The 57,464-nt window shown below is 63.6% G+C and carries 49 protein-coding genes and 1 pseudogene (2 of these 50 only partly in view); 15 read left to right on the top strand and 35 right to left on the bottom strand.

Going from position 1 to position 57,464, the window contains the following annotated elements:
* The 8 genes from OEG79_RS11250 to OEG79_RS11285 all read right to left on the bottom strand — a co-directional run.
* Positions 1 to 845, bottom strand: the 5' portion of a protein-coding gene (locus OEG79_RS11250) for an efflux transporter outer membrane subunit (RefSeq protein WP_264145109.1). Its footprint begins 634 nt before the window's first position; 845 of the gene's 1,479 nt are visible here — the first part of the coding sequence; its start codon is at positions 843 to 845; the stop codon falls past the left edge of the window.
* Complete coding sequence (locus OEG79_RS11255; protein WP_264145110.1) at positions 842 to 3,946, bottom strand: multidrug efflux RND transporter permease subunit; 3,105 nt, start codon at positions 3,944 to 3,946, stop codon at positions 842 to 844. The genes OEG79_RS11250 and OEG79_RS11255 overlap by 4 nt, the downstream gene beginning before the upstream one ends.
* A gap of 7 nt (positions 3,947 to 3,953) precedes the next feature.
* A complete protein-coding gene (locus OEG79_RS11260) occupies positions 3,954 to 7,046 on the bottom strand; it encodes an MdtB/MuxB family multidrug efflux RND transporter permease subunit (RefSeq protein ID WP_264145111.1) in 3,093 nt (1,030 codons plus the stop codon).
* Positions 7,043 to 8,260, bottom strand: coding sequence for an MdtA/MuxA family multidrug efflux RND transporter periplasmic adaptor subunit (locus OEG79_RS11265; RefSeq protein WP_264145112.1), 1,218 nt, complete (start codon positions 8,258 to 8,260; stop codon positions 7,043 to 7,045). The genes OEG79_RS11260 and OEG79_RS11265 overlap by 4 nt, the downstream gene beginning before the upstream one ends.
* 165 nt (positions 8,261 to 8,425) lie before the next feature.
* Positions 8,426 to 8,926, bottom strand: coding sequence for a thiol peroxidase (gene tpx / locus OEG79_RS11270; RefSeq protein WP_264145113.1), 501 nt, complete (start codon positions 8,924 to 8,926; stop codon positions 8,426 to 8,428).
* Between the two features lie 175 nt (positions 8,927 to 9,101).
* On the bottom strand, positions 9,102 to 12,782 hold the full coding sequence (locus OEG79_RS11275) for a translocation/assembly module TamB domain-containing protein (RefSeq protein WP_264145114.1): 3,681 nt from the start codon (positions 12,780 to 12,782) through the stop codon (positions 9,102 to 9,104).
* A complete protein-coding gene (locus tag OEG79_RS11280) occupies positions 12,779 to 14,506 on the bottom strand; it encodes an autotransporter assembly complex protein TamA (RefSeq protein WP_264145115.1) in 1,728 nt (575 codons plus the stop codon). The genes OEG79_RS11275 and OEG79_RS11280 overlap by 4 nt, the downstream gene beginning before the upstream one ends.
* Before the next feature lie 68 nt (positions 14,507 to 14,574).
* The gene (locus tag OEG79_RS11285; protein ID WP_264145116.1) at positions 14,575 to 15,219 is read right to left on the bottom strand and encodes a GNAT family N-acetyltransferase; all 645 of its coding nucleotides are present in this window, start codon (positions 15,217 to 15,219) and stop codon (positions 14,575 to 14,577) included.
* A 134-nt stretch (positions 15,220 to 15,353) separates the two neighbouring features.
* On the opposite strand from OEG79_RS11285, the gene xthA reads away from it, so the two are divergent.
* The 4 genes from xthA to OEG79_RS11305 all read left to right on the top strand — a co-directional run bounded on the left by xthA (position 15,354) and on the right by OEG79_RS11305 (position 18,987).
* Positions 15,354 to 16,166, top strand: a complete 813-nt coding sequence (gene xthA, locus OEG79_RS11290; RefSeq protein ID WP_264145117.1) for an exodeoxyribonuclease III — start codon at positions 15,354 to 15,356, stop codon at positions 16,164 to 16,166.
* Between the two features lie 101 nt (positions 16,167 to 16,267).
* A complete protein-coding gene (locus tag OEG79_RS11295) occupies positions 16,268 to 17,650 on the top strand; it encodes a substrate-binding domain-containing protein (protein ID WP_264145118.1) in 1,383 nt (460 codons plus the stop codon).
* Between the two features lie 164 nt (positions 17,651 to 17,814).
* On the top strand, positions 17,815 to 18,804 hold the full coding sequence (locus tag OEG79_RS11300; protein ID WP_264145119.1) for a TerC family protein: 990 nt from the start codon (positions 17,815 to 17,817) through the stop codon (positions 18,802 to 18,804).
* A gap of 9 nt (positions 18,805 to 18,813) precedes the next feature.
* Positions 18,814 to 18,987: a hypothetical protein gene (locus tag OEG79_RS11305; protein ID WP_264145120.1), complete on the top strand. Its 174-nt coding sequence runs from the start codon at positions 18,814 to 18,816 to the stop codon at positions 18,985 to 18,987.
* A 65-nt stretch (positions 18,988 to 19,052) separates the two neighbouring features.
* Here OEG79_RS11305 and OEG79_RS11310 read toward each other — a convergent pair whose 3' ends face one another.
* The gene (locus tag OEG79_RS11310) at positions 19,053 to 20,282 is read right to left on the bottom strand and encodes an acyl-CoA dehydrogenase (protein ID WP_264145121.1); all 1,230 of its coding nucleotides are present in this window, start codon (positions 20,280 to 20,282) and stop codon (positions 19,053 to 19,055) included.
* 150 nt (positions 20,283 to 20,432) lie between these two features.
* On the opposite strand from OEG79_RS11310, the gene OEG79_RS11315 reads away from it, so the two are divergent.
* Positions 20,433 to 21,368, top strand: coding sequence for a LysR family transcriptional regulator (locus OEG79_RS11315; RefSeq protein ID WP_264145122.1), 936 nt, complete (start codon positions 20,433 to 20,435; stop codon positions 21,366 to 21,368).
* Between the two features lie 62 nt (positions 21,369 to 21,430).
* Here the strand turns inward: OEG79_RS11315 and OEG79_RS11320 are convergent, their stop codons facing one another.
* The gene (locus OEG79_RS11320; RefSeq protein ID WP_264145123.1) at positions 21,431 to 21,865 is read right to left on the bottom strand and encodes a DoxX family protein; all 435 of its coding nucleotides are present in this window, start codon (positions 21,863 to 21,865) and stop codon (positions 21,431 to 21,433) included.
* Between the two features lie 104 nt (positions 21,866 to 21,969).
* Positions 21,970 to 23,385: a transglycosylase SLT domain-containing protein gene (locus tag OEG79_RS11325; protein ID WP_264145124.1), complete on the bottom strand. Its 1,416-nt coding sequence runs from the start codon at positions 23,383 to 23,385 to the stop codon at positions 21,970 to 21,972.
* A gap of 266 nt (positions 23,386 to 23,651) precedes the next feature.
* Here OEG79_RS11325 and OEG79_RS11330 point away from each other — a divergent pair, with 266 nt between their 5' ends.
* The 3 genes from OEG79_RS11330 to OEG79_RS11340 all read left to right on the top strand — a co-directional run bounded on the left by OEG79_RS11330 (position 23,652) and on the right by OEG79_RS11340 (position 26,504).
* Positions 23,652 to 24,479, top strand: coding sequence for a TatD family hydrolase (locus tag OEG79_RS11330; protein WP_264145125.1), 828 nt, complete (start codon positions 23,652 to 23,654; stop codon positions 24,477 to 24,479).
* An 84-nt stretch (positions 24,480 to 24,563) separates the two neighbouring features.
* Positions 24,564 to 26,030: a methyl-accepting chemotaxis protein gene (locus OEG79_RS11335; protein WP_264145126.1), complete on the top strand. Its 1,467-nt coding sequence runs from the start codon at positions 24,564 to 24,566 to the stop codon at positions 26,028 to 26,030.
* A gap of 117 nt (positions 26,031 to 26,147) precedes the next feature.
* Positions 26,148 to 26,504: an Mpo1-like protein gene (locus OEG79_RS11340; protein ID WP_264145127.1), complete on the top strand. Its 357-nt coding sequence runs from the start codon at positions 26,148 to 26,150 to the stop codon at positions 26,502 to 26,504.
* A gap of 30 nt (positions 26,505 to 26,534) precedes the next feature.
* Here the strand turns inward: OEG79_RS11340 and OEG79_RS11345 are convergent, their stop codons facing one another.
* The 10 genes and pseudogenes from OEG79_RS11345 to selD all read right to left on the bottom strand — a co-directional run bounded on the left by OEG79_RS11345 (position 26,535) and on the right by selD (position 36,721).
* Positions 26,535 to 27,332: an acyl-CoA thioesterase gene (locus tag OEG79_RS11345; protein ID WP_264148712.1), complete on the bottom strand. Its 798-nt coding sequence runs from the start codon at positions 27,330 to 27,332 to the stop codon at positions 26,535 to 26,537.
* Positions 27,333 to 27,586: 254 nt separating this feature from the next.
* Entirely contained in the window at positions 27,587 to 29,572 is a 1,986-nt protein-coding gene (locus tag OEG79_RS11350; protein ID WP_318840801.1) for a DUF3488 and transglutaminase-like domain-containing protein, read from the bottom strand.
* Complete coding sequence (locus OEG79_RS11355) at positions 29,569 to 30,522, bottom strand: DUF58 domain-containing protein (RefSeq protein WP_264145128.1); 954 nt, start codon at positions 30,520 to 30,522, stop codon at positions 29,569 to 29,571. The genes OEG79_RS11350 and OEG79_RS11355 overlap by 4 nt, the downstream gene beginning before the upstream one ends.
* Positions 30,522 to 31,439, bottom strand: coding sequence for an AAA family ATPase (locus OEG79_RS11360; RefSeq protein ID WP_264145129.1), 918 nt, complete (start codon positions 31,437 to 31,439; stop codon positions 30,522 to 30,524). Before OEG79_RS11360 ends, OEG79_RS11355 begins: the two co-directional genes overlap by 1 nt.
* A 95-nt stretch (positions 31,440 to 31,534) precedes the next feature.
* On the bottom strand, positions 31,535 to 32,410 hold the full coding sequence (locus tag OEG79_RS21285) for a methyl-accepting chemotaxis protein (RefSeq protein WP_413247543.1): 876 nt from the start codon (positions 32,408 to 32,410) through the stop codon (positions 31,535 to 31,537).
* A 30-nt stretch (positions 32,411 to 32,440) separates the two neighbouring features.
* Positions 32,441 to 33,547 (bottom strand): annotated as a pseudogene (locus tag OEG79_RS21290) (methyl-accepting chemotaxis protein); the annotation flags it as partial.
* Positions 33,548 to 33,629: 82 nt separating this feature from the next.
* Positions 33,630 to 34,235, bottom strand: a complete 606-nt coding sequence (locus OEG79_RS11370; RefSeq protein WP_264145131.1) for a flavin reductase family protein — start codon at positions 34,233 to 34,235, stop codon at positions 33,630 to 33,632.
* On the bottom strand, positions 34,235 to 34,513 hold the full coding sequence (locus tag OEG79_RS11375; RefSeq protein ID WP_264145132.1) for a hypothetical protein: 279 nt from the start codon (positions 34,511 to 34,513) through the stop codon (positions 34,235 to 34,237). The genes OEG79_RS11370 and OEG79_RS11375 overlap by 1 nt, the downstream gene beginning before the upstream one ends.
* A gap of 76 nt (positions 34,514 to 34,589) precedes the next feature.
* On the bottom strand, positions 34,590 to 35,687 hold the full coding sequence (gene mnmH / locus OEG79_RS11380; protein WP_264145133.1) for a tRNA 2-selenouridine(34) synthase MnmH: 1,098 nt from the start codon (positions 35,685 to 35,687) through the stop codon (positions 34,590 to 34,592).
* Complete coding sequence (selD, locus tag OEG79_RS11385; RefSeq protein WP_264145134.1) at positions 35,687 to 36,721, bottom strand: selenide, water dikinase SelD; 1,035 nt, start codon at positions 36,719 to 36,721, stop codon at positions 35,687 to 35,689. Before selD ends, mnmH begins: the two co-directional genes overlap by 1 nt.
* 106 nt (positions 36,722 to 36,827) lie before the next feature.
* Here selD and OEG79_RS11390 point away from each other — a divergent pair, with 106 nt between their 5' ends.
* The gene (locus OEG79_RS11390) at positions 36,828 to 37,841 is read left to right on the top strand and encodes a patatin-like phospholipase family protein (protein ID WP_264145135.1); all 1,014 of its coding nucleotides are present in this window, start codon (positions 36,828 to 36,830) and stop codon (positions 37,839 to 37,841) included.
* On the opposite strand, the gene OEG79_RS11395 is transcribed toward OEG79_RS11390, so the two are convergent.
* The 9 genes from OEG79_RS11395 to OEG79_RS11435 form a co-directional block, all read right to left on the bottom strand.
* The gene (locus tag OEG79_RS11395; RefSeq protein WP_264145136.1) at positions 37,842 to 38,912 is read right to left on the bottom strand and encodes an AI-2E family transporter; all 1,071 of its coding nucleotides are present in this window, start codon (positions 38,910 to 38,912) and stop codon (positions 37,842 to 37,844) included.
* Between the two features lie 75 nt (positions 38,913 to 38,987).
* Positions 38,988 to 39,791 carry a DUF4892 domain-containing protein gene (locus tag OEG79_RS11400; RefSeq protein ID WP_264145137.1) on the bottom strand — a complete coding sequence of 268 codons (804 nt, stop codon included), beginning with the start codon at positions 39,789 to 39,791 and terminating at the stop codon, positions 38,988 to 38,990.
* 139 nt (positions 39,792 to 39,930) lie between these two features.
* Complete coding sequence (locus OEG79_RS11405; RefSeq protein ID WP_264145138.1) at positions 39,931 to 40,794, bottom strand: alpha/beta hydrolase; 864 nt, start codon at positions 40,792 to 40,794, stop codon at positions 39,931 to 39,933.
* Positions 40,791 to 41,594 (bottom strand): alpha/beta fold hydrolase, encoded by an 804-nt coding sequence (locus tag OEG79_RS11410; protein WP_264145139.1) that lies wholly within the window; start codon positions 41,592 to 41,594, stop codon positions 40,791 to 40,793. The genes OEG79_RS11405 and OEG79_RS11410 overlap by 4 nt, the downstream gene beginning before the upstream one ends.
* A gap of 250 nt (positions 41,595 to 41,844) precedes the next feature.
* The gene (locus OEG79_RS11415) at positions 41,845 to 42,288 is read right to left on the bottom strand and encodes a hotdog fold thioesterase (RefSeq protein WP_264145140.1); all 444 of its coding nucleotides are present in this window, start codon (positions 42,286 to 42,288) and stop codon (positions 41,845 to 41,847) included.
* Positions 42,289 to 42,342: 54 nt separating this feature from the next.
* Entirely contained in the window at positions 42,343 to 44,010 is a 1,668-nt protein-coding gene (locus tag OEG79_RS11420) for an AMP-binding protein (RefSeq protein WP_264145141.1), read from the bottom strand.
* Positions 44,011 to 44,169: 159 nt separating this feature from the next.
* The gene (gene sixA / locus OEG79_RS11425; RefSeq protein ID WP_264145142.1) at positions 44,170 to 44,628 is read right to left on the bottom strand and encodes a phosphohistidine phosphatase SixA; all 459 of its coding nucleotides are present in this window, start codon (positions 44,626 to 44,628) and stop codon (positions 44,170 to 44,172) included.
* A complete protein-coding gene (locus OEG79_RS11430) occupies positions 44,625 to 44,972 on the bottom strand; it encodes a DUF4389 domain-containing protein (protein ID WP_264145143.1) in 348 nt (115 codons plus the stop codon). Before OEG79_RS11430 ends, sixA begins: the two co-directional genes overlap by 4 nt.
* 31 nt (positions 44,973 to 45,003) lie before the next feature.
* A complete protein-coding gene (locus tag OEG79_RS11435) occupies positions 45,004 to 46,026 on the bottom strand; it encodes an NAD(P)H-dependent glycerol-3-phosphate dehydrogenase (protein WP_264145144.1) in 1,023 nt (340 codons plus the stop codon).
* 205 nt (positions 46,027 to 46,231) lie between these two features.
* Here OEG79_RS11435 and OEG79_RS11440 point away from each other — a divergent pair, with 205 nt between their 5' ends.
* The 3 genes from OEG79_RS11440 (at position 46,232) to fabB (ending at position 50,181) form a co-directional block, all read left to right on the top strand.
* Positions 46,232 to 48,214 carry a response regulator gene (locus OEG79_RS11440; protein WP_264145145.1) on the top strand — a complete coding sequence of 661 codons (1,983 nt, stop codon included), beginning with the start codon at positions 46,232 to 46,234 and terminating at the stop codon, positions 48,212 to 48,214.
* 219 nt (positions 48,215 to 48,433) lie between these two features.
* Positions 48,434 to 48,949, top strand: a complete 516-nt coding sequence (fabA, locus tag OEG79_RS11445) for a 3-hydroxyacyl-[acyl-carrier-protein] dehydratase FabA (RefSeq protein WP_264145146.1) — start codon at positions 48,434 to 48,436, stop codon at positions 48,947 to 48,949.
* Between the two features lie 11 nt (positions 48,950 to 48,960).
* Entirely contained in the window at positions 48,961 to 50,181 is a 1,221-nt protein-coding gene (gene fabB / locus OEG79_RS11450; protein WP_264145147.1) for a beta-ketoacyl-ACP synthase I, read from the top strand.
* Between the two features lie 58 nt (positions 50,182 to 50,239).
* Here fabB and OEG79_RS11455 read toward each other — a convergent pair whose 3' ends face one another.
* Together OEG79_RS11455 and OEG79_RS11460 are read right to left on the bottom strand one after the other, a co-directional pair.
* A complete protein-coding gene (locus OEG79_RS11455; RefSeq protein WP_264145148.1) occupies positions 50,240 to 51,865 on the bottom strand; it encodes a methyl-accepting chemotaxis protein in 1,626 nt (541 codons plus the stop codon).
* Between the two features lie 130 nt (positions 51,866 to 51,995).
* Entirely contained in the window at positions 51,996 to 53,006 is a 1,011-nt protein-coding gene (locus OEG79_RS11460) for an amidohydrolase family protein (protein ID WP_264145149.1), read from the bottom strand.
* Positions 53,007 to 53,172: 166 nt separating this feature from the next.
* Between OEG79_RS11460 and OEG79_RS11465 the strand changes: the two genes are divergently transcribed.
* From OEG79_RS11465 to OEG79_RS11475, 3 genes are all read left to right on the top strand, one after another.
* Positions 53,173 to 53,574, top strand: coding sequence for an OsmC family protein (locus OEG79_RS11465; protein WP_264145150.1), 402 nt, complete (start codon positions 53,173 to 53,175; stop codon positions 53,572 to 53,574).
* Positions 53,571 to 54,431 (top strand): pirin family protein, encoded by an 861-nt coding sequence (locus OEG79_RS11470; protein ID WP_264145151.1) that lies wholly within the window; start codon positions 53,571 to 53,573, stop codon positions 54,429 to 54,431. Before OEG79_RS11465 ends, OEG79_RS11470 begins: the two co-directional genes overlap by 4 nt.
* Positions 54,432 to 54,688: 257 nt before the next feature.
* Positions 54,689 to 55,303, top strand: coding sequence for an XAC2610-related protein (locus tag OEG79_RS11475; protein ID WP_264145152.1), 615 nt, complete (start codon positions 54,689 to 54,691; stop codon positions 55,301 to 55,303).
* A 90-nt stretch (positions 55,304 to 55,393) separates the two neighbouring features.
* Here OEG79_RS11475 and OEG79_RS11480 read toward each other — a convergent pair whose 3' ends face one another.
* The 3 genes from OEG79_RS11480 to OEG79_RS11490 form a co-directional block, all read right to left on the bottom strand.
* The gene (locus tag OEG79_RS11480) at positions 55,394 to 56,182 is read right to left on the bottom strand and encodes a dienelactone hydrolase family protein (protein WP_264145153.1); all 789 of its coding nucleotides are present in this window, start codon (positions 56,180 to 56,182) and stop codon (positions 55,394 to 55,396) included.
* 94 nt (positions 56,183 to 56,276) lie between these two features.
* Positions 56,277 to 57,281, bottom strand: coding sequence for a two-component system response regulator (locus OEG79_RS11485; protein WP_264145154.1), 1,005 nt, complete (start codon positions 57,279 to 57,281; stop codon positions 56,277 to 56,279).
* Positions 57,278 to 57,464, bottom strand: partial view of a PAS domain S-box protein gene (locus OEG79_RS11490; RefSeq protein WP_264145155.1) — the end only. The gene runs 3,506 nt beyond the window's last position; 187 of the gene's 3,693 nt are visible here — the last part of the coding sequence; its start codon lies beyond the right edge, outside the window; it ends in the stop codon at positions 57,278 to 57,280. The genes OEG79_RS11485 and OEG79_RS11490 overlap by 4 nt, the downstream gene beginning before the upstream one ends.

The raw sequence follows: 57,464 nt of genomic DNA on the forward strand, positions 1-57,464 counted from the left end.
AGGCTCTCGCGCGGGGCGATGGACAGTTCCGCCGGGCTGACGCCAACGAGCACGGCGATGGCGTGCTCGAGCTGGGCGCGTTGCCATTGCAGATCGATGGCCTGGGCCTGGGTACTCTTGAGCTGCGTGATGGCCTGAGACACGTCGGACTTGGGCACGATGCCGGCGCGGTACTGGTTCTCGGTCAGACGCAATGAGCGCTCATATGCGGCCACCGTGGCATCCAGCAGGCGCTTCTGCTCATCGAGAATGCGCAGTTGCAGGTAGTTCTGCACCAGCTCGCTCTGCAGGCTCAGGCGCGCCGCAGCCAGATCGGCAGCGCTGGCGTCGAATTCCGCGCGACTGGCTTCCAGGCCGCGGCGCAACTTGCCCCAGATATCCAGCTCCCAGGCCGCATTCAGGCTCAGGTCGTAACTCTTGGATATCCGCGAAGCCCCCGAACCGTTCACCGTAACGCCGTCGACGGTACGGATGGTGCTGTCACCACCGCCCTGCCCGGCGCGCGTCACCCCGGCACTGCCGGACAGGGTCGGATAGAAGCTCGCCCTTGCGCCGCGCACCAGTGCGCGGGCCTGGCGATACTGGGCCTCGGCGGCCGCGAGGTTCTGGTTGGAAATCTGCAGGCGCTCGACCAGCGCATCGAGCTCGGCGTCGCCATACAGTGACCACCAGTTACCCCGCTCCAGGACATCGGCCGGAGCGGCACTCTTCCAGCCATCGACCTGCTTGAACTGCGCAGGCGCCGCCAGTTCGGGACGCTGATAATCAGGCCCCAGGGCGCAGCCGCCCAGTACGCCGGCCAGCAGCAGTGAAACCAGTGTTCGCGCGAAAGGTGCTCGGTTCATAGCGGATTTTCCAGTGAAGCATCGGTGCGCACGCCGCGCCAGCGGTTGATGCGGTGGCGCAGGCGGTCGAAGTAGAGGTAGACCACCGGAGTGGTATAGAGGGTCAGCATCTGGCTCAACACCAGGCCGCCGACGATGGTGATACCCAGCGGCTGACGCATTTCCGAGCCCTCGGCGCTGCCCAGCACCAGCGGCAAGGCACCGAGAAGCGCGGCCAGGGTGGTCATCATGATCGGGCGAAAACGCAGTAGGCAGGCCTGGAGGATGGATTCCTGCGGACTCAGGCGCTCGCCGCGTTCCAGTTGCAGGGCCAGATCGACCATGAGGATGGCGTTCTTCTTGACGATACCGATCAGCAGGAACAGCCCCAACAGCGAGATCAGGCTGAACTCCATGCCCACCAGCTGCAGCGCGAGCAAGGCACCAACCCCGGCGGACGGCAAGGTCGAAAGAATGGTCAGCGGGTGCACGTAGCTCTCGTAGAGCACGCCCAGCACCAGGTACACCACCACCAGCGCCAGGAGGATCATCAGCGGCTGATTACCCTGCGTTTTCTGAAAGGCTGCGCCGGTGCCGCCCAGCGTGCCCTGCACCTCGGTCGGCAGATTAAGCTGTGAGATCGCCCTATCGATGGCGCGGGTCGCCTGATCCAGGCTCACGCCTTCGGCCAGCGAGAAGCCGATATTCTCTACCGCGAACTGGCCCTGGTGGCTGACCCGGTCGTTCTCCAGGCTGCGCTCCCAGTGAGCGAAGGCCGCCAGCGGCACACGTGCGCCTTCGTCGGTGATCACCTGGATCTGATTGAGCGCCTCGGGGTGCTGGGCGTACTTGGGATTGATCTCCATCACCACGCTGTACTGGTTCAGCGCCTGGTAGATGGTCGACACCTGGCGCTGGCTGAAGGCGTTGTTCAGCACCGCGGTGATCATGTCCATGTCCACGCCCAGGCGACGCGCAGTCTCGCGGTCCACCACCAGACGGATCTGCTGCGCGCCGTCGGTTTCGCGCGCGTCGATGCCGGTCAGCTCCGGCAGTGCACGCAACGCTTCGCGCACCCTCGGCAGCCAGGTGCGCAGCGCATCGAGGTCATCGGACAGCAGCATGTACTCGTTTTCCGAACTGCGTCCCTGGCGCCCGCCAATCTGCAGATCCTGGTCCGGCATGAGGAACATGCGCCCGCCAGGTACCTTGGGCGCCGTATTGCGCAGGCGGTTGATCACATCCTGCGCCGAGTCGCTGCGCTGGGTGATGGGTTTCAGCCGTACGATCATGAAGGCGTTGTTGATGCCCCCGCTGCCGCCGATGAAACCCGCCACGCTCTCGACTGCCGGATCGGCCAGTACCGCCTTGCGGAAGATCTCCATCTTCGGCTGCATGACCTGGAATGACAGGCCGTCGTCACCGCGGATGAAGCCGATCAGCTGGCCGGTGTCCTGCTGCGGCATGAAGGTTTTCGGCACGCTGACGAACAGGTAGACGTTCAGCGCGATGGTGGCGAGGAAGCTCAAAAGCATCAGCAGCGAGTGCCGCAGCGCCCAGTCCAGGCTACGCGCATAGAAGGCCAGCACGCGCTCCTGAACGCGATCACCCCACTGCTGCAGGCGGCTGCTGGATTGCTCGTCCTCAGCCTTGAGCCAACGCGCGCAGAGCATCGGCGTCAGGGTCAGCGACACCAGCAGGGAAATCACCACCGCAACCGCCAGGGTCAGCGAGAATTCGCGGAACAGGCGCTCGATGATGCCGCCCATGAACAGGATGGAGATGAACACCGCGACCAGCGACAGGTTCATCGACAGCAGGGTGAAACCCACCTCGCGCGTGCCCTTGAGCGCCGCGTCCAGCGGATTCTCGCCATTGTGGATGTGCCGGGAAATGTTCTCCAGCACCACGATGGCATCGTCCACCACCAGGCCGGTGGCGATGATCAGCGCCATCAGCGACAGGTTGTTCAGCGAGAAGCCCAGCAGATACATGGCGGCGAAGCTGCCGATCAGCGACACCGGCACCGCCAGTGCCGGAATCAGCGCCGCCCGCCAGCGCCCGAGGAAGGCCAGTACCACCAGAATCACAAGACCCACGGCGATCAGCAGGGTCTGCTCGGCTTCGTGCAGGGTGGCGCGGATCACCGGCGAACGGTCCATGGCCACCTCCAGCTTGACGCTGGCCGGCATCACCTCGCGCAAGGCCGGCAGCTCGGCGCGGATGTCGCTGATGGTCTGCAGGATATTCGCCCCGCTCTGCCGGTTGATCACCAGCAGCACCGCTTCACTGTCGTTGTAGAAGCCGCTGTTGTAGCGGTCCTCGACGCCATCGGTGACGGTCGCCACATCGCCCAGGCGAACGGCTGCATCATTCTGGTAGCGAATGATCATCGGTATGTAATCGGCGGCCTTGGCCAACTGGTCACTGGCCTGAACCTGCCAGCGCCTTTCCGGGTCTTCCAGGGCGCCCTTGGGTTTCAGCGCATTGCTGGCGGAGATGGCCTGGCGCACTTCATCCAGAGCGATGCCGTACTGATCGAGCAGGCGCGGCTCCAGCGCCACCCGCACGGCTGGCAGCGAGCTGCCGCCGACCTGCACCTCGCCCACCCCGGTGACCTGCGACAGCTTCTGCGCCAGGATGGTCGAGGCCACGTCATACAGCTGGCCCTTGTTCAGGGTATCGCTGGTCAGGGAAATGACCATGATCGGCGCTTGCGAAGGGTTGATCTTGCGGTAGCTGGGCATGGTGCGCATGCCGCTGGGCAGCAGCTCGCGTGCGGCGTTGATCGCCGCCTGCACTTCACGGGCGGCAGTGTTGATGTCCTTGTCGAGCTCGAACTCGACCATGATCCGCGTGCTGCCCTGGCTGCTGTTGCTGTTCATCTGGTTGACGCCGGCGATGCTGCCCAGCGCGCGCTCCAGCGGCGTAGCCACCGTCGAGGCCATGATCTGCGGGCTGGCACCCGGCAGGCTGGCCTGCACGGTGATCACCGGGAAATCCATGTTCGGCAGCGGCGCCACCGGCAGCAGACCGAAGCTGACGCCGCCGAGCAGCATGATCGCCAGACTCAGCAGCAGCGTGGCCACCGGACGGCGGATGAAAGGCGCGGACAGGTTCATGGCGGCGTCACGCCTCGACGCCGGCCGCGCTGCGACCGGTAAAGCGCTTGGACAGGCGATCGAAGTACAGATAGATCACCGGCGTGGTGAACAGCGTCAGCACCTGGCTGACCAGCAGCCCGCCGACCATCACCAGCCCCAGAGGTTGGCGCAGCTCGGCACCGGAGCCCGAAGCGAGCATCAGCGGGATGGCGCCGAACAGCGCCGCCAGGGTGGTCATCAGAATCGGCCGGAAACGCAGTAGCGCCGCCTGATAGATCGCCGCCTCCGGCGCCATGCCCTGATGGCGCTCGGCCTCCAGGGCGAAGTCGATCATCATGATCGCGTTCTTCTTGACGATGCCGATCAGCAGAATGATGCCGATGATGGCGATCAGGCCCAGGTCGTTACCCGTCAGCAGCAGCGCCAGCAACGCGCCGACACCTGCCGAGGGCAAGGTGGAAAGGATGGTGATCGGGTGGATATAGCTCTCGTAGAGCACGCCGAGCACGATGTACATGGTGACAATGGCTGCCAGGATCAGCAGCAGGGTGGACGACAGCGAGGCGCGGAAGGCTTCGGCGGCGCCCTGGAACTGGGTGTTGATGGACAGCGGCAGACCGATTTCCTGCTCGACCCGCTCGATGACCTCGACCGCCTCACCCAGCGATACGCCCGGCGCCAGGTTGAACGACAGGGTCACCGCCGGGAACTGGCCGATATGGTTGATCAGCAGGCTGGCCGGACGCTCCTCGATCTGCGCGAGGGATGACAGCGGCACCTGCTGACCGTCGCCGGTAGCGACATGGATCTGACGCAACGCAGCCAGGCCGATGTGCCCGCCATCGCGGCTTTCCAGCACCACGCGGTACTGGCTGGCCTGGGTGTAGATGGTGCTGATCTGGCGCTGGCCGAAGGCATCGTACAGCGCATCGTCGATGTTGCCGACGTTGATGCCCAGGCGTGCTGCCGCATCACGGTCGATATCCAGGTACACCTGCAAGCCACGGTTCTGCAGGTCGCTGGCCACATCGGTCAGCTCCGGCTGCTCGCGCAGCGCTTCGACCAGACGCGGCGTCCAGGTTTCCAGCAGTTGGCTGTCGGGCGATTCCAGGGTGAACTGAAACTGGGTGCGGCTGATGCGATCCTCGATGGTCAGGTCCTGCACCGGCTGCATGTACAGCTCGATACCGGGAATCTTCGCCAGCTCCGGGCGCAACCGTTCGATCACCTCACTGGCGGTGACGTCGCGCTCGGCGTGGGTCTTCAGGTTGATCAGCAGGCGGCCGCTGTTAAGCGTCGGGTTGTCGCCATCCACGCCGATCGACGACGACAGGCTTGCCACCGCAGGATCACGCAGGATCACGTCGGCCAGACGCTGCTGGCGTTCGCTCATGGCGGCAAAGGAAATCGACTGCGGCGCCTCGGAAATGCCCTGGATCACCCCGGTATCCTGCACTGGGAAAAAGCCCTTGGGCACGGCCAGATACAGCAGCACGGTCAGCCCCAGCGTGGCCACGGCCACCAGCAAGGTCAGCGGCTGATGCCTGAGCACCCACTGCAGCCAGACGCCGTAGCGCTCGATCATGGTGTCGATGAAACCGCCGGCAGCGTGGTAGAAGCGCCCTTCGTTCTCCGGCTTCTCCACCTTGAGCAGGCGCGCGCACATCATCGGTGTCAGGGTCAGCGACACCACCAGGGAAATCAGGATGGCCACTGCCAAGGTGATGGCGAACTCGCGGAACAGACGGCCCACCACATCGGCCATGAACAGCAGCGGGATCAGCACGGCGATCAGCGACAGGGTCAGCGAGATCAGGGTGAAACCGATCTGCCGGGCGCCCTTGAGCGCGGCGTTGAGCGGTGTCTCACCCTCCTCCAGATGACGGGCAATGTTCTCCAGCATGACGATGGCATCGTCGACCACGAAACCGGTGGCGATGGTCAGCGCCATCAGCGTCAGGTTGTTGATGGTGAAGCCGGCCAGGTACATCACCGCGAAGGTGCCGATCAGCGACAGCGGCACCACCACCGAGGGAATGATGGTCGCCGACAGCTTGCGCAGGAACAGGAAGGTCACCATCACCACCAGGGCGATGGCCAGCAGCAGCTCGTGCTGTACGTCGCGCACGGCAGCGCGAATGGTCTGGGTACGGTCGGTCAGCACCGTGACCTCGATGCTGCCCGGCAGGCTATCGGTCAGATGCGGCAGCAGGGTCTGAATGCGGTCGACCACCTCGATGACGTTGGCGCCAGGCTGGCGCTGCACGTTGACCAGCACCGCCTGGTTGCGGTTGGCCCAGGCCGCCAGGCGCTCGTTCTCGGCGCCATCGATGATCTCGGCGACGTCCTGCAGACGCAGCGCGGCGCCGTTCTCATAGCTGAGGATCAGCTCGCGGTACTCGTCGACCGAACGCAGCTGATCGTTGGCATCGAGCTGAGAAACCCTTGTGGGGCCGTCGAAGTTGCCCTTGGGCTGGTTGACGTTGCTGGAGGTGATCAGGCTGCGCACATCGGCCAGGCTCAGGCCGTAGGACGCCAGAGCCTCGGGATTGACGCGAATGCGCACTGCCGGACGCTGCCCGCCGGCCAGTGTCACCAGGCCGACGCCGCTGGTTTGCGCGAGCTTCTGCGCCAGGCGGGTATCGACCAGGTCGTTGACCTGCGGCAGCGGCATCGTCTTTGAACTCACCGCCAGCGTCAGTACAGGCGTATCGGCCGGGTTGACCTTGTTGTACACCGGCGGCGCCGGCAGATCGCCCGGCAGCAGGTTGCTCGCCGCGTTGATCGCTGCCTGCACCTCCTGCTCGGCCACCGCCAGGGACACGTCCAGATTGAAGCGCAGGGTAATCACCGAGGCGCCCCCGGAGCTGGTCGAGGACATCTGCTTGAGCCCGGCCATCTGCCCGAACTGGCGCTCCAGCGGCGCCGTCACCGCACTGGTCATCACATCCGGGCTGGCACCGGGATAGAGAGTCAGCACACGGATGGTCGGGTAATCCACCTCCGGCAGTGCCGATACCGGCAGCAGGCGGTAGGCGATCAGACCACTGAGGAAGATCGCCACCATCAGCAGCGTGGTGGCGACCGGCCGCAGAATGAACGGGCGGGAGATGTTCATGCGTCAGTCCGCGCCGTGGCCTGATCGCCCTGCTCGTCTGCTTTTTGCAGGGCCTGCGGGTCGACCACTTCAACCTCGCTGCCATCCCGCAGGCGGTCGGTGCCTTCCAGCACCAGCCGTTCGCCCTGCTGCACGCCGTCGGCAACCATGCTGCGCTCGGCATCGCTGGCAGCGACCGTGACCGGACGGACGCTCACCTTGCTATCACTGCCCACCACGTAGACGAAGGTACCGCGGGTACCGAACTGCACCGCAGCGGACGGGATGATGGTGGCGGCTTCACGGGTTTCCACACGCAGCCGCACGTTGACGAACTGATTGGGAAAGAGCATCTGCTCGGCGTTGTCGAAGCGTGCCTTGAGCTTGACCGTGCCGGTAGTGGTGTCGATCTGGTTGTCCAGGCTTTCCAGCACGCCCTCGGCCAGCTTCACGCGCTCGCCACGGTCCCAGGCCTCGACGACCAGCGTCGCGCCATCGCGCCTGCGCTGCAATACGGCGGGCAGGTCGCCCTCGGGAATGGTGAAGATCACCGCAATCGGATCGGCCTGGGTGATCACCACCAACGGTGTGGTATCGCCGCCGCTGACCAGGTTGCCAACGTCCAGCTGGCGCAGGCCGAGACGACCGGCAATGGGGGCGCGAATCTGGGTGAAGTCGAGGTTGAGCTTGGCCGTGGCGACATCCGCCTGATTGCTCTGCAGGCTGCCGCGGTACTGATTGACCAGCGCCTGCTGGGTATCGAGGGTCTGCTTGGCGATGCTGTCTTCGGCATACAGGTCCTTGTAGCGTTGCAGATCCAGCTCGGCGTTCTTCAACTGCGCCTGATTTTCCTGCAGGGAGCCCTGGGCCTGCTGCAGGGCGACCTGATATGGACGCGGATCAATCACTGCCAGCAGGTCACCGGCCTTGACCTGTTGACCTTCTTCGAACAGGACCTTGACCAGCTCGCCGTCGACCCGCGAGCGCACGTTGACCGTGTTGTAGGCGGTCACCGTGCCGAGCGCCTTGAGCTCGATGACGAACTCGCCCTGCTCCACCTCGGCCACGCGTACCGGCACAGGGCCCATGTCCCCAAAGCGGCCGCGGCCCATCTGCTGGGACTGCGGCTGGCTCGGCCAGAACCACCACAGCAGCAAAGCCAGGACTGCGAGCAGTGTCAGGCCAATCAGCCATTGGCGGGAGTTGTTCGGGGAGGACGAGGAAGCATTCGACATGGCAGGCGCGCGATCACTTTTGTGGGGTGTCGGAACGATAAGCACTGGCCCGCGTCAAGCAAAGCCCATTTACCCGCTTTTTACGCTCCACTTACGTTACTAACTGTTTGAGGCACAAATAAAAACGGCCTGCTAGGCAGGCCGTTGTGCCGCTCCGGCAGCGTATTACTTCAGCGCTGCCAGGGCAGCCGCGTAGTTCGGTTCGTGGGCGATTTCGCCAACCAGTTCGCTGTGCAGCACCTTGTCCTGCTCGTCCAGCACCACTACGGCACGCGCCGCCAGACCGGTCAGCGGGCCGCTGGCGATGGCCACGCCGTAATTCTTGAGGAACTCGGCACCACGCAGAGTGGACAGGTTGACCACGTTCTCCAGACCTTCGGCGCCGCAGAAACGCGCCTGGGCGAACGGCAGGTCGGCGGAGATGCACAGCACCACGGTGTTGTTCAGCTGGCTGGCTTCGGCGTTGAACTTGCGCACGGAGGTGGCGCAGGTCGGGGTATCGACGCTCGGGAAGATGTTCAGCACCTTGCGCTTGCCGGCCAGGCTGGCCAGGGTGACGTCGCTCAGATCACCAGCGACCAGGCTGAAAGCCGGCGCCTGTTGGCCAGCCTGCGGCAGTTGGCCGTCGACCTGCACCGGATTGCCTTTGAGAGTGACTTGCGCCATGGGGAGTTTCCTTATCGTTCAGGGAGTTGAAGGGCAGATGTGTGACATGGGCATCGCCGCAGCGAATCGCCCATCGAATGGCAGGTCACGGCCCGACCAAGCGTCCAGCCTAGCGCAGAAGCGCCGCCGATACACCCGAGGCCAAGTAGGGATATAGCAAAAGATCACGCTGGCCTCAGAAATCCCGCCGGTAGAACAGATCGAGCGAACTGGCCAGGCCACTGGCCGCCTCCAGAAACAGCCGCCGGCCGAGCATGTAGCGCAGCGCGATGGTATTGGCCGGCTCGAACACCCCCACGCCATAACGCAGGCTGAGACGCTCGGTGATATTGCCGCTGGCCACCACACTGGTGGTCACGCCGCTGCCTTCGGTATCGAGCTGAAAATCCTTGATGCCCAGGCTGTTGGCCAGGCTGGTGGTAAGCGAACTGCTGCCGGCCAGGCCGAGGGCCAGCGCCGCCTGGCCCAGCATGTTGTTGTCGCCGCTGCTCTGCCCCAGTGGCCGGCCCAGCACCAGGTAGGACAATGCCTGCTCCTGGCTCATCGCCGGTTCGGCGAACACCGTGGTAGCGGGTTGCTCGGCATTGCCGGAAAGGCGAATGCCGGCGACAACGTTATCGACCCGGCGTATGGCCTCGACATCGAGGAAGGGCTGATCGATCGGCCCGGTGAACAGCAGGCGCGCGCGGCGAATGGTCAGGCGCTGGCCGTAGGCACGATAGCGCCCATTGGCCAGATCCAGCTCACCGCGGGTATCGAGGTTGTCACCGATATGCACGCGTCCGCGCAGGTCGGCAGTCAGGCCAAAGCCGCTGAAGGCCAGCTTGTCCTGACCGACTTCGACATCGACATCCATGGCGATGCCCAGCCCCTGCTCCACTTCCGGTTCTTCCCGGCCGACCACCCGCGCATCAGCGGAAACCTTCACCGTCGATGGCGGCAGCTCGCGCACGCTGATCTGGCCGCGCGGCACACCGACCTTGCCACTGACGGCGAGACGCTGATCACGCAGCTGCAGACGCAAATCGGGCTCGACCTCCAGCTCGGCATAGGGCTCTACCTTCACCGGCAGGCGCTGCCCGAGCAATGACAGATCGCCGGCCAGGCCCTCGGCCCAGACGATCTCGCCGCGCAGGCTGCCCCGCCCCTGCTCGCCACTGCGCCAGTCGCCGGACAACTGAACCTGCTCACCAGCGATCAGCGCGTGCAACTGCAAGCCTTCCAGGCTGACTGGCAACTCGCTGCCGGAGAGCTCGCCGTTATCCAGACGCAACTGCCCGTTGATCTGCGGTGCCAAAAGGTGACCACTGATGGTTCCGTTGCCCTGCAGCCTGCCCTCGAGCGTTTCCGCCATCGGCACGAAGGGGCGCAGCACGGCGAGGTCGAAGCCGCTCAGACGAAATTCGCCATTGACCGGTTTGTTCAGCGGATGCGGATCGATCTGCGCCTGCAGCACCAGCTCGCCCAGACGACTACTGGCCAAGCGCAGCTCGCTATCCACCCGCCGCGGGCGCAGCGTGCTGTCCAGGCGCAGGCTGTCATAGGGGAAATCCAGCCACTGCTCCTCATCAGGTTGACGAATGCGCAGGTTGCCGGCGCCGGCATCAAGCGTGATCTGACCGTTGGGGCCGCTGTCGGGCAGCTCGACCTTGAGCTGACCATTGAGGTGCCCCTGCCAGGCGAAATCCTCGGGTAGCCAGGGTTGCAGGCTGGCCAACGGGAAGTTCTCCAGGCGCCAGTCCAGGCTGGGCTGCGGCATCAGGCGCTGCTGCCCGCCACAGAGGCTGGCGTCGCCGGAACGCCAGCAATGCGCCCCCAGATTCATCCGGCCGCTGGCCAGACGTTCCAGGCTCGCCGCCTGCTGCAACTGCCAGTCCTGACCGCCACTCTGCAAGAGGCCACTGGCGATGCGCCCACGCCAATCACCCTGCTCATTCAAGTTGCCATCCAGTGCCAGCGCCAGCTGCAGCAGCGGCCCCTGCAGATCGATATCCAGCGCCTGGCGACGCTGATCGCCGCGCCCCTCGGCCTGCAGGCGCCCGAGATAGGTATCGCCGACGCGAATGCCGCGCAGATTGAGATCGATGCGCGCCTGCTGGCGAGCATCCAGCGTCGCGTCCAGTTGCAGCTGACGCAGGCTGGGGTCACCGAGCGCCAGACGCTCGCCGGTCAGGGCCAGCTGGCCTTGCGGCGCTTGCAAGGTGCCAGCCAGGGCCAGTTGCCCCTGCATCTGCCCCTGCAAACCGGGCCAGAGCTGTCCCAGACGCGGCAAGGCCAGTTCCAGCTGGCCACGCAGGCTCTGATCCAGTGCACCCTGGCCACTGATCCGGTTGTCGCCCAGGCGCAGCAGCAAACGCTGCAACTGCCACTGTTCTGCGCGACCGCTCCCCTGCACCTGCAGTTGCGCCGGCTGACCACGCAGGCGGCCATTGAGGTCGATATCGGCGTTGGCCTGCAGCGTTCCGGCGCTGAAGCTACCAGAGGTATTCAGCGGGCCGGCCAGGCTGCCCGGCATTTCCGCCAGCCAGTAACCGGGGTCGAGCGCGCTGAGCTGCAACATGGCCTGCCAGTCGATGCCCTCAGCGAACCCCACTTTGAGTACACCTTCAGCCCGGCCCTGGCCGGCCACCAGCTGCAATTGCGGCAGGCTGACCTGGCCAAGATCGCCACTGACCGGGCCGCTCAGGCTGAAATCACCCGCTGGCCCCTGCAGTTGCGCGGCAAAGTTACCCAGGTAGTTGCCTTCGCTATAGCTGCCTTCGGCCTGCAAGGTATGCAGCGCCACCGCTGGCGGCTCGTCCATCGGATAGAGCCGCTGCCAGGGGAAGTCCAGCCAGTCCAGTCTGGCATCGACGCTGAACGCTTCGCTCCAGGCCAGCTTGCCCTCGATCTGGACATGCTGCTCGTCGGCCTGGATACGCAGCAGTTCGACATCCGCCCCGGCGGCGTCGACCCGGCTGCTCAGTTGCAACGGCATCGGCGCCTGCTCGGCGGGCAGGCTGGCAGTGCCTTCGACGCGATAGCCGCTGGCCAGATCACCCCTCGCCTGCAGTTGCACGTCCTGCAGGCGCAGGGTTGGCGGCAAGCCGCCGGCAGGCAGGAATTCGCGACTGGTCAGGCGCAGCTCGGCAGGCAGATTTGCCGCCAGAGCCTGCACCCTGCCCTGCAGACGCGCCTCGAGGTAACCGCTGCTGTCCGCCTCCAGCTCCAGGCTGCGCTGCAACTCACCACCTATCTGCAGCGCCACCTGCCATGGCCGGCCATCGACTTGCGGCAGCTGCAGGCGCCCACTCAATGCCAGCGGCCAGTCGCCCTGCGGGGTCAGACGGCCGCTGACATCCAGGCGCAGGTCATCACGTTGCAGGGCAAGACGCTGCAACTCGACGCCCTGCTCGTTCCAGCTGGCGATCAGTTGCAGGTCGCTCAGTTGCGCCTGACCATCCACACGCAGCTCGCCCAGCTGGATGTCGCCCAGTTGCAGGCGCAGCGGCAGATTCAGCCCGGGCAGGCTGAACGGCTCGCTGCTCGACTCTGTGCTTGGCGGCAGATCCAGCGCCACCTGCTGCACATGCAGACGATCGAGACACAGCGTCAGGCGCAGCAGGCAGGACGGCGACCAGGCCATGTCCGGTTGCTGCAGTTCCACGCGCTTCTGCTCCTGCTGCCAGACCAGCGCATCGGCCTGCCAGACGCCGCCCAGCCGCCCGCGGAAATTCTCAGCCTGCAGACCCGGTACCTGCGCCAGCAGCCAGCGGCTTCCGACCGGGGTACCGAGCAGCAGCGACAGGGTGACAGCCAGCAGCAGAACCAGGCTGAGCACGCCGATGGCGAGCCCTTTCAGCACGCGGCGGATCATAGCTCTGGCCCCATGGAGAAATGCAGGCGCACACCACCGTCGCCGTCCAGGGCATGGGCGAGGTCCAGGCGCAGCGGGCCGACCGGTGAAACCCAGCGCACACCAAAGCCGACCCCGGTCTTGAGGGTGGGAATATCCAGCGAGTTGAACGAGTTGCCCTGGTCGATGAAGGTCGCCACGCGCCACTTGTCGGTGAGGCTGTACTGGTACTCGGCGCTGGCGGTGAACAGGTAGCGGCCGCCGATCTTGTCGCCGCGATTGTTCTCCGGCGACAGGCTCTGGTAGTCGTAGCCGCGCACGCTCTGATCGCCGCCGGCGAAAAAGCGCAGCGACGGCGGCACCGCCGAAAAGCCATTGGTTTCAGTGCCGCCGAACTGCACGCGACCGAGCAGTCGGTGGTTGTCGAATACCGTGGCAAGGCCCTTTAGCATGACGTTGCCATGCAACACGTTGGCGTCGGACAAGACCCCGTCGACGGCGCCACGCAGATCGAACTGCACGCGGTAACCCTGATTCGGATCGAGACGATTGTCGCTGCGCAGCAACGAGTAACTGGCCCCCGGCATCAGCAAGGTGCTCAGCCCGGAATCATCGCCCAGACGGTATTCTTCGCGCTGCCACTTCACCGACAGCACGCGCTGCCAGCCGCCGGAGCGCTGGCTGTGCCACTCTGGCCCGAGGGTGAACAGACGGCTCAGGCTGTCCTTGCTGGCCAGCTCTTCATATTGATAGCCGCCAGCCATTCTCAGCTTGTCGGTCAGCGGAGGGTCACGGGGAATGTCGTACCACAAACCGACGTTCTGTCTGGGCGCGGACAGTTCGGCTTCCACCCCGTAACTGTGCCCCTGCGGGTTGCGCCAGTGACGCGTCCAGTTGGCACGCAAACGCGGCCCGACGTCAGTGGAAAAGCCCAGGCCCAGCCCCAGGGTGCGGGGCTCGCGCACCTGCAGCGCCACTGCGACCGGAATCCGCAGTTGATCGGCCTGAGTGGGAATGGCATCGACCCGCACCGACTCGAAATATCCGCTGGACTGCAGCGCTTGGTACAACTCGGCAATCAGCTCGGAGTCATAGGGCGTGTCCGGCTCGAACGGCACCATGCGCAGCAGTAATTCGTCATCGAACGGGAAATCACCGCTGAAGGCGATATCGCCCAGGCTGTAGCGCGGGCCACTGCTGAACACCAGCTCGATGTCGGCCACGCCGGCCTCCGGATCGATCTGCAGGCTCTGACGGGTGAATCGCCCCTCGAAAAAGCCATAGCGCGAGGCCTGATTCTGAATCAGTCGCTTGGCATCCTCGTAGCGCCCGTGGTTGAGCACGGAGCCCGGCTGGAGCCGGCTGGAGTCGGGAACGCGAAAGGCCGACAGCTCGCTGGCCGGCCCTTCTATGCGAATGTCGACATTGCGCAGGCGAACGCGCTCACCCGGTTCGACTTCGAGTATCAGAAGCGGCGTTTCGCCTTCCTCGATACGGCTGCGAATACGCGCCTGGTAATAACCCAGGGCCTGCGCCGCCTTGTCGGCCTCGGCCTCGGCAATGCGCCGCAAACGCCGCAATGACTGAGCGTCGCGTCCGTCGAGGCTGCCGACATAACCTTCGATATTGGCCTTGAGAGCCGAATTGCTCGGAGTAATTCGCACGTCGAGTTCGCTCGCTGCGAAGGCCCCGGTACTGATCAGCAGCAGTGTCAGGCTGCGTTGAAGATGTCCATATACGCTCATGGCGAAGGATGCTATCACGGAGCAGAGCCCACACCAGAGCCGTTGCGCTCGCCCCAGACAGCCGGGGTTCAGGCGCTGGCGCGCACCACAGGTTGCGGGTTGGGATGGAAGAACACGTGCTCGACCACCGGGCCGATGGCCAGCTCGCCGACCTCCTCATAGCCATGCCGCCGATAGAACTCCAGATAACGGGCATTGCCGGTATCCAGCACCACACCTTGCGAACCGCTGTCCTGCGCGCACCAGTCGTGGAGTGCCTCGAGCAACTGCTCGCCACGATGCTGCCCCTGGAACTCGGGGTGAATGCCCAGCAGCGGCAGCACGTGATAAGGGCCAGGTGGCAGGCAGGCGAGTACGGCATCGTGGTACTCCAGATAGCGTCTGGTACAGCCGAACCCGGTACTCAACAGCATGCGCAGGCGCCAACTCCAGCTTTCGGTGATGTCCAGCCGTCGCTGCGGTGGGGCGATCAGCGCCGCGCCGATAAGTCGCTCGTCGATCAACAGGCCGATGGCCGGCAGATCCTCGGCGAAATGCTGCTGCACCAGCTCGCGAATCGTCGCGCGCACGCGCTGGTCGAAACCTGGGCGTTCGGCCTCGAACAGATAGGCGAAGGTCGGCTCGTGGCGATAGGCATGATAGAGCAGCGAGCGGACCTCCCGGGCGTAACCACCATCGAGCATGCGCACTTCTGCCGGACTGTTATGGGGCATGGCGGACCTCTGTTGTTATAGGTTGTGGGTCAGATGCACTACAGACCCTAGCACTGCCGCACGCCCCCTGCCAGGCGCTGGCCGTGAGCGCCGAGGATCGGCTAGCATCGCCTTTTGCCCAGGACCCGCTGCCCATGAAAATCGTCTCCTTCAATATCAACGGCCTGCGTGCGCGCCCTCATCAATTGCAGGCCCTGATAGAGAAACATCAGCCGGATGTGATCGGTCTGCAGGAAACCAAGGTGGCCGATGACCAGTTTCCCGAAGCGGAGATCCGCCAGCTTGGCTATCACGTGCATTACCACGGCCAGAAAGGCCACTACGGCGTCGCCCTGCTCTCGCGCCAGGAGCCGCTGAGCCTGCACAAGGGCTTTCCCGGTGATGGCGAGGACGCTCAGCGGCGCTTCATCTACGGCACCTTTGCCGATGCCAGTGGCAACCCCATCACCGTGATGAACGGCTACTTCCCCCAGGGCGAGAGTCGCGACCATCCGGTGAAATTCCCGGCCAAGCAGCGCTTCTATGCCGATCTGCAGCAGTTGCTGGTGGAGCGTTTCGACCCGCAGCAGGCTCTGGTGGTGATGGGCGATATCAACATCAGCCCCGAGGATTGCGACATCGGCATCGGCGAGCCCAATCGCCTGCGCTGGCTGAAAACCGGCAAGTGCAGCTTCCTGCCGGAAGAACGCGAATGGCTGGCCACCCTGAAGAACTGGGGGTTGGTAGACAGCTTCCGCCACCTCAACCCCGAAGTGAATGACCGCTTCAGCTGGTTCGACTATCGCAGCCGTGGGTTCGAGGACGATCCCAAGCGCGGCCTGCGCATCGACGTGATCCTCGCCAGCCAGCCGCTGCAGACGCGCTTCAAGGACGCCGGCATCGACTACGATCTGCGCGGCATGGACAAGCCGTCCGATCATGCGCCGATCTGGCTTGAGCTGAACTGACACGCGGGCGCATGTGCATGACGCGCGCCGTCACAAGACTGCAACCTGACTGACTTAATCTGCGCGGCACGTTCTTCCATCCTTAAGAAGGTGCCTGACGCATGCCGCGTGTCCAGCCCGCTGACCGTGACATCTGGGGCCGTACCCTGTCCCTGCTGGTGATCGGTTTCATCTGCTACGCCCTGCCCCTTTCCGTCTTCGCTGCCGCCCTGCCCGCATCCGAGAACAACCGCCCGGTGCTGCGCATTCAGGGCTCCAATACCATTGGCGCGAAGCTGGCCCCGGAGCTGGTAAAGGGGCTGTTCGCAGCTCAGGGGCTCCACGATATCCGCAGCGAGGACGGCGCCCGCGAAAACGAGCAGCGTGTGCTGGCGCGCCAGGACGATGGCCGTCTGGTAGTAGTCGAAGTGGCCGCTCACGGATCCGGCACGGGCTTCACTGCGCTCAAGGACGGCAGCGCCGACCTGGCCGCCTCGTCACGGCCGGTCAAAGACAACGAATCCGCCAGCCTGGCGTCACTGGGCGACCTGCGTAGTCCACAGGCCGAACAGGTCATCGCCATCGACGGTCTGGCGATCATCGTTCACCCGTCCAACCCTGTCTCTGCACTGAGCGTGGAGCAGATCGCAAAACTCTTCTCTGGCGAAATCGACGACTGGGCGGCGCTGGGTGGCAAACCAGGCAAGGTCCGCCCCTATGCTCGCGACGACAATTCCGGCACCTATGACACCTTCAGGGAACTGGTGCTGGCTCCGGCAGAACGCAGCCTCGCAGCCAACACGCAACGCTACGAGTCCAGCAATCAGTTGTCCGACTCGGTCAGCCAGGACCCGAATGGCATCGGCTTCATCGGCCTGCCGTACATTCGGCAGGCCAAGGCAGTCGCCGTCGCCGCCGGCGATTCTTATCCCATGCTGCCGACTACCACACTGATCGCCACCGAGGATTACCCGCTGGCGCGGCGCCTGTTTCTCTACAACGCTCCGCAGTTAAGCAATCCCTGGGCGCGCGCGCTGGTCTACTTCGCCCACAGCCCGCGTGGCCAGGCTATCGTCGCCGACAGCGGCTTCATCGCCCAGACCGTCCAGGCGATCAAGGTCGCGGCAGATGCACAGATGCCGGCGGATTACCGGCAACTTGCGCAGCAGGCGCAGCGGCTTTCGGTGAACTTCCGTTTCCAGGAAGGCAGCGCAACGCTGGACAACAAGGCCCACCGCGACCTGCAACGGGTGCTTGACTACCTCAGGCAACACGACAAGCTGCAGAACAAGGTGGTGCTGGTCGGCTTCGGTGATCCGAAGAGCGATCCCGAACGTGCCGAACTGCTGTCGAAACTGCGGGCGATGGCCGTGCGCCGCGAGCTGGCCAGAGAGGGTGTGCTGTTTCGCGAAATCACCGGCCTGGGCAGTGAGTTGCCGGTGGCGTCGAATGACCAGGACAACGGCCGCATCCGCAATCGCCGCGTTGAAGTCTGGGTTTATTGACACCAGAAAAATATTCCTCTTCAGGGGGCTTGGCAGACTGTCAACTCGGCGTTAGCCTTTGCACCGCGTGACGCCGGGCCCCTCTGGCGGTGAGTCTTCTCACCGTGATGTCGGAGTCACTGAGTGGATTTTCTTTCAACTCAGGCAGACATAAGGGAGGGCTCATGGACGCTCTACTTGCCTTTTTGACATCCCCCATCTTCGGTACACCTGGCTGGTTCTGGCTGGCCTTCCTGCTACTGATCCTCGTCCTTCTGGTACTCGACCTCGGCGTACTGCATCGCGATCAGCATGAAATCGGGATGCGCGAAAGCCTGTTGCTCTATTCCGGCTACTTCAGCGTCGGTGTCGCCTTCGGCGGCTGGATCTGGTGGCAGCTGGGCGGCACCAAGGCGATGGAGTACTACACCGGCTTTCTGGTGGAACAATCTCTGTCGATGGACAACGTCTTCGTCATGGCGATGATCCTCGGCTACTTCAACATCCCGCGTAAGTACCAGCATCGCGTGCTGTTCTGGGGCATCCTCGGGGTAATCGTGCTGCGCGCGATCATGATCGGTCTGGGCACGGCCCTGGTGCAGCAGTTCGACTGGATCCTCTACCTCTTCGGCGCCTTCCTGCTGTTCAGTGGCATCAAGATGCTGCGCAGCGGTAACGAGGAAGAGTCGCATCCGGACCTGGCGCAGAACCCGGTGATCCGCTTCGTGCGCAGGCACGTTCGCGTCACCGACGATCTGCACGAAGGCAGGTTTCTGGTACGCCTGCAGGACAAGGTCAGCGGCAAGCCGCTGCTGTACGCCACCCCACTGCTGCTGGCACTGGTGCTCATCGAGCTGGCCGATCTGGTCTTCGCTGTGGACAGCGTGCCGGCCGTGCTGGCCATTTCGCAGGATCCGTTCATCGTCTACACCTCGAACATCTTCGCCATTCTCGGTCTGCGTGCGCTTTACTTCGCCCTGGCTGCGCTGATGCACCGCTTCATCTATCTGAAGTACGCCCTGGCGCTGGTGCTGATGTACATCGGTGGCAAGATTTTCCTGCATGATCTGATCAAGGTACCCGCCCTGCTCTCGCTTGGCGTAACCTTGGGCCTGCTGGCCGGCGGTGTCATCCTGTCGCTGCTGAAGACGCGGGACAAAACCAGCACCACCTGAGGACCAGCGATGCCCGAAGTCCGCATTGAGCTCATCGAGCGCCACGGCCAGCGATTCTGGCAGGTGCGGTTCGGGCGGCGCATGCTGACCTTTCAGGAAGAACTGGCGGCACGTACCTTTGCCGCGCAGTTGCATACGCGCCTCGGCTGGTTGGGCCAGTTGAAGCGCTCGGACGACAGATAGCTCTGACAGACATAAAAAGAAAAGGCCCGCATGAGCGGGCCTTTTCTTTTTGCCAGTATCTGAATTCAGCGGCTGGCCTTCATCATCTCGCGCGGTACGTACTTGCCGATCTCGTACTTGCCGACAGCCGCACGGTGCACCTCGTCCGGGCCATCGGCCAGACGCAGGGTGCGCTGCATGGCATACCAGTAGGCCAGCGGGAAGTCATTGGAGACCCCCGCACCGCCGTGCATCTGGATCGCCCGGTCGATCACCTTGAGCGCCACGTTCGGCGCCACCACCTTGATCTGCGCGATTTCACTGGCGGCAATCTTGTTGCCGACGGTATCCATCATGTAGGCCGCATTCAGCGTCAGCAGACGCGCCTGGTTGATCTCCATGCGCGAATCGGCGATGTGATCGATATTGCCGCCCAGGCGTGCCAGCGGCTTGCCGAAGGCGGTGCGGCTGATGGCGCGCTTGCACATCAGTTCCAGCGCACGCTCGGCCATGCCGATCGACCGCATGCAGTGGTGGATGCGCCCTGGCCCGAGACGGCCCTGGGCAATCTCGAAACCCCGTCCCTCACCGAGCAGCACGTTTTCGTACGGCACGCGCACGTTCTCGAACAGCACTTCGGCATGGCCATGCGGAGCGTCGTCGTAGCCGAATACCGGCAGCGGACGCAACACGGTGACACCGGGCGCATCCATCGGCACCAGAATCATCGAATGCTGCTGGTGGCGCGGCGCATCCGGATTGGTCAGGCCCATGAAGATCATGACCTTGCAACGCGGATCGCAAGCACCGGAGGTCCACCACTTGCGGCCATTGATGACCCACTCGTCACCCTCGCGGCGGGCATTGGCCTGCATGTTGGTCGCGTCGCTGGAAGCCACGCCCGGTTCGGTCATAGCGAAGGCCGAACGAATCTCGCCGGAGAGCAGCGGCTCCAGCCATTGCTGCTTCTGCGCCTCGTTGCCGTAACGCACCAGCACCTCCATGTTGCCGGTATCCGGCGCGGCGCAGTTGAACGGCTCCGGACCGATCAGCGAGCGGCCCATGATTTCCGCCAGCGGCGCATATTCGGTATTGGTCAGGCCCGCGCCGTAGTCCGACTCGGGCAGGAACAGGTTCCACAGCCCTTCGGCCTTGGCCTTGCTCTTGAGCTCTTCCATGATTGCGGTCGGTTGCCAGCGATCACCCTCTGCCACCTGCTGCTCGAATACCGCTTCGGCCGGGTAGACGTGCGCCTCCATGAATGCGCTGACGCGCTCACGCAGCTCTTGAACCTTAGGGGAATAGGCAAAATCCATGGGGTTACCTGTTTTGTGACAAGGGGTGAGAGGTTGTGGAAATGATGCTAGAACAGCGCTTAAGATTTATCTAACCTATTTTCAGCGTGTATGAACATTCATAACCGATATATGATCGACTGATATCGACGCCTCTGGAGCACTACCGGCATGAACCTGACCAAGGTGGATCTCAACCTCTTCATCGTCTTTGACGCCATCTACACCGAGGCCAATCTGACCCGTGCCGGACAGATCGTCGGCATCACCCAGCCAGCGGTGTCCAACGCCCTGGCCCGCCTGCGCGAAACCTTCAACGACCCGCTGTTCGTGCGCACTGCACAGGGCATGGTGCCCACCCCCATGGCGCAGAACATCATCGGCCCGGTGCGCAACGCCCTGCAGCTGTTGCGCGTGTCCGTACAGGAAAGCCGCACCTTCAATCCGCAGCAGGCCGGCAAGACCTACCGCATCAGCATGACCGACCTGTCCGAGCAGATTCTCCTGCCGCCGCTGTTTCAGCGCCTGCGTCGCCTGGCACCCAACGTGTGCATCGAGAGCTTCCTGGCCAAACGCCGGGAAACCACCAAGGAGCTGGCCGCCGGCCGCCTCGACTTTGCCGTCGACGCGCCGCTCAATACCGATCCTCAGGTTCGGCATGTCAAGCTGCTGGATGATCGTTACGTCTGCGCCATGCGCCAGGGCCACCCGATGGCCAAGGAAAAGATCAGCCTCGACGAATACCTGTCGCTGACCCATATCCACATCTCCAGCCGCCGCAGCGGCCTCGGCTACGTTGATCTGGCACTGGGCAAGATGGGTATCCAGCGCAAGATCGCCCTGCGCTCGCAACACTATCTGATGGCCAGCAGCGTGATGCAGCAGACCGACATGGTGATGACCGTGCCGGAGCGCTTCGCCCGTCGCCACAACATGCATCACGTGACGCTGCCGGTCGGTGACGTTCCGGCCCTGGAGACCCACCTGTACTGGCATGAAAGCACCGATCAGGACCCGGCCAACCGCTGGATGCGCGAACAGATGATCGAACTGGCACAGCAGGTCACCGCGCAGGAGAAGAAGGCCGAGCAAGCCGCGACAGCCTGATCGCTCGAAGCCAGACGCAAGAAGGCCCGCATTTGCGGGCCTTCTCGTTGTTGCCGGAGGGATCAGTGAGCGAGCTTGCTGTCGACCGACAGCTTGCCGGCACCTTCGAACACCAGCGCCACGCTGATGGCCAGCAGCGCCAGAGCGAACTCGTAGCCGTTGTTGCTCATGAAGAAACCGTTGGCCAGATGCACGGTGAAGATCGCCACCAGCATGGTCACCGCCAGCACCGCAGCTGCCGGACGCACCAGCAGGCCGATGATCAGTGCCACGCCACCGAAGAACTCGGCGCTGCCCGCCATCAGCGCCATCAGGTAGCCCGGAGCCAGGCCAATGCTTTCCATCCATTGGGCGACGCCCGCCAGACCGTAACCGCCAAACCATCCGAACAGCTTCTGCGCGCCGTGAGCGGCGAAGGTAATGCCGGCGATGATGCGCAGGATGGTGATACCGAAACCGGCCTGGCTGGCGGTGATGCTTTTGATCAGGTTGTTCATGCAAGGCTTCCTTTGAGGTGTTGGTTAGATGGCGCACAGAATATCCAATTTATTCGATAATAAAATAGCAAATAGCCGTTTAAATAGATCGAATAGATAGATATTTAATTGGCCGTCAGACGCCGTCCCTGCGGTTCGAGCAAATAGCGCTCACGGTCATAAGCAAGGTAGTACTTGTTAACCGCATTCACATAGCTCACCACACCCATCCCCATCTGCTCCATGGCCACACGCTCGACCTGGAAGAACCATTGATTGGGATTGAGCCCCCGCCTGCGTGCCTCGGCGCGCAGACTCTGCACCCGTTGCGGGCCCAGGTTGTAGCCCGCCAGTACGAAGGCCATGCGCTCACGCTCGTTGAGCTGCGGACTGTTGAAGAAATTGCGTCGGATCATCGCCAGGTACTTGCTGCTGGCCTGAACGTTGCCGTTGATGTTCTGGATATTGCTCACCCCCACGCTGCGCGCCGCCGCCGGCGTGATCTGCATCAGCCCCGTCGCACCACTCGCACCGCGCGCCGACGGATTCAGAGTCGATTCCTTGAACGCCAGAGCAGCCAGCATCAGCCAGTCGAACCCCTGCTGTTCGGCATGCTGTTGCAGCACCGGGCGCACCTTTTCCAGACGCTGCCTTTCGGCACGCCCCAGTGGCGAATGCACCTTGTACAGGCGGCGATAAACCCGCTGGAATGTAGCGTCCTGGTCAGCCGGAGCCTGATAGCTGCTGAAGAAACGGTCGATGCTGGCGCGCAGCATCGGCGCATCGGGGCGCACGAACCATTTCATGTCGCCATCACGCGCCAGCACCAGATGCCGGTCGACGCGCAGCTTGGGCATCACCTTGGCCCAGCGCTCGGCGATCGGCAGTTCCACCGCAGTTCGCTCGAATATGCCGGCCTGGACCATCTCCAAGACGTCTTCGACCGCCAGAGAGGGATCGACCCACTCGACCACTATCGGTGGCAGCTTGCGCTCGGCCAGTAGCTGGTTGATACGGTGCAATGCCTCGCCCACGGCGCTGCCCGCCGGCAACGACAGGCTGCGGCCGGCCAACTGCTCGAGTTTGCTGTAATGCCGGTTGCCCTGCTTGGAAACCAGCACCAGCGGCACTTCGCGACGAATCGCCGTACTGGCACTGACATCATGCCCGGTGCGCACATCGAGCAACTCGCCAGGCGCCACCAGATCCCCCTCACCACGCTGCAATGCACCAAGCAATTGATCCTTGGCCTTGGGAATGATCTTCAGTGTGAGGCTGCGGCCATCACGGGCATTGCGGTTGAGGTATTGCTCGAAAGCGCGCAGGCGGTGGTATTCGACGCCAATACTCTGCCCCTTGACCGAACCTGAACTGTTGCGACTCTGATTGACCAGTACGCGCAACTCGCCGCTGCTGCGGATCGCCGGCAGATCGCGACTGCCGAGCGTCTGGCTGCCGACCTCGGACGGGCCGGCCAGACGCGCGCTGACCGGCAGCGGCAGCATGGCCAACAGGCACAGAATCAGCAGCAATCGCGACATCGACTCTCCGGAAAATGGGTGGTCGCCCAAGCCTTTGCTGGCCTGCTGCTCGCCGATGCGCGACAGACGGTTGCAGACCCTGAATCCGCCAAACAGTTTCCCAAGGCTGGCGGGGGCGCGGAGATTGGCACACCCAAGTGCCACGGCGCCACCCCACAACCTCGCATCAACCTTTAAAACGGCAAACAAGTGGTTGTTTTAAATCGACTTCCTGACGAACGGAGGGCTTCTGCTATTCTGCCCGTTCGCGTTCAACAGGTGGCACCATGCAGCTCATCGATATTGCCGTCAATCTCACCCACCCCAGCCTTGCCGTGCAGGCCGAAGCCCTGCTCGAGCGCGCTTACGCAGCCGGCGTGTGCCAGATGGTGCTGACCGGCACCAGTCTGAACGAAAGCGAGGCCAGCCTAGCACTTTGCCGACAGCTGGATGCCAGCGGCGAGCGTCTGTTCTGCACCGCCGGGGTTCATCCGCACGACGCCAGCTCGTGGGACAGTGCCAGCAGCACCGCGCTCAAGTCACTGTTGGCGCAGCCGCAAACGCGCGCCGTGGGTGAATGCGGGCTGGATTTCGACCGTGATTTTTCCCCGCGCCCAGCCCAGGAGAAAGCGCTGGAGGAACAGCTGGCCCTGGCTGTCGAGTTGCAGATACCGGCATTTCTCCACGAGCGTGAAGCCAGCCAGCGCATGCTGGAAATCCTGCGCAACTATCGCGATCAGTTGCCCGCCGCCGTGGTGCACTGCTTCACCGGCGAGCGCCGTGCACTCTATGCCTATCTCGATCTCGACCTGCACATCGGCATCACCGGCTGGGTCTGCGACGAGCGCCGTGGCACGCATCTGCACCCCTTGCTCAAGGACATTCCCGGCGAGCGTCTGATGCTGGAGACCGACGCGCCCTTCCTGTTACCCCGCAGTTTGCGCCCCAAACCAAGGAGCGGGCGCAACGAGCCGGCCTTTCTCGGCGAGGTACTGCGCGAGGTAGCCCTGCATCGCGGCCAGAGCGAACAGGCGCTGGCCACGCAAACCACGGCCTGCGCCCGGGCATTCTTCGGGATGCCCGCCATACTAGAGAGACCTGCACCGGAGTTTTGATTGACGTCAAGACTCCGACTTTTTTCCAAGGCATACTGGTGGCAAATAGCCAACAGTGAACGTAGCGAGACGGATAACCACAGCATGGGCGCCTGGATCAGCAATCTCTCTCTCAAGTACAAGTTCTGGGCGGTCAATGCCGTTGCCTTCGTTATCAGTCTGATGCTGGTGCTGTTCGCCCTGCATATCGAGCAGCAAGCCCGCAGCAGCGATGCCAGGCTGGCCGCCGCCGAGCAGGCGCGCCTGCTGCAACAGTGGCCACAGCAGGCGCCATTGCCCGGCACGACCAACATTCAGGTGCTGCAGGGCAACAGCCTGCCGGGCGCTCAGGGCGCAGCTGACGCCAGCGGTTGGCAGACAATCCAGCACGATGCCTGGTTTGGTGATTCGCCTGTGATCGGCGCGCAGCGGGTCACCCTCAGCGACGGACGCAACCTGGCGGTCACGGCCCGCGCACCCAGTCTGCTTGACCTGTTTGCCCAGCACGCCCTCACCTACGCCCTTGCGGTCGCAGTGCTGATGCTCCTGCTGCTGGCCGCTTCGCAGTTGCTGATCCGCTTCCTGCTCAGCCACCTCAACACCCTCAAGGACGTAATGCTGCAGGCCGAGCGCAGTGGCGACCTGTCGTTGCGCGTGCCACTGGAAAGCCGCGATGAGGTCGGCCAGATGGCTGCAGCATTCAATGCCATGCAGGCCGGTTACCAGCGCGTGGTCGGCACGGTCGGCCAGGTCGCCAACGAACTGAACAGTGGCACCCGTGACATGGCCGAGCGCATGGATGCAGTGCGCCAGGGCATGCTCAGCCAGCAGAGCGAAACCGATCAGGCTGCCACCGCGATCAACGAGATGTCGGCAACCGTGCAGCACATCGCCGAGCACGCCGGCACCACCCGCGATCAGTCGCTGAACGCCGATCAACTGGCCCGCGCCGGCCAGCAGGTGGTCGAACGCGTCGAGCAGTCCATCGCGGCGCTGTCTCAGGGTGTGCAGCAAAGTGCCGGCAGCATCGAGCGTCTGGCCGAAGACAGCCAGCACATCAGCCGCGTGGTCGGGGTGATCCATGGTATCGCCGAGCAGACCAACCTGCTGGCCCTCAACGCCGCCATCGAAGCTGCCCGCGCCGGTGAAATGGGCCGAGGCTTCGCCGTGGTCGCCGACGAGGTACGCAACCTCGCCAAACGCGTGCAGGAATCCACCGACGAGATCACCCAGATGATCGGTAATCTGCAGGACGGCACCCGTGACGCTGTGGAGTTCATGCGCGAAAGCTCGGAAAACGCCAACCACTGCGTACAGCTGGCGCAGGAGGCCGGCGAATCGCTGGCAGCGATCACCGCCGCCGTGACTCTGATGCGTGACAGCAATACGCAGATCGCCGTGGCCGCAACCCAGCAAAGCCAAGTTGCCGAGGAAATGAGCCGCTCGGTGGTCGGCATCCGCGACGTCACCGAGCAGACGGTCGGCCAGACCCTCGATTCGGCCGCAATCAGCCAGCAGCTCGCCCAGCTCGCAGGCGAGCTGAGCAAGGCCATCAGTCAACTGCGGCTGTAGATCCCCGCCGGCTAGATGGCGTGATCAGGCATCAACCTATCTGCGCCATAGCCAGCGGCAATTCGTCGAGCACTCGCGACAACCCTAGACTCACGCCATCTAGTCGAGGGTTGCATCATGAGCAAACGTCATACCGATCTGCTGTCCTGGCAATGGCGCCACTATGCCGACCAGCACAGGCACCCCACCAATCTGTTGCTGCACCTGATCGCCGTACCGCTGTTTCTGCTGTCACTGATACTGCTGGCGATCGGGCTCTGGCACATGGGCTTCATACCCGTGGTTCTTGGCGCCATCGGCCTCTATGCCGCCCTGGCCCTGCAGGCGCATGGTCATCGCCTGGAGCAGAATCAGCCGGAACCTTTCACTGGCAAGCGAGATGCATTCAAGCGCCTGTTGCTGGAACAGTGCATCACCTTTCCGCGCTTCGTGTTCACTGGCGGCTGGTGGCGCGCCTGGCGCAAACGCAGGTAGTCGGGCCGGCCTCAACCGCGCCTTATCTGATTAGCCAAACACCGTGACGGTCTGCCGGCTAAGGGCGATCAACTGACCAGCCGAGCTCCACAGCGCAGCAGCCACATGACCGTAACCATCGCGGGCATGTTCGATGTCCGCGTGATACAGGCACCAGTCGTCACTGGTGAGACTCTGCAACGGCTGAACGAACTCGATGGTCCAGGTCAGCGAGCTGCCTGGGGCCGGGCTTTTCAGATGCGACAGCAGCGCCGGCGGCCAGGCATCGACCAGCGCCAGCAGGTGAGCCTCGCTGAGCGCCTGCGGCTCGCCGTCCTCGCGCAAGCGCACCCAGCCACCCATCTGTCGTGACGGATTGTTGCTGAACGGCATGCCACCGACGCCCCAGCGCATGGCCAGAAAACGTGTGAATTCCGGTGTGACATTGCGCACGTAAGACAGCTCCTGGCACTGCTCTACCGGCGGCATCTGCGGCGCGGCAAGCGCCTGCACTGAGATTGCCGACGGACGGGAGGCGCCGAAACTGCCCTGCACCACCGTCACCACCTGACCGTCCTGAACGGCGCGCAGAAGCATCTGGCTGACGGCCTTGCCTTCACGCAGCACTTCGGCCTGGAAGCTGACCGGCACATCCGGTGCCGCCGGGCCGACGAAGGTGATCGCCAGCGAGCGCACAGGTCGCCCCTCCGGTACCTTGGCGCGCATCGCCTCGAAAGCCAGCGCTGCAACCAGCCCGCCGAAACTCGCACGCCCTTGACCCCATTCGGGTGGAATCATCACCGCCTCGGGATTGCGACGCACCGCATCGAGCATCTCGGAAAAGACCATACGCACCTCATGACTCATGGATGGCGACGATCTTAGGGGATGGCACCAACCGAACGATAGCCCGAGAAAAGGCCTGAACGGTCATATTGCCGGCGAGAATGTCGCCCTATCGGCCTGGGGAAAATCGCCATGCAGTGCCAGCAACGCATCGTCTGCACAGGGCCAGGCGAAATCGTTCATGATCGTTCCTCCCGAACGATCATCGCTCCCAGCTAATGCCCCGGCCATCGACTCGCACAAGTGACCAAAGGTCGCTAACGCGACGCGCGCCAGGGCAATGCCCGGCGCAAATCGCTCAACGCATGCAGCAACGCCGCACGCGAAGCTGGCTCGCCGGCATAACGCTGCTGCTCGAAGCAACGTGCGAACGCTTCGATCTGCGCTGCCTGCTCAGGCAATTGTCGGGCAGCACGCAGCGCGAAGGAGCGCGCGCCCTCGCCAGGCTCCCGGCGCACGGCATGACTTGCCAGCAAACGCTCGAATTTGCGGAATGCCTGGCGCTGCGGGTCGGCGCGCTGCTGCCAGGGTTTGAGCAACCACAACGCCAGCAGCCCCAGCAACAGTGCCCCCGTTCCCACCAGGCCCAGAGCCAGGCGCTGCCAGTCGAGGCTGCCGAGCCAGCTCTGTAGCAGCTTCATTTGCTGTTCGCCCTGATAGCCCAGTACCCAGCGCTGCCAACCGTAATTGAGGCTCTCCCAGCTCATGCGCAACTGGTTGAGCCAGGCCAGTTCGCGGTAACGCAGCGGCGAGAACGGCTGGTCATCGAGAAAGCCGTCCTCTTCCGACAGGGCCTCTTCAAGACCCCGTTCGATACGTTCGGGGGCGACCTGGAAGGTGGGATCGACACTGCGCCAGCCCTGTCCCGGCTGCCAGTACTCGACCCAGGCGTGTGCATCGAACTGGCGCACCTGGATGTAGTTGCCGTTGGGGTTGAGCTCCCCGCCCTGGTAACCGGCGACAACCCGCGCAGGAATGCCCGCTGCGCGCAGTACGAAGGTCATGGCGCCGGCGTAGTGCGCGCAGAAGCCGCGCCGGGTGTTGAACAGGAAATCGTCGATGCTGTCAGCCCCCAGCGGCTGCGGGCGCAAGGTATAGACGTAGGGTTCACGGTTGAAATGCTGCAGCAATGCCGCCACCAGCTCATCGCTCTGCGGGTACTGCGCCTGCAACTCGGCCGCCCAGGCGCGACTACGGGGGTCGCCCTGCTCGGGCAACTGTAGCGCCAGGCGCAACCCAGGCGGCCTGGCCTGCCCTTCACGCACGGCCTTTGGCCAGGAGCGCACCTGATACAGCATTGGCCGATCCACCGGGCGCAGACGCTGCCAGCGGAAGTCGCTCATCATTCGCCCGCTATCCTGGGCCATCTCGCCGACATCCAGGGCGAACAGCCAGCGCTTGCCACTGGGCTGCATGATGATGCTGTAATCCAGCGGTTCTCCCGCCTTGCTCCATTGCGGCGCTACCGGCACATCGGCGTAAGCGGACTGCGACCAGCGCCGGCCATCGAAGCGCTCCAGCGTCAAGGCCCGCCAGTACAGCTCGGCTCGCGGCGGCACCTCGCCCTCGAAACTGGCACGAAAGGCCAATGCCGAAGACCGGCCAAGCTCGGCGATATCGGCCGGCTCCATGCTGTCCGACAAACCGGTGACACCCTTGTCGCTGGGTAACGGCAACGACCACAACGGTCCCATGCGCGGGAAGAACACGAACAGCAGCACCATCAGCGGTAACGCCTGCAGCATGAGACTGCCAGCCAGACGCAGGGTCGGCCAGGGACGCTCGGCAAAGCCACTGTGCTGCAGGCCGACCAGCGCAGCCAGCAGTGCGGTGACCGGCAGCAGGCTGTAGAGCGCGGCCAGGATGTCGTCCTCGAACAGGTAGGCAGTCACCACACAGAAGAACCCCAGGAAGATCACCACCAGCGCGTCGCGCCGCGAGCGCATCTCCAATAGTTTCAGGGTAAAGGTGGCGATCAGCAGCACCGCTGCTGCGTCCAGCCCTACCAGCGTGCCGCGCGACAGCAGAATGCCGGCCAGTACCAGCAGCACCAGCCCGCCCTTGGCCCAGCCATTGGGATAGCGCGCGCGCATGCGGAAGATCTGCACGCGCCAACCTGCGGCAGCGAGCCACAGGGCAATCATCCACATCGGCAGGTGCACCAGGTGCGGCACGATCACCAGCACCTGAGCCACCAGCAGCCAGATCAGGGCGACCCGCGGAATCCCTGGCAGACGGCTCATGGCTGTGCTCCGAATAGCGCCAGGGCACGCAGACAGGCGTCGCGGTGGCCATCGCCGTAATCCGGGGCGATCACCTGCCCCGGCAGTTGCAGACCGAATGCCTGCTGCCGCTCGGAAAACTGCAGCACCCAGTAGCAGAGCAGCGACAGACGCATTTCGCTGTCACCAGCCAGGCTGTCGAAGTGCAGCCATACATCGCGTCCGCTGAGCATGGCGAAGTCCTTGACCAGCAGACCCTGACCACGCGAATAGGCCTTCCAGTCCAGACGACGCCTCGAGTCACCCGGCTGATAATCGCGCAGCCCCTGGAAATCGTCGGCACCTTGGCCACGGGCACGCATGCCCTCTTCCGCCTCGTCGCCCAGCCCCGCAGACAGCGGCAGATCACCTTCCAGCGGCCGCGGATAGACCAGTACTGCCTGATCCAGATCGACCCAGCTCCAGGCCACCAGCAAACCCAGTGGGAAACGACTTTCCACCCGCAGGCGCTCGGGGCGCAGCCAGCCTCGTCGCATGGCGGGAAGATCCAGGTCCACTTCGGTCTGCCCTTCGAGCGGGACATCGCGCACCACCAGCTCGGCTGGCGGCCAGCCCAGTGCGATGGCCTGGTGCTCGCGCTCGCGACTTTCCAGGCGCACGCGAAAACGCGCCTGCTCGCTGGCGAACACCGCCCCGCCACCTCCCGCCTTGAGCACCAGGCCGGCGAGGTTGCGGTAGGTATGCAGGATGGTGACGATAAATACCGACATCAGCAGGAAGGTCAGCCCATAGGCCAGGCTGTTCTGGTAGTTGATACCAACCAGCAGCATCAGCAGCAACACCACGGCAAACGCACCGCCCACGCGACTGGGCAGAATGAAGATGCGCCGCTGGTTCAGGCGCACGCTGGCTGCCGGCGGAATGCGCCGGGCCAGCCAGCGCCGCCAGAGTGGTTTCAACGCTGCGAGCATCAGAGCGCCGGCACTTCGCGCAGCAGCCATTGCACCAGGCTGCCACCACCATGGCCGGTGGGATCGGCACGCTCGCGCAAGCGATGGCCGACTACCGATGGCAACACCGCCTGCACATCCTCGGGAATCACGTAATCCCGTTCGGCCAGCAGTGCCCAGGCCCTTGCCGCAGCCAGCAGCGCCAGGCTGGCGCGCGGCGACAGGCCCCAGGCGAACTGCGGCTGGCTGCGCGTCGCCTCGACCAGACGCAGCACATAGTCGACCAGGGCATCGCTGGCACGCACCTTGGGCACCTCCGCCTGCAGGCGCGCCAGTTCGGCATGGTCGAGAATCGGTTCGATACGCGGCAACAGATCGCGTCGGGCATCGCCCAGCAACAGGGCGCGCTCGGCTGCCTGCGCCGGATACCCCAGGGACAGCCGCATGAGAAAACGGTCGAGCTGGGATTCGGGCAGAGCGAAGGTACCACCGCTGCTGACCGGGTTCTGCGTGGCGATGACGAAGAACGGATCGGGCAGCGGCCGGGTCGCGCCCTCGATGGTCACCTGACCTTCTTCCATGGCTTCGAGCAGCGCACTCTGGCTCTTGGGGGTGGCGCGGTTGATCTCGTCCGCCAGCACCAGCTCGGCGAAGATCGGCCCCGGATGAAAGACGAACTGCCCGGTGTCCTTGTCGAACACCGAGGTGCCGAGAATGTCGCCAGGCAGCAGGTCGGAGGTGAACTGGATACGCTGGAAGCTCAGCCCCAGCACGCGCGCCAGAGCATGGCTGAGAGTGGTCTTGCCCATGCCCGGCAGGTCTTCGATCAGCAGATGACCACGAGCCAGCAGGCAGGTCAGTGCCAGGCGCACCTGCGCCTCTTTCCCCAACAACACCTGATTGACCGAGTCGAGACAGGCATCGAGTTTGCTTCGCATCGTTCGCTCCTTATGCAGAACGTCGATGCTACTGGGGCGCCGGCATGAGGCATAGCGCTGCGCAAACTTTGCTGACGAATCTGTGAGGCCAGCCGCTATGCCAGTCGAAACTGCCCGGCCATGCCCTGCAGCTCACGGCCCAGTTCGGCCAGCTCGATGCTCGAGGCCGCGGTTTCGTCCATCGCGCTGGCCGACTGGTCGGCAATATCGCGGATCGAGGTGACGCTGCGGTTGATTTCCTCGGCCACGGCCGTCTGCTGCTCGGCCGCCGCGGCAATCTGCTGGTTCATCTCCGAGATCAGGCTCACCGCCTCGGCAATGGCCGTCAGTGCGCCCTCGGTCTGGTTGGCATCGCCTACCGTCAGGCTCACCAGGCTGGCGCTCTGCTCCATATCGGTCACGGCACGGCGGCTGCCTTCGCGCAGGGCGGCGATCAGCGATTCGATCTCTGCCGTGGATTGCTGCGTGCGTTTGGCCAGGGCGCGTACCTCGTCGGCGACCACCGCGAAGCCGCGTCCCTGTTCGCCGGCACGCGCCGCCTCGATTGCCGCGTTGAGCGCCAGCAGGTTGGTCTGCTCGGCGACGCTCTTGATCACATCGAGCACCGCATCGATACGCTGGGTGTCCTGGCTGAGGCGCTGGATGCTCTGCGTGGTGGCGTCCATGGCCTCGGCCAACTGCGCGATGCGCTGCAGGGTCTGGCGCACCACCTGGCTGCCTGCACCGACGCGCTGATCGGCCTGTTCGGTGGAAGCTGCGGCCGCTTCGGCGTTGCGCGCCACCTCGTGCACCGTGGCAGTCATCTCGCTCATCGCGGTGGCGACCTGATCGGTTTCCAGTTTCTGGCCGTTGACGCCCTGCCGCGTCTGCTCGGCGGTCGCCGAAAGCGTCTGGGCCGAGCTGGATATCTGCGCCACCCCGCCCTGCAGGCGCCCGACCATCTCGCGCAGGTTATCGGCCATGCGCTGCATGGCCGCGAGCAACAGGCCGATCTCGTCACGACGATCCTGTTCGATACGCACACTGAGGTCGCCACCAGCGATGGACTCGGCCAGACCGATCACCCGCTTGAGCGGGCGCACGATGGCCAGGCTGATCATGATCGCCGCACCCAGGCCGAACAGCAGGGCCAGGGCAGCGGCCACGATGATCAGGCCGCTGCTGGCCTGACGCTCGGTCCGCATGTTCTGACGCTGGGTTTCCAGGGCCAGATCGACTCGCTGCAGCAGCTGCTCGACCTGGGTGACCAGCTGCTGATAAACCTGTTTCTGTTGCTGCAGCTGGGTGGCGTATTCCTTCAGGCGCTCGTTGAACGAGTCGACGTTGACCACCACCTCGCCGAGCACTGCGGCATAGCCTGGATCATCCAGCTCATCGCGCAACTCGGCGGCCAGTGTCTGAGCCTCACCGGCCTGGGCGATTTCACTCTGCTCACTGGTTTCGTTGCGCCGGCTGGCCTCCAGACGCTGGCGCGCCTGATCCAGCGACTGCAGCAGCAACTGATGGATCTTGCCGACCTTGCCGGCCTGCAACACCGAATCGCCGCCCTGCTCACCCTGAGAGTTCTTGAGCAGATCGACACCATCCTCGGACAGCCCTTCCTGCAGCAGATCCAGACTGTTTGCCGCGCTGACCACCAGCCAGTCGGCAGCCTGCAGGGACAGTTGCATGTTGTCGGTAAGCTCGACATAGCGGGCAAAGGCGCTGCGATAGTCGGCCAGCGCCGGTTCGACCTGCGCCATGATCGCGGCCGTGTCGCTATCGAGTTCGGCCCGCAGGGCCTGCTCGGCCAGCACAATGGCTTCAGCCTGCTCCGCCAGACGCTCGGCGTATTGCCTGTCGCCACTCAAGGCGAACGCCTGCTCGCTCTGGCGCATGCGCAGCACCTGATCCCCAAGGGCGCTCATGCGCTGTTGCAACTCGGCGCCGGCGCTGACCTCGCGCAACGCCAGCAGGCCGGTAGCGGCCACCAGCGCCGTGAGCATCAACACCAGAGCGAAACCCAGCATCAACTTGCTGGCCGTACTCAGACTGGCCAACCGCCTGCCCAATGAGCCACCCATGACAACCCCCTGCCTACCGCAGCCAGCTCCCGAATGATGGAACATAGGAGCGCAACGCTACTGGCGACAAGCCATCAGACGGCAAGATGACTGAAACAGCTAACTGGAAGTCGTTTTCAGAACCGGCTCAGGGACGCTGCATCTGGAACAGGTCCCGAGTGCGGCAGTAGGCACTGCCCCCCAGACGCCCGACCAGATCGAGCTTGAGCGGGTCGAGACGGCCCTGATCGTTGAGTACCGCATCGTCGATATGCGCCAGCAGCACTTCGGCGAAGATCAGATGGCAATTGGGCTGCAGCACCGGATAAGGCTGGATCTGCGCCACGCGGCACTCGAAGGTTATCGGCGCACCGGCGACACGCGGCACATCGATACGCTCGCATGGCTGACTGGCGATGCCGCAATGGGCGAACTCGCTGACCTCGTGAGGCAGGATCGCGGCACTGGCATTCATCGCTTCGGCCTGGGCGTAGCTGACCAGTTGAATCGCCAGTTCGCCGCTGGCCTGGGCATTGCGCAGGCTGTCCTTGAGACTGCCGTCGTCGCGGGTGTTGACGTTCACCAGCAGGGTTGGCGGATTGTCGCTAATCACCTGAAAGAAGCTGAACGGCGCCAGGTTGGCCACACCATCGACCGAACGGGTCGAGACCCAGGCAATGGGCCGCGGAGTGACGCTGGAAGCCAGCCAGCGATAAGCCTCGAGCGGGCTCAGATCGGCGAAATCGAGCTGCATCAACGCCCCGCTCGTGATTCGCGGATATAGAAGCGGGCACGTTCAGCCTTGCTGGTGCAGCCTTCGTAGGCTTCGAACTGCTGTTGGGTCTTGGCAGCGGTGAGCAGCGAGAGTGCCTTGGAATAACTGACGGTACCGGCGAAACCTTCGGCCTCGGCGATGTTCAGCTCCTTCCAGGCGGCATCCAGCTGGTTGGCGCAGGTCTCGCGGTAAACGGTCTTGCCGGCGCAGCCGGTAAGGGCCACCGCAAGCAGCGGCAAACAGATCCAGTGTTTCATCGACCACACTCCTCGAAGGGATATGACTACGGGTTGGCCCAGTCTATGACGCTACGGCAGAGCGAAAGTGCCCGCTTCACCCGCCGTTTCGCCTGCGCAGGTATTCCACCACGGCCTGCTGTTCGCCGGCGAACTCTATGCGCCCGGACTTGCTCTCGCGCTGGAACACATACATGGGGTCGTAGTACTCGACCAGCAGAGCCTCGATCCAGCCTCGATGCGTGTCCACCTGGCCATCACGCTGCTCCTGCAGGGCCTGCTCCATGATCGCGGCCAGACGCTGATAACGCTCGCCGCCCAGACGGCGGGTGATGTTGGCCAGACTTTCGCGCAGGCGCGCGGCGAATGCAATGAAACCCGCCTCCTCACCCTGAGCCGCAACGAACTCGGCACACAGCTCCACCACATAGGCCTGCAGAATGCGCTCCACGCGATTGGCCACGCTGTCTTCCAGCCACACCAGCGGATGGTCCTGCATCGCCTGGTGCAGCGGCAGCGGCAGTGAACAGCGGCCGATCAGGCGGGCCTCGTCCTCCAGCACGAACTGCTGCTGCCCCGCGGCACGGCGCTTGAGAAAATCGATGGCCAGGGCATTCTCGAAATCGATCTGCGCCGGCTGGCCGCTGGCACGCTTGCCGAAGCTGGAACCGCGATGATTGGCGTGCGCCTCCAGGTCCACGGCGTTGTCGAGCCGCCCGAGCACCTCGGTCTTGCCGGTACCGGTCATCCCGCCAACCAGCACGAAGTCACACTCCTGCACCGCCTCCTCGGTGGTCTGCAGGAGGAAGTTGCGCATGGCCTTGTAGCCGCCGACCACGCGCGGATAATCGATGCCTGCCTCAGTCTTCAGCCACTGCTGAACGATCTGCGAGCGCAGGCCACCGCGGAAGCAGTACAGATAGCCCTCGGGATAGGCCTTGGCGAAGCTCGCCCAGGCCTCGATACGCTCGGCCTTTGTGCGGCCACTGACCAGCTGGTGGCCGAGTTCGATGGCGGCCTGCTGGCCGTGCTGCTTGTAGCAGGTGCCGACCTTCTGCCGTTCGCTATCGGTCATCAGCGGCAGGTTGATCACCCCGGGGAAGGCGCCCTTGTGGAATTCGACCGGGGCACGGGTATCCATCATCGCCCGATCATTCAGGAACAGATCGCGGTAGTCGGTGCAGTCATCGCGCATCAGAGCACCTCAACCGCGTAACGCTGTCGCTCGACCATCTCGCCGATGGGCTCCAGCGCAAGTCCCAGCTCGGCGGCCACGGCGAGGAACTCGGCTTCACCCTCTGGCGCCACGGCAATCAGCAGGCCGCCACTGGTCTGCGGGTCGCACAGCAGCAGCTTGGCCAGTTCCGGTAGTGGCGCGATCCTGTCGCCGTAACTGTCGAAGTTGCGCAAGGTGCCACCGGGCACACAGCCCTGCTCGAGGTAATACTCGACGCTGTCCAGACGCGGCACACGTGCGAACTCGATGCGAGCGCTGAGGCCACTGCCATCGGCCATCTCCACCAGATGGCCCAGCAGGCCGAACCCGGTCACGTCGGTCATCGCACGCACCCCGGCAAGCTTGCTAAAGCGGCTGCCGGGCTTGTTCAGGGTACACATCCAGTCACGCGCCAGGCCGATGTCCGCGTCGCGCAGCTTGGCCTTCTTCTCCGCCGTGGTGAGGATGCCGATGCCCAGCGGCTTGCTCAGATAAAGCTTGCAACCAGCAGTGGCGGTGTCGTTGCGCTTCATGTCGGCCTTGCTCACCAGCCCCGTCACGGCAAGACCGAAAATCGGTTCAGGGGCGTCGATCGAATGGCCGCCTGCCAGCGGGATACCGGCTTCGTCGCACACCGCACGGCCACCGCGGATCACCTCGCGGGCCACTTCGGGTGCCAATACGTTGACCGGCCAGCCGAGGATGGCAATGGCCATCAGCGGATCACCGCCCATGGCGTAAATGTCGCTGATGGCATTGGTGGCGGCGATGCGGCCGAAATCGTAGGGGTCATCGACGATCGGCATGAAGAAATCGGTGGTGGAAACCACGCCGCGCTCCTCATCGATCGCGTAGACCGCCGCGTCATCACGCGAGGCATTGCCCACCCAGAGCCTGGGATCGAGATTCTGGGCACCGCTGCCAGCGAGGATCACCTCGAGCACCTTCGGTGAAATCTTGCAGCCGCAACCGGCCCCGTGGCTGTACTGGGTCAAACGAATGGGTTCGCTCATGGTTTCACTCTCACCGCGATAACTGGCGGCGGATTCTAGCAAAGACTGGCTTGGCTCGGCCCAATTGCCCGAGTAAGGTCGAAGTCAGACAGGGGGAGAACCGCAAATGAGCAAGAAAGTGGCACTGGTTCTGGGTTCAGGGGGTGCGCGCGGCTATGCGCACATCGGCGTGATCGAGGAACTGCAGGAGCGAGGATACGAAATCGGCTGTATCGCCGGCTGTTCGATGGGCGCAGTGGTCGGTGGTATCTTCGCTGCGGGCAAGCTGCGAGAATACCGCGAATGGACGGAAAGCCTGGACTACCTCGATGTACTGCGCCTGCTCGACGTCAGCTTCCGTCTTGGCGCCATCCGCGGCGAGCGGGTGTTCGGGCGGATTCAGGAGATCGTCGGCGACGTGGATATCGAAAACCTCGACATCCCCTTCACTGCAGTCGCCACCGACCTCACCAACCAGCAGGAAATCTGGTTCCAGGAAGGTTGCCTGCATCAGGCGATGCGGGCCTCGGCCGCGATTCCGAGTCTGTTCACACCGGTCATCCAGGGCAAGCGCATGCTGGTCGACGGCGGCCTGCTCAATCCGCTGCCGATCGTGCCGGTGGTGTCCAGTCATTGCGACCTGATCATCGCGGTGAACCTCAATGCCACCAACCAGAACCACTACCAGCTGCCGGTGGTCGAGCGCCCCGCCGCTCTCAAGGGCCGCATTGATCAGCTGATGACCTCGCTCGGCTCTCACCTGCCGAGCTTTCGCCGCAAGAGCGAGGACGAGAGTTTGCTGATTGCCGAAGAACAGCAGTTTGCCGATGACGTCAGCCCGGCTGCAGCACCAGCCGCCAGGGGCGATCATGAGGACGCCGCGCCGAAATCCGCGAGTGGTTCGCGAGTCGCCGAATTCAGCGGGCCGGCGTCGTTGCTAGAGCTGGTCAACCAGAGCTTCGAGGTGATGCAGACCTCGCTGGCGCAATACAAGATCGCCGGCTATCCGCCAGACATTCTGATCAACGTGCCCAAGCGCGCCTGCCGCTTCTTCGAGTTCTACAAGGCGCCGGAGCTGATCATGCTGGGTCGGCAGATTGCCCGCGACACCCTGGACAGATATGAGAACGAGCTCGACTGATCAGCCGCGCGGCTCCTCGTCAGGCTCGGCAGTCTTGACCTGCGCCTTGTCCGACACCCAGTCGCTGAGCAAGCTGTAGGCCACCGCCAGCAAGGTCGGGCCAAGAAACAGGCCCATGAAGCCGAAGGCGAGGATGCCGCCGAACACGCCCAGCAACACCACTACCAGCGGCAGGTTGCCACCTCGACTGATCAGGTAGGGTTTGAGGATGTTGTCCACCCCGCTGATGATGAAGAACCCCCAGATGCCGAGGAAGATCGCCATACCGATCTCCCCCTGCCATACCAGCCAGGCCACGGCCGGGCCCCAGATCAGCGGTGGAATCATGATGAAGCTGCAGGCGAAGGTCAGCAGGCCGAGCAGCAGAGCGCCCGGCACTCCGGCGATGACGAAGCCGATGTAGGCCAGCACGGCCTGCGCTGCGGCGGTACCGATCACGCCGTTGACCACGCGCTGCACGGTGCCTGCGACCAGCTCCAGGTAATGATCGGCCCGCTCGCCGATCAGCCGCTCCAGCAGGCTGTGTACGAACATCGCCAGGCGCGGCCCGTCGCGGTAGAAGAAGAACACCAGCACAAGACTCAGGGCCAGCTCGACCATGCCGCCACCGATCTTTGCGCTGCGCGCCACCAGCCAGTTGCCGACCTGCCCCAGGTACGGGCGCAAGGTCTCGAAGAAGGCTGCCCCCTGCTGGTCGACGGTGCGCCACGACTCGAACAGCCAATTGCCGATCAGCGGAACGCTTTCCAGCCAGTCCGGCGCCGGCGGCAACCCTTCCACCTGCAGATCCCTGATCAGCGCATTGGCGTCCTTGATGTGATCGGCCAGGTTGAAGCCCAGCCACACCAGCGGCACCGCCACCATGATCACCCAGACACCGGTCAGGATGCCCGCAGCCAATGACAGGCGCCCGTTGAGCAGTTGCGTGAGCAGGCGCATCAGTGGCCAACTGGCAAAGGCCAGCACGGCGGCCCAGAACAGCGCCGACCAGAATGGCGCCAGCACCCAGAGGCTGGCTGCCAGGAGGCCCAGCAGGAGAATCTGCACCAGCAGACGATCATTAGTGGCCATCGAGCGAAACTCCCTTCGACGAAACGACAGAGCGCCCATACGGGCGCTCTGCTACAGGTGATTGCGAGTGCCAGCTTAACGCAGCAGTTGCACGCTCAGTGTTTCATCCGAACGCTCGCCCAGTTCCAGGCGAGCTTCGCGTACTCGCTGCCCGATCAGCGCCTCGCGCCAGGCGTCAGCCTGGCTGCCGCTCAGGCTGACGCGCAAGGTGCTGTCGAGGTTCAGGCTGCGTGCCAGCACTTCCACCCAGGCGCTGTCGGCCCTGGCCTCGTCGGGCAACTTCAACTGCCCATCGGTACGTAGCTGGCGCAGCAGGGTCGCGGACGTTGGCAGCAACACGCCCAGCGGCGCTTCGGCATCCAGCTGCTCGGCATGCAGATAGGCTCGGCGGTTGCCACGGGTGATGCTGTAGAGCGCCAGCAGGCTTTCATGGTTGGGCTCGGCCAGGCGCAACAGCGCATAGGCCTGCTGTTCGTCGGAGCCATACAGCGTGGCATTGCCGAACACCGCATTGGCCCACAGGTTGCTCGCGCCACACTCGCGCCCCTGGCACCAGTAGAGCAGTTCGGCGCCCTGCTCCAGCAGCGCTTCCCGGGCTGCGGTAAACACCTGATCGGCGCTGTGGGTACGCGGCAGTTCGTAGGTCACCGCCGTGTGCTCGCCCTGTACCAGAATCTCGCGCTCGTAACGCAAGCGCCCGCTGATACGGCGAATCGAGCCCTGCGGGTAGATGCGCTCGGCATCGGGCGCCTGTTTGAACGCAACGATATGGCTGGCAGGAAAGCGTGGCAAAACCTCGAGATCACGGCTGCCCGGAAGATCGGCCGCCAGCGCGGCAGCGCTGCAGAGAGTGGCCAGCGCTGCGAAGAACAGCTTCATGCGCCCCGTCATCGGGAGGAACCCTGTTGCAGGGAAGTGGCGGGCGAGCTAGCGAAGCAGTGAACGGCAACGTTGAACGGGTCGATCATGCGATCCTCCATGGCAGACCGCCACACCTTTCCCCACGGCTGCAGGCAAGTCAAGAAATGCGCAGGAATGGATTGAAACAATCCGCTACACGTTGCGCGCCCGCCTCGTCATCCAGATGCAGATGATGGCCACCCGGCAGACGGTGAATCTCGAACGGCAAATCGTGCAACAGCGCCTGCACCGCCGGCTGCGCGCCCATCATGCCCTGCTCCGCCAATACCAGGCTCACCGGGCAGCGCAGCGCACGTACGAATGCCTGGGCATGTGCCCAGCTCAGGCGCAGCGGTGACGGCAATGTCAGACTACTGTCGGTGCGCCAGGTATAACCGCCCGGTACCGGCATCAGGCCGCGCTGAGCGAGCAATTCGGCCGCCTCACGGCTGACTGCACCGACGCCTTTCATACGTGCCTCGACTGCTCGCGACATTTCGGCATACACCGGCTTGCGCTTGTCGCTGAGCGCCTGCCTGGCACGCAACGCCTCGCCCAGCTTGGCCGGGGCCTGGTCGGCTTCGCCCGTGTAAGGCACCAGGCCGTCGATCAGCGCCAGACGCGCGATTCGCTCGGGCATCGCCCCCGCCAGCAACACTGCGGTAATCGCCCCCATGGAGTGACCGAGAATGGAAAACCGCTGCCAGCCAAACTGCTCGGCGACCTGCAGCACGTCAAAGACGTAGTCCCACAGCGCATAACCGGCGCCAGGCGGACGGTGATCGGAGTGGCCATGCCCGGCGAAATCCAGAGCGACGATGCGCAGTCCCTCCAGTTTCGGCGCCAGTCGCGCAAAACTTGCTGCATTATCCAGCCAGCCGTGCAGGGCCAGTACCGGCACACCGTCCTCCGGCCCGTAGAGATGCGCCGCCAGTTCGATATGCGGCAGACTCAGACGAACTTCCTCGAAAGCTGCATTCATGCGCTTTGCTCCTGGTGGGTACCCCAGCGGATGAACAGCTGGCGCAGCAGATCGGCGGTGGCCTGCGGGCGTTCCAGCGGAAACATGTGGCCGCCCGGCAGGTGGTGGTATTCCGCGCGCGGCATGCGATTGAGCAAACGCGCATGATGCGGCAGCACCACACGGCTGTGACGCCCGCGCACCATCGCCAGCGGTACCGCCAGCTGCTGCGGCCGGCCCGGTGAGGTATGCGGCACGCTGCGATAGATGCTGATCTCGGTGGCGGGATCGAATTTCAAGCGCAGCCCCTGCGCCCCTGCTTGCAGACCGTGACTGACATAGGCGTCCAGACAGTCCGGATCGAAACGCCGGAACAGGCTCTTGCCGGCGAAATAGCGACGCGCCTCGTCCAGATCCTCGAACGCCTCGCGTCGCCCCAGGGTACGCCCGGCCGGGGTGATGCGATCGATGAAACCGAAGCGTTTGGCGGCACGGATCACCATGCGGTCGACCAGGGTCAGCACCGGTGAGTCCAGCATCACCACTCCACGGTAAAGCTCGGGGCGGAGCAAGGCGGCGTGATAGTGCAGCACGCCGCCAAGAGAATGACCGACGCCCCAGACCGGAGTGCCTCTACCCTCCAGGTGATGGATCAGCTCGTCGACCAGGTTGGACCAGTTGTCATTGACCGGAAAGCGCGGGTCGTGGCCATGCTGCGGCAAATGCTGCACCTGAAAATCCGGTGCCAGCGCCGCGAACAGCTTGCCGTAGGTGGCAGACGGGAAGCCGTTGGCATGGGCGAAGAAGATCGGCTGCGGCATGCATCACACCCGAAAAGCGAATATTCCGGGATTCTCCGGCAGCCACCGGCCTGCGGCAATGATCGTAATTGCCATTGATGGCGACTCAATGGTCAGGGCTATGGCTGCGGATGATCGCCGTAGGCATTGCTGCTCCGGCCTCGGGCAGCGAACGCCGGGCAAACGCCTCTGAATGCGAGCGACGGGGCTGGCCCACACGCGAGCTGCAGCGCCGTGCCCCGATATCCCGGATGAAACTACAGGCAGAGGTTCAGAGCTTTGGTGGCTGATCACCCAGCGGCACGATGGCCATGGTCAACCGTGAAATGCAGCTGGCCTTGCCATCATCGCCGCTGAGGCGAATATCCCAGACGTGCGTGGTACGCCCCAGATGCACGGGCCGGGCCACAGCATGCACACGTCCGCTGCGCAGACCGCGCAGGTGATTGGCGTTGACCTCCAGCCCCACGCAATAGAAGCGGCTGCTATCGATGCACAGGTAGCTGGCGGTCGAGCCGAGGGTTTCCGCCAGCACCACCGATGCGCCTCCGTGCAGCAGACCGTAGGGCTGATGGGTGCGCGAATCGATCACCATGCTGGCGCTGAGCGATTCGTCGTCGAAGGACTCGAAACGGATGTCCAGCACCTCACCGATGCTGTTCTTGAGGGTTGCGTTCAGTGCATCGATATCCGGCGTTCGTTGCCACAGTCCCATGGAAGCGTTCCTTGTGCGTTGCAAGACAGGGCCGGGCTGTCCGGCCCGTTCACCTCAGTCGTGCCACAGCACCGCTTCGCTGCGTTGCTGCCACTCGGCGAAGCGCTCGCCATAGGTGCCTTCGATCACCGCGCGCTTGATCTTCAGGGTCGGAGTGAGGAAACCGTTCTCCACTGCCCAGACCTCCTTGACCATCACCAGCCCCTGCAGGCGCTCATGCTGATCGAGACGGCCATTGACCTCGTCAAGCAGCGCCTTGAGGCTGCTTTCCAGCTCATTACGGCTGTCATTGGCCGCTTCCTGTCGCCCGACATCAGACAGCACGCATAGCGCGATGGGTTGCGGCAGGCCATCGCCCACCACGCAAACCTGCTCGATACGCGAGTGCTCGCCGATGCGGTTCTCGATGGGGGCCGGGGCCACATACTTGCCCTTGCTGGTCTTGAAGATTTCCTTGAGGCGCCCGGTGAGGCGCAGGTTGCCTTCGGCATCCTGCTCGCCCTTGTCGCCGGTACGCAGGAAACCATCGTCGGTCAGGGTCTCGGCGGTCTTCACCGGGTCCTTGTAGTAACCCTGCATGGTCGCACCACTGCGCACCTGAACTTCACCATCCTCCGCGATGCGCACTTCGACCCCCGGGTTGTTCTGGCCGATCCAGCCCTGCTTGAACTTGCCGGGCCGGCAGACATGGGAGTAACCACAGTTCTCGGTCATGCCATAGACCTCTTGGATCTCCATGCCCAGACGGCGATACCAGTTGAGCAGCGCTTCGGGCACCGGTGCAGCGCCGGACAGCGCGTAACGAATGGCGTCCAGACCGAGCCCGACGAGGACCTTGCGACCGATGAAACGGCCTATGATCGGCAGGCGCAGCAGGCGATCCAGCTTCTGCGCCGGCATTTTGCTGTACACGCCCATCTGGAACTTGGTCCAGATACGCGGCACACCGAACATCACGGTCGGCCGCGCGCGCTTGAGGTCTTCGAGGAAGGTATCAAGGCTCTCGGCAAAGAAGACCGTCTGCCCGGCGTAGATCGATGCCAGCTCGATGAACATGCGCTCGGCCACGTGGCACAGCGGCAGATAGGAGATGAGCCGGTCGTCCTCGCCTACCCCGAACAGGGCGACAGCGTTGCTGGCGGCAAAGCCGAAGTTCGAGAAGTTGTGCATCACACCCTTGGGCGTGCCGGTGGTACCGGAGGTGTAGATGATGGTCGCCAGCTGATTGGCAGCAGGCTTCGGATCATCCTGGATCGGCGCGCTGCGCTGCAGGTCATCCCAGCTGTAGTCGAAGCGGCCAACCGGATGCAGAGGCAAGCTGATGGTCGGCATGCCTTGCGGCAACCCCGGCACCATCGAGTCCCAGGCGTCGAGCTTGCCGACGAAGGCCAGGGCCGTCTCCGAATGCTCCAGCACCTGGCGCATGGAATCGGCAGTAAGGTTGGGATACAGCGGTACCGAGACGTGGCCCGCCATCCAGATCGCCAGATCGGCCACGATCCAGTGCGCGCAGTTCTTGGAAATGATCGCTATACGACTGCCCGGCGGCAGTTCGCGGCTACGCAACCAGTTCGCCGCACGACGGGCCTGCTCGCCCACATCGGCCCAGCTCAGCTCCAGAAGCTGCCCGCCCCCCAGAGGTTGCACCATGTAGCGTTTGTTCGGGTGCCTTGCTTCACGTTCGTAAAACAGCTCTAGCGGCAAACGGATTGCATCAGCCACAGGGCTTCCTCCTTTGTTGTTTTTGTAGGAATCAACCAAGCACTTGCTTGGTTGACTATTCCACGCAGACAAAAGAGGTGCAAGTTAAGAAATGTTTCTCGCCTGAAAAACCTCCCCGACCAGCACTACATCGTGAGGCAGAACGCTACAGGCGCAAGCTCAACGCGGATGGATCAGCGCCAGCAGCTCCATCAGACCTGCAGCCGGGATATCCCCTTCCAGTTCCGCCAGGCTGGCAGTGCGCATAGGCAGCGGCTCCTGACGATGGCCATGCACCAGCAACCCACCCAGCGCGCCGATCAGCGGCTGATGGCTGACCAGCAGCACCTCGGCCCCTTCGCGTTCATCGAGAAACTTCAGCACTTCACGCGGATCACTGTCCGGCGTCAGCCAGGGCACGGTAGTGACCGAACCGGTGAATCCCAGCGCGTCACGCACCAGCTCCGCCGTCTGCTGGGCCCGCACGTACGGACTGGCAATGATGGCAGTCAGGGGCCGACCGGAAAGCTGCGCGGCGGCTTGCTGCACCTCCTTGTGACCGTGGCCGGTGAGCTCGCGGGCAGCATCGCTCGCCGCCTGCGGCTCGGCCTCGCCATGGCGCAGCAGCCACAGTCTCACAGCTTGGGCTCCTCGTCGCGCACCGGATGTGGCGCCGGCGGAATGTCATGGGCAGTTTCACCTTCGGGGGCGCGAGGCGTCGGCCAATCGGCGAAGGGCCAGGGCTTCTCATCGGTATTGAAGGTGCCGAAACGCCCGATCTGCGCCAGGTACTGGCTGAGACTGTCGCCAAAACCCAGCAGGCCGGCATTCGGCGCGCCGTAGAACAGGCGGTAACCCAATTGCAGCAGCACCACGGCGCCGAGCAGCAGCTCGGCCAGCTGCCAGACGATTACGAAAATCACCATCCACAGAATGCGCAGCACAATCGACTCGCGTTCCAGTTCCTGTTTCTCATCGCTCATGCTTCGCTCTCCTTCTAATTGGCTGCCAGGTTCAGAAACCCGCGGTAGGAATGAAATCGACGTCGGTCTTGGGCTCTCCGCGCATCAGCAACTCGATGACCTGAGTCAGCGTACGCCCTTCGAAAAGGACGGCATGCAGGCCCGCGACCAGCGGCATGTAGACATCAAGCTCCTCGGCACGCGCCTTGAGTACCTTCAGGGTATTGACCCCCTCGGCAACTTCGCCCAGGCGCTGCACCGCCTCTTCCAGGCTGAGGCCCTCGCCCAGGGCGAAACCCACCTGATAGTTGCGGCTCTTGGGTGACGAGCAGGTGACGATCAGGTCGCCGACACCGGCCAGGCCGAGAAAGGTCATCGGATTTGCGCCGAGTTTGACCGCGAACCGGGTCATTTCTGCCAGCGCACGCGTGATCAGCATGCTCTTGGTGTTCTCCCCCATACCCAGGGCGGCGGCCATGCCGGACATGATGGCGTAGACGTTCTTCAGCGCTCCGCCGAGTTCGACGCCAAAACGGTCGGCACTGGCGTAAACACGGAAGGTGCGGCCATGCAGGGCCTGCTGCACACGCTGGCACAGCTGCTCATCTTCGCTGGCGATCACCGTCGCGGTCAGCGCATGATCGGCCACTTCCTTGGCCAGGTTCGGCCCGGACAGTACGCCGATGCGCGCATCGGGGGCAATCTCCTCGAGAATCTGGCTCATCAGCTTGAAGGTTTTGGCTTCGATACCCTTGGTCGTGCTGATCAGCATCTTGCCCGCCAACAGCCCGGCAACTGGTTGCAGGGCATCGCGCAGGGCGCTGGAAGGCAGTGCCACCAGCACCAGCTCGGCCTGCTGCAGTGCAGCAGCAAGATCGCAGGTTGGCTCGATGCCACTGTGCAGCTTGACCCCCTTCAGGTAACGCGGATTCTCGCCACTCTGGCGCATCTGCTCGGCCTGCTCGGGATCGCGCATCCATTGCAGGACGCGCTGGCCGTTCTCCGCCAGCAGGTTGGCCAGGGCGGTACCGAAGCTGCCGCCGCCGAGGACGGCAATGGGTTGGAGCTGTGTCATAGGTCTTCCGAATAAGGCCATGCGTGATGGCGGTCTGCGGGCATTATACGGAGCCGAGAGTAGCCGGTCAGGGCAAAAGTTCAGTGCTGACCGTCAGTTATAGCAAGCAAACGAGATTTACCGCAGGGTGCGCGCGCCTGAATACTGGCAAAGCGCAACGGGTCGGTTAACATGCCGGATCGACGTTAATTGCCAAGGACGACTCGTGCCCACAGGCAACCCCTCGCCCTCGCCCTGCTCCTCTCGCCAGCAGGCCGCAGGGCCTCAACCCTCCAAAGGCGGGACCACTGCTGGCCAGCGCCGCGGCTGGAATATTCATACCCGCACCCAACTGATCAGCGTCGGCCCGGCACTGCTGCTGACCCTGCTGCTGACCGGCTTTCTCACCTTCACCCGCCTGCAGGACCTGCGCCAGGAACAGGGACATACCGGCCAGCTGATCGCCAATCAGCTGGCACCTGCCACAGAGTACGGTGTGATCAATGGCAACCTCGACACCCTGGAAAGCCTGCTGCGCGCCACCCTGAGCACGCCTGACGTACGTTTTGCCGAAGTACGCGACCGCGACGACAACATTCTGGTCTACGTCGAACGCCCCAAGGAGCAAGGTCACAGCACCCCGCAGGTGGAAGTGTTTCAGACGCCGATCCACCTGCAAGGTCCATCTGGCCGCGGGCATCCCTCAGCGCCACCGGGCAAGTCGCTTGGTGATGGCTACCTGGGGCGGGTGGTGGTGGGCATGTCCAACGACACCTTCAATGCCCGCCAACAGGAAATCCTGCTCAAGGCCGGTGTCCTCTCGCTGTTCGCTCTGCTGCTCACCTTCCTCCTCGCCCGCCGTCTGGCCAGGCGTCTGGCCCAACCGCTCAGCGCCATGGGCCAGGCCCTGGAGCGCATCCAGAACGGTGACTACCGGCCTTCCCTGGTCGAGCGAGGCAATGACGAACTGACCGATCTTGCCAGGCATATCAACAACCTGGCCTGCGCACTCGAACAAAGTGGCCGGGAGCAACAACGGGCAATCGCCGAGCTGATCCAGGCGCGCGAGGAGTCCGAGCAGGCCAACCGCGCCAAGTCTGACTTCCTGGCCATGATGAGCCATGAGCTGCGCACCCCGATGAACGGCGTACTGGGCATGCTGCAGCTACTGGAAACCACCAGTCTGAACGACGAGCAGAGCGAATACGCAGCGCTGGCCACCGAGTCAACCGAACACCTGCTCAAGGTGATCAATGACATTCTCGACTTCTCGCGCATCGAACGCGGGGCGCTGGAGCTCGAAGCCATTGCGTTCAACCTGCCGGAGCTGTTGCAGGGGTCCATTCAGGTATTCCAGCACAGCGCCCAGCAGCGTGGCCTGCAGTTGCTGCTCGACGCCCAGCCCGGACTGGAACGCCTGGAAGTACGCGGTGACCCTACGCGCATTCGGCAGATTCTGGTCAACCTGATCGGCAATGCACTGAAGTTCACCGAAGAAGGCCACATCCGGGTGGAAACCCGTTGGCAGCCGCTGGACGATCAGGTGCTGTGGTTCACCTGTGCCGTACACGACAGCGGCATCGGCATCGACAGCGAACGCCTGGAGCATATGTTCGATGCGTTCCAGCAGGCCGACACCTCCATTTCCAGGCGCTACGGCGGCACCGGCCTGGGCCTGCCGATTGCCCGGACCCTGGCGGAACGCATGGGCGGCACCCTGCGCGCAGAAAGCCAACTGGATACGGGCTCGGTGTTCACCCTTGAGATTCCCCTGCCATTTCATCCCTATGACGAACAGGTACAGGGCAGCGACAGCCAGACACTGGACAGCGGCGACGGTCAAGCCGTGCTGCTGGTCGAAGACAATCCGGTGAACCAGACGGTGATCGAGGCCATGTTGCGCAGCCTGGGCTATCAGGTCAGCCTGGTAGGCGACGGTCAGCAGGCCGTGCAAAGCTGCTCTCAGCAGGAATACGCTGCGGTGCTCATGGACTGCAGGCTGCCGCTGATGGACGGCTACGAAGCGACGCGGCAGATCCGCCAGCTCGAGCAGTACCGGCAGATACCGATCATCGCCCTGACCGCCAACGCCCTGCAGGGCGATCGCGAAGCCTGTCTGGAAGCGGGAATGAACGATTACCTGGCAAAACCGTTCAAACGAGCAGATCTGCAACGCATTCTGCTGCGTTGGTTGCCAGCTCGACCATAGGTGACTAGCGCCGGTGACAAGCCGGCGTTACAAGGAGAAACTGCTGCTTCTGTGACAATGCAGAGCTAGCAGAGTACAACTGTACTCACGGCGCTGTGACTTTCGCCACAACGCAACAGTCTATGACTAGGCTGCCGGCAGTAGCCCCCTATTTTTCAGGCGCGCCGGCCAGGACGATCCGCCCAGCCTTAGAAGCATGGGGACAATTGAGGAGCTCGCATGACAAAACAACACGCCTACTCTCGGGAAGATCTGCTCGCCTGCGGCCGCGGCGAACTGTTCGGCCCCGGGAACGCGCAACTGCCCGCCCCGAACATGCTGATGATCGATCGCATCGTTCATATCAGCGAAACCGGCGGCAAGCACGGCAAGGGCGAAATCGTCGCTGAGCTCGACATCAACCCGGACCTGTGGTTCTTCGGTTGCCACTTCGAAGGCGACCCGGTCATGCCAGGCTGCCTCGGCCTCGATGCCATGTGGCAGCTGGTCGGCTTCTACCTGGGCTGGCAGGGCAACCCGGGCCGTGGACGTGCTCTGGGTAGCGGCGAGGTGAAATTCTTCGGTCAGGTACTGCCGACCGCCAAGAAAGTCACCTACAACATCCATATCAAGCGCACCATCAACCGCTCGCTGATCCTCGGTATTGCCGATGGCAGCGTCAGCGTCGACGGCCGCGAGATCTACAGCGCCGAAGGCCTGCGCGTAGGCCTGTTCACCTCTACCGACAGTTTCTGAAGGACTTGCACATGCGTCGTGTCGTGATTACCGGTCTGGGCATCGTTTCCTGCCTGGGCAATGACAAAGAAGCCGTTGCCGACAGCCTCCGCGCGGGCAAATCCGGCATCCGTTTCAACCCTTCCTATGCCGAAATGGGTCTGCGCAGCCATGTTTCCGGTTCGGTCAACCTGAACCTGGAAGAACTGATCGACCGCAAGCTGTTTCGCTTCATGGGCGACGCCGCCGCCTATGCCTACCTGGCGATGGAGCAGGCCGTGAAGGACTCGGGGCTCAGCGAGGAACAGGTTTCCAATCCGCGCACCGGCCTGATCGCCGGTTCCGGTGGTGCATCCACCCTGAACCAGATGGAAGCCATCGACACCCTGCGCGAGAAGGGCGTCAAACGTGTCGGCCCATATCGCGTCACCCGGACCATGGGCAGCACCGTCTCCGCCTGCCTGGCCACGCCGTTCAAGATCAAGGGCATTAACTACTCGATTTCTTCGGCCTGTGCCACCAGCGCCCACTGCATCGGCAACGCCGTCGAGCAGATCCAGCTGGGCAAGCAGGACGTGGTCTTCGCCGGCGGCGGTGAAGAGGAGCACTGGAGCCAGAGCTGCCTGTTCGACGCCATGGGCGCCCTCTCCACCCAGTACAACGACACCCCGGAAAAAGCCTCGCGCGCCTACGACGCCAAGCGTGACGGCTTCGTCATCGCCGGCGGTGGCGGCATGGTCGTGGTCGAGGAGCTGGAACACGCCCTAGCCCGCGGTGCCAAGATCTACGCGGAAATCGTCGGCTACGGCGCAACCAGCGACGGTTACGACATGGTCGCCCCGAGCGGTGAAGGCGCGATCCGCTGCATGCAGCAGGCCCTGGCCACCGTCGACACCCCGATCGACTACCTGAACACCCACGGCACCTCCACCCCGGTTGGCGACGTTGCCGAGATCCGCGGCATCCGCGAAGTGTTCGGCGACAAGGCCCCGGCCATCAGCTCCACCAAGAGCCTGTCCGGCCACAGCCTCGGCGCTGCCGGCGTGCAGGAAGCGATCTACTGCATGCTGATGATGGAAGGCAACTTCATCGCCGGCTCGGCCAATATCGACGAACTCGATCCGGAAGTGGCCGACATGCCGATCCAGCTCTCCACCGTGGAAAACGCCAAGCTCGACACAGTGATGAGCAACAGCTTCGGCTTCGGCGGCACCAACGCCACCCTGGTGCTCAAGCGCTGGACCGGCAAGTAATTGCTGCTGCGGTAAAGAAAACGGCGCCCTCGGGCGCCGTTTTTGTTTGTAGCCTACCTCAGACCTTGAAGCGCGCCACCAGGTTGTTGAGATCGATTGCCAGGCGCGACAGCTCCTGGCTCGCCGCGCTGGTCTGGTTGGCGCCAGCGGAAGTCTGCATCGACAGGTCGCGGATGTTGACCAGATTGCGGTCCACCTCGCGCGCCACCTGCGCCTGCTCTTCGGAAGCACTGGCAATCACCAGGTTGCGTTCGTTGATCGAAGAGATCGCTTGCGTGATCTGTTCCAGCGCCGCCCCTGCGGCCTGCGCCACCTCCAGCGTCGAGCGGGCGCGGCCATTGCTGCTCTGCATGGCATTGACGGCGCGATCGGTACCGCTCTGGATGCCACCGATCATCTGCTCGATCTCCTGAGTCGACTGCTGGGTGCGATGGGCCAGCGCCCTCACCTCGTCGGCCACCACGGCGAAGCCACGACCGGCATCACCGGCACGGGCCGCTTCGATGGCAGCATTGAGTGCCAGCAGATTGGTCTGCTCGGCGATGGAGCGAATCACGTCGAGCACCTTGCTGATCTCACGAACACGCTCGGCCAACTGCTCCACCTCACCCGAGGTAGTGGTGACGTCATCGGCCAGTTGGCCGATGGAGTCGACGGTCTGACGCACCTGCTCACGGCCCTGCAGCGCGGTAACGTTCGATTCGCGCGAAGCTTCGGAGGTACTCACGGCATTGCGCGCCACCTCTTCGACTGCAGCGGTCATCTCGTTGACTGCCGTAGCGGCCTGCTCGATCTCGGTATTCTGCTGATGCAGACCACGGGTCGAATCCTCGGTCACCGCATGCAGTTCTTCGGAAGCCGACGCCAGCTGGTTGGACGAGTCGGCAATGCGCTGGATGGTCTCGCGAAGGCTGGCCTGCATCTGGCTCAGGGAGTGCTGCAGCTTGCTCAGCTCGTCGTTTCCTTCAACAGGAACCTCGCGGGTCAGATCACCGGACGCGATCACCTCGGCTACGCTTACCGCCTGGTTGAGCGGCTGGGTGATACTGCGGGTCAGCACCAAGGCCAGCACAACCGTCAGCACTGCAGCCAACACCATGGCAATGATTACCCCACGCAACGCGCTGGCCACCATACCGCCCGCCTCGATGGCGACCGTCTCCGCGCCCTTCTCGTAGAAATTGGCCAGTTCAATCAGCGCAGAAGTTGCAGCATTGGCATAGCCATTGAGCTCGCTATTGACGACGCTGATGGCCTCGTCGACCAGCCCCTGACGGGAGAATTCCATTACCTTGGCATGCGCCTGCAGGTACAGACCAAGCGCATCCTTGAAGCGTCGAAAAGCCTCCTTGGATTCCGCCTTGGCTGCTGCATGGGCCTCCAGGTCGCTCACTCGCTGGCTCAGCTCGCGGGAAACCGTCTCCACGCTGGCTAGGCCTTCACGCAGGCCATCGGCACTGCGATTCAGCATCAGGCGTAGGGTCAGTGCACGGACGCGTAAGAAATTTGCTTCGACATCGCCGGCGGTAACCAGCCCGGGGGTCCAGTAAGTCGCTGCCTCCTCTGCCGCATTGTTGATGCCGTTGAGGCGGAACACGGCGAACACGCCAAGCAAAATCACTACGGCAGCAATCAGAGCGAAACCAAGCGCAGCACGCATGGCGATCGAGATTTGTCGAAACATCGGGATATCTCCGAAAAAGCGAAAAGAACGCCGCTGGTGCGGCGTTCTTTTTGGGGGTGCTCCCTTAATCGGCAGACGCGCGACAAAGTTTAGCTGCCATCGGTAGACAACCTGACCTCAACCACAGGTTCTAAAGCCCCAGTTCCTCACGCCTGGCTGCCGGCAGCAATGCCAGGAAATTGTCCCGTGCCACCTTGTGCGCCACGTTTTCAGGCAGAGCGTCGAGGAAAGGATCGAAGCCCTTCATGTACTCACCCAGGCTGCCGAAGCGCCCGACCACATCCGAGCCCAGCATGAAGCGCTCCGGATAACTGCTGACCAGTTGCACCCACTTCGCTTCGGGCTTGCCGTTCGCGTCCAGCAGATAGGGACGCAGCATGGTCCAAGACAGGTCGATGTACAGATTCGGATACTGCCCGAGCATGCGCTCGACCGTGTCCAGCAGAAAATCGAGCTTCTTCTGATGACGGTGAATCTCGGCACTGGTACCGGCATGCGCCCAGATGAAGCGAACATGCGGGTGGTTGCGCAGCGCGGTCTCGATTTCCTCCAGGTAGATGGGCTTGGGTTCGCGCTTCGAGGTGATGTTCGAATGCAGCATCACCGGCAGATCGTATTCGGCCGCCAGGTGAAAGACCCGCGCCAAAGCTTCGTTGCTCGCGCGTGGGGCACTGCCGTGAATCAGCGCGGTGAGATCGTCGTGTCGTGTGAAGACTTCGCCAATGCCCTGCCAAAGGCCGGGGTCGAGTTCCAGCATGCGGCGGATATGCGCGTCGGCATTCTTGTCGTTGGGGTTGAAGCCGGACAGAAACGGATGGAAACGCTTGCGCTGCTCCGCCGGCAGACGCTTGTAGGCATCGGCGATGAACACGTCGGTGGCGCTGTACCAATAGGCATTGGCGTCGTCACCGGCGTAATAGCGTGGACGCTTGGGCTCGTCCTCATCCCACTTCTTGGCCACCGGGATGCCAGAGAACATCACATGATCGACGTTGTTCTCTGCCATTTTCTCCAGCAACTCATCCATCCCGGCGCTTTCCTGAAAGAAGTCGACATAGTGCAGATGGGCGTCGCTGTAGCGGTATTCCCTGGCCTGGGCACTGCAGGCGATCAGGGTACCGAGCACAAGAATCCATGGCATCGTTCTAGATTGAAGCAAGGGCGAGTCCTCCTGACGGTCCGAGCAGCATAGACCGTCGACTCGCCAGGCAAGTTCGGCGGTCGGCCGGGGCGACGCGGCAGCTTGCACCGAAACGGCAACAGCACCTAGGCTGGCGAGCATCGCCATCACGCCAACAAGGAGCGTCATGATCCGCATTCATAACAGCAAGGGCCTGCAGCAGCAGATCGATATAGGAGCTCATCAACTCCTCGGCGATGTGTCGCCCGAACTCGGTGGCGACGGTGCCGGCCCCGACCCACATGATCTGTTCGACGCTTCGATCGGCACCTGCAAGGCCATGACCCTGCTGCTCTACGCGCGTCAGCGCGGCCTGCCGCTCGAAGGCATAGACGTCAGCGTCGAACGTGATGACAGCGAAGAACGCGAAGGCAACTACCGCCTGATCGTGGAGCTGTCGCTCAAGGGACCGCTGGACGACGCGCAGCGCCAGCAACTGCTGCGCATCGCCGACAGATGTCCGATCCACAAGCTGATGACCAGCACCGACATCCAGGTACAAACCCGCCTGACCGGAGCCCAAGCATGAGCGAGCTGCAGCTTATTCACCCGCGCGCCGAAGACATCGCCGGCCAGCCGATCCTGCGTCCCCTGCCCTCGGCGCGTTTTCGCAGCATCGGCCCCTTCGTCTTCTTCGATCACATGCTCGAGCAGGACTACCCGGCCGGCAGCGGCCTGAACATTGCGCAGCATCCGCATATCGGCCTGTCCACCCTCACCTACCTGTTCGAAGGCCAGTTGCAGCACAAGGACAGCCTGGGCTCCGATCAACTGGTTGGCCCCGGCGACGTGAGCTGGATGACCGCCGGACGCGCGGTGGCTCATGTGGAACGTACACCGCCCGAGCAGCTCGGGCAGAACAAGCGCGCGCACGGCCTGCAGGTCTGGCTGGCGTTGCCGGAAGCCGAGGAACTGTGCGAGCCGTCTTACAGCTACCACCCTGCCGAGTCGCTGCCGCGCAGCGATGCCATGGGGGTGCAGATCACCCTGATCGCCGGCAACGGCTTCTGCCTGGAATCGCCAGTACCGGTTCGCTCACCGACACTCTACGCCGACCTGCGCCTGGCCGCTGGTGCCAGCCTGCTGATCCCGGACGAGCACAGCGAACGCGCCCTGTACCTGATCGACGGCGAAGCCGAGCTGGACGGCGAAAAGCTGCCTGCTCACGCCATGGCGGTGATTCCGGCGGGTGAAACGCCACTGCTCAGCGCCTGCGGCGAGTGCCACCTGGCGCTGATCGGCGGCGAGCCCATTGGCCCGAGGCGGATGAACTGGAACTTCGTCGCCAGCACCGCGGAGCTGATCGACCAGGCGCGCCAGCGTTGGACGGCCGGGGACTGGCCGCAGGTGCCTGGCGAAACCACACGCATCGAACTGCCACGCTGAAATCGTACCCTGGAACACTGGCGCCAGACGGCGCCTGTCAACCGCAAAGGACTGCCCTCTTGCTCTTGTCTCGCTCTCTCTCAGGTCTTCTGTTGCTGCCCACGCTGGCCCTCGCCGATCCAGCCAGTTTCGAACCTGTACCCGGGTAGCACGCCCAGGTACAACAGCGAGGCGAACGCTATTTTCTGCAGCAACCCGACGGCAGCAGCCTCGAACTGAGCGTTCCCGAAGGCAACGATGCAAAGGCGCCAAGCTTCGTGAACGAGGACTACGATTTCGACGGCCACCCGGATCTGGCGATCAGCGTGCCAGTCGGGATGGTCAACTCCGCCTACCACGTTTATCTCTACCGCCCGACGCTGCGTCGCTTCGAGCAGTTACAGATGCCGTCGGCGCTGATGGAGCGCGCCAATTGCTCGTGGCTGTCGGAGCTGCAGCCCGACAATGAAGAGCGGGCGCTCTACAGCCACTGTCGCAGCGGACCGCGCTGGTATTACGACGCCTATCGCTTTGATGAGTCGGGCACCCCGTGGCTGTACAAGACCCTGTACCTCAACCAGGGCCACGACCCGGAGCTCCCGGTGTTCTTCCCGGTGTTCGAGAAGACGTTCGACCCTCAGGGCAGGATCGTCGCCAGTCGCGCTCTCGATGACGATCAGCAGCCGCAGACCTGGACCGTGCCCAACGCACGACTGTATCTCCACGAACGGCCGGATGGCGCAAGTCGCACCAGGGCCTACCTGATCGAGGGTGACGTCTGCGAGGTGCTGGATCAGCAAGGAAACTGGCTGCTGATCCACTACGCATCGCGCAAGGGCCCGCTGCAGCGCTGGGTGTCTCTCGCAGCTGCATACGAGTTGCGACAGCCCTGAGCCAGGCCGGTCATACGACAGACAGGCGCGCATGAAAAGGGCTGCACCCAATGGCGGCAGCCTTTCACCTAACGCCGTGATGCCGGGTTGTCACTGCTCGGCGAATACCTCGTCGAACAGATCGTTCATCGCCTTGAATGCCCGTGCAGCCACTACCGGATGATATTCGTTGCGTCCCGGCATATTGGCCTTGGGGTTGGTGAACGAATGCACCGCGCCGCCATAGCTGACCAGCTGCCAATCCACCTTGGCGGCCTTCATCTCGGCGATGAAGCCATCGACCTGCTCCTGCGGTACCGCCGGGTCATCCGCGCCATGCAGCACCAGTACTGGCGCCTTGATGTTCTTGGCATCGGCCGGGTTGGGCGTGTCCAGATTGCCGTGGAAGGACACGAAACCCTTCAGCGGCGCGCCCGAGCGGGCCAGTTCCAGCACCGTACCGCCACCGAAGCAGAAGCCGATGGCGCCGAGCCGGTCAACGTCCAGTGCCACCTCGCCGCTCTGTGCCTTGAGCACATCGACCGCTGCCTGGGCACGCTTGCGCATCAGCGGGCGGTCGGCGCGCACCTTGCCGGCTGCGGCGCCCGCCTCTTCGGCGTTAGTAGGGCGAATGGAGTTGCCGTACATGTCGGCGACGAACACCACATACTTGTCGCCTGCGGCTCGAGCAGCCTTGGCCACGGTGTCCTCGTTCACGCCCATCCAGCTGGGCACGGCGAGCAGCCCCGGACGAGGCGCGGTCACCGAATCGTCGTAGACCAGCACACCTTCGAAGGCTTCGCCATCGATCTTGTAAGGAACCGGCTTGGTCACGACTGCCGCATCGGCAAGACCGGCGAACGCGGCGCACAAAAGGGGAACCAGTGTCTTCTTCTGCATGGTAAGGACCTGCCCTTCAATGGTAGGCCCCTAACAATAGCCGCGTACAATGCGATCGCCAAATGGCCAATGCAGCAGTTTCAGACAGAAGGTTTCAAGCCACAGGCCGTTCGTCCCAGCGTTCCTTGATGAGCAGGATTTCCGGCAGGCAGCCGATGAACAGCTCGACCAGGCGCGGATCGAAATGACGTCCGCTCTGTTCACGCAGATAGGCTACTGCCTGCTCCACCGGCCAGGCCGGCTTGTAGGGCCGCACGCTGGTCAGCGCGTCGAATACGTCGGCAATGGCGACGATACGCCCCTCAAGGGGAATCTCTTCACCGCTCAGGCCATTGGGATAACCACTGCCATCCCACTTCTCATGGTGCGACAGGGCAATCCGTTGCGCGGTGCGCAGCAGCCCGGAACTGTGCTCGCCGATGATCCGTGCACCGATCTCGACGTGCTGACGCATCACCTGCCACTCCTGGTCGTCGAGCTTGCCTGGCTTGCGCAGTACCGCATCGGGAATGCCGATCTTGCCGACATCATGCATCGGCGCAGCGTTCAGCAGTTCCTCGGCGGCGCTCTCGCTGAATCCGGCGGCCAGCGCCAGGACCTTGGCAAAATGACTCATGCGGATCACGTGCAGACCGGTCTCGTTGTCCTTGTATTCCGCCGCCATACCCAGGCGCTGGACGATCTGCAGACGGGTCTGCTTGAGCTCTTCAACACGCACCAGCGAAAGATGAGTGCGCACGCGAGCGCGCACGATGGGTGGGCTGACCGGCTTGGTGATGTAGTCCACCGCCCCAACTTCGAAGCCACGGGTTTCATCGGCGACATCCCCCAGGGCTGTGACGAAAATCACCGGTATCGACTGCAGCCGAGGATTGGCCTTGAGCTTCTCGCACACCTCATAGCCGGTCATGCCCGGCATCATCACATCCAGCAGGATCAGCTCGGGCAGCTCGCGCTCGGCCATCTCCAGCGCACGTGCGCCTTCCTTGGCAAACAGCAGGCGATAGTCGTCCTGCAGGATATGGCGTAGTACCTGCAGGTTGGTGGGTTCGTCATCGACCAGCAGCAACAGCGGGCGGGTATCGGCAACCGGAGTCATGATGGAGTGTTTTCCTCGTCCTGCAGATGCAGCAACAGTTGAGCGAGTAGTCGCAGTGCCTGGTCGAAATCGAAATCGTCCAGCGCCTGACGCAAATCTTTCAGCAGACCGACAGCGGAAGTGCCGCGTACAGCCCGCTCCAGCGCTTCCAGAGCGGCATCGTCGAGACCACCGCGCTCGAGT

Origin of the sequence: Pseudomonas sp. Z8(2022) (assembly GCF_025837155.1) — a bacterium.
In the GTDB taxonomy this organism is placed as follows: Bacteria; Pseudomonadota; Gammaproteobacteria; order Pseudomonadales; family Pseudomonadaceae; genus Aquipseudomonas.

Excerpts from the sequence above, each read along its gene's own strand:
- tpx (WP_264145113.1), bottom strand. The coding sequence starts at position 8,926 with ATGGCGCAAGTCACTCTCAAAGGCAATCCGGTGCAGGTCGACGGCCAA.
- OEG79_RS21285 (WP_413247543.1), bottom strand. The coding sequence starts at position 32,410 with ATGCAGCGCATGGCCGATAACCTGCGCGAGATGGTCGGGCGCCTGCAG.
- OEG79_RS11400 (WP_264145137.1), bottom strand. The coding sequence starts at position 39,791 with ATGAAGCTGTTCTTCGCAGCGCTGGCCACTCTCTGCAGCGCTGCCGCG.
- OEG79_RS11295 (WP_264145118.1), top strand. The coding sequence starts at position 16,268 with ATGCCGCGTGTCCAGCCCGCTGACCGTGACATCTGGGGCCGTACCCTG.
- fabB (WP_264145147.1), top strand. The coding sequence starts at position 48,961 with ATGCGTCGTGTCGTGATTACCGGTCTGGGCATCGTTTCCTGCCTGGGC.
- OEG79_RS11285 (WP_264145116.1), bottom strand. The coding sequence starts at position 15,219 with ATGCCCCATAACAGTCCGGCAGAAGTGCGCATGCTCGATGGTGGTTAC.
- OEG79_RS11435 (WP_264145144.1), bottom strand. The coding sequence starts at position 46,026 with ATGACACAGCTCCAACCCATTGCCGTCCTCGGCGGCGGCAGCTTCGGT.
- OEG79_RS11370 (WP_264145131.1), bottom strand. The coding sequence starts at position 34,235 with ATGCAGCTCGATTTCGCCGATCTGAGCCCGCTCGAGGCTTATCGCTGG.
- OEG79_RS11330 (WP_264145125.1), top strand. The coding sequence starts at position 23,652 with ATGCAGCTCATCGATATTGCCGTCAATCTCACCCACCCCAGCCTTGCC.
- OEG79_RS11410 (WP_264145139.1), bottom strand. The coding sequence starts at position 41,594 with ATGCCGCAGCCGATCTTCTTCGCCCATGCCAACGGCTTCCCGTCTGCC.
- OEG79_RS11325 (WP_264145124.1), bottom strand. The coding sequence starts at position 23,385 with ATGTCGCGATTGCTGCTGATTCTGTGCCTGTTGGCCATGCTGCCGCTG.
- OEG79_RS11335 (WP_264145126.1), top strand. The coding sequence starts at position 24,564 with ATGGGCGCCTGGATCAGCAATCTCTCTCTCAAGTACAAGTTCTGGGCG.
- OEG79_RS11260 (WP_264145111.1), bottom strand. The coding sequence starts at position 7,046 with ATGAACATCTCCCGCCCGTTCATTCTGCGGCCGGTCGCCACCACGCTG.
- OEG79_RS11395 (WP_264145136.1), bottom strand. The coding sequence starts at position 38,912 with ATGGCCACTAATGATCGTCTGCTGGTGCAGATTCTCCTGCTGGGCCTC.
- OEG79_RS11470 (WP_264145151.1), top strand. The coding sequence starts at position 53,571 with ATGAGCGAGCTGCAGCTTATTCACCCGCGCGCCGAAGACATCGCCGGC.
- xthA (WP_264145117.1), top strand. The coding sequence starts at position 15,354 with ATGAAAATCGTCTCCTTCAATATCAACGGCCTGCGTGCGCGCCCTCAT.
- OEG79_RS11390 (WP_264145135.1), top strand. The coding sequence starts at position 36,828 with ATGAGCAAGAAAGTGGCACTGGTTCTGGGTTCAGGGGGTGCGCGCGGC.
- OEG79_RS11430 (WP_264145143.1), bottom strand. The coding sequence starts at position 44,972 with ATGAGCGATGAGAAACAGGAACTGGAACGCGAGTCGATTGTGCTGCGC.
- OEG79_RS11375 (WP_264145132.1), bottom strand. The coding sequence starts at position 34,513 with ATGAAACACTGGATCTGTTTGCCGCTGCTTGCGGTGGCCCTTACCGGC.
- OEG79_RS11415 (WP_264145140.1), bottom strand. The coding sequence starts at position 42,288 with ATGGGACTGTGGCAACGAACGCCGGATATCGATGCACTGAACGCAACC.
- OEG79_RS11300 (WP_264145119.1), top strand. The coding sequence starts at position 17,815 with ATGGACGCTCTACTTGCCTTTTTGACATCCCCCATCTTCGGTACACCT.
- OEG79_RS11345 (WP_264148712.1), bottom strand. The coding sequence starts at position 27,332 with ATGGTCTTTTCCGAGATGCTCGATGCGGTGCGTCGCAATCCCGAGGCG.
- mnmH (WP_264145133.1), bottom strand. The coding sequence starts at position 35,687 with ATGCGCGATGACTGCACCGACTACCGCGATCTGTTCCTGAATGATCGG.
- OEG79_RS11465 (WP_264145150.1), top strand. The coding sequence starts at position 53,173 with ATGATCCGCATTCATAACAGCAAGGGCCTGCAGCAGCAGATCGATATA.
- selD (WP_264145134.1), bottom strand. The coding sequence starts at position 36,721 with ATGAGCGAACCCATTCGTTTGACCCAGTACAGCCACGGGGCCGGTTGC.
- OEG79_RS11485 (WP_264145154.1), bottom strand. The coding sequence starts at position 57,281 with ATGACTCCGGTTGCCGATACCCGCCCGCTGTTGCTGCTGGTCGATGAC.
- OEG79_RS11355 (WP_264145128.1), bottom strand. The coding sequence starts at position 30,522 with ATGCTCGCAGCGTTGAAACCACTCTGGCGGCGCTGGCTGGCCCGGCGC.
- OEG79_RS11315 (WP_264145122.1), top strand. The coding sequence starts at position 20,433 with ATGAACCTGACCAAGGTGGATCTCAACCTCTTCATCGTCTTTGACGCC.
- OEG79_RS11340 (WP_264145127.1), top strand. The coding sequence starts at position 26,148 with ATGAGCAAACGTCATACCGATCTGCTGTCCTGGCAATGGCGCCACTAT.
- OEG79_RS11350 (WP_318840801.1), bottom strand. The coding sequence starts at position 29,572 with ATGAGCCGTCTGCCAGGGATTCCGCGGGTCGCCCTGATCTGGCTGCTG.
- OEG79_RS11455 (WP_264145148.1), bottom strand. The coding sequence starts at position 51,865 with ATGTTTCGACAAATCTCGATCGCCATGCGTGCTGCGCTTGGTTTCGCT.
- OEG79_RS11360 (WP_264145129.1), bottom strand. The coding sequence starts at position 31,439 with ATGCGAAGCAAACTCGATGCCTGTCTCGACTCGGTCAATCAGGTGTTG.
- OEG79_RS11255 (WP_264145110.1), bottom strand. The coding sequence starts at position 3,946 with ATGAACCTGTCCGCGCCTTTCATCCGCCGTCCGGTGGCCACGCTGCTG.
- OEG79_RS11405 (WP_264145138.1), bottom strand. The coding sequence starts at position 40,794 with ATGAATGCAGCTTTCGAGGAAGTTCGTCTGAGTCTGCCGCATATCGAA.
- OEG79_RS11275 (WP_264145114.1), bottom strand. The coding sequence starts at position 12,782 with ATGATCCGCCGCGTGCTGAAAGGGCTCGCCATCGGCGTGCTCAGCCTG.
- OEG79_RS11280 (WP_264145115.1), bottom strand. The coding sequence starts at position 14,506 with ATGAGCGTATATGGACATCTTCAACGCAGCCTGACACTGCTGCTGATC.
- OEG79_RS11320 (WP_264145123.1), bottom strand. The coding sequence starts at position 21,865 with ATGAACAACCTGATCAAAAGCATCACCGCCAGCCAGGCCGGTTTCGGT.
- OEG79_RS11480 (WP_264145153.1), bottom strand. The coding sequence starts at position 56,182 with ATGCAGAAGAAGACACTGGTTCCCCTTTTGTGCGCCGCGTTCGCCGGT.
- OEG79_RS11310 (WP_264145121.1), bottom strand. The coding sequence starts at position 20,282 with ATGGATTTTGCCTATTCCCCTAAGGTTCAAGAGCTGCGTGAGCGCGTC.
- OEG79_RS11305 (WP_264145120.1), top strand. The coding sequence starts at position 18,814 with ATGCCCGAAGTCCGCATTGAGCTCATCGAGCGCCACGGCCAGCGATTC.
- OEG79_RS11265 (WP_264145112.1), bottom strand. The coding sequence starts at position 8,260 with ATGTCGAATGCTTCCTCGTCCTCCCCGAACAACTCCCGCCAATGGCTG.
- fabA (WP_264145146.1), top strand. The coding sequence starts at position 48,434 with ATGACAAAACAACACGCCTACTCTCGGGAAGATCTGCTCGCCTGCGGC.
- OEG79_RS11460 (WP_264145149.1), bottom strand. The coding sequence starts at position 53,006 with ATGCCATGGATTCTTGTGCTCGGTACCCTGATCGCCTGCAGTGCCCAG.